General features: G+C 71.6%; 54 protein-coding genes and 1 riboswitch (1 of these 55 only partly in view). Of the genes, 36 read left to right on the top strand and 18 right to left on the bottom strand.

All coding sequences use genetic code 11. The features are described from left to right. Positions 1–828, bottom strand: partial view of a nicotinate-nucleotide--dimethylbenzimidazole phosphoribosyltransferase gene (cobT, locus tag ACFYMM_RS05435; RefSeq protein ID WP_388384076.1) — the 5' portion only. 306 nt of this gene lie to the left of the window's left edge; the window shows 828 of its 1,134 coding nt (coding positions 1–828); the start codon lies at positions 826–828; the stop codon falls past the left edge of the window. A 133-nt stretch (positions 829–961) separates the two neighbouring features. On the opposite strand from cobT, the gene ACFYMM_RS05430 reads away from it, so the two are divergent. Beyond that, on the top strand, positions 962–1,963 hold the full coding sequence (locus ACFYMM_RS05430) for a class I SAM-dependent methyltransferase (protein ID WP_388384074.1): 1,002 nt from the start codon (positions 962–964) through the stop codon (positions 1,961–1,963). 9 nt (positions 1,964–1,972) lie between these two features. On the opposite strand, the gene ACFYMM_RS05425 is transcribed toward ACFYMM_RS05430, so the two are convergent. Next, complete coding sequence (locus ACFYMM_RS05425) at positions 1,973–3,175, bottom strand: bifunctional adenosylcobinamide kinase/adenosylcobinamide-phosphate guanylyltransferase (RefSeq protein WP_388384072.1); 1,203 nt, start codon at positions 3,173–3,175, stop codon at positions 1,973–1,975. 126 nt (positions 3,176–3,301) lie between these two features. Between ACFYMM_RS05425 and ACFYMM_RS05420 the strand changes: the two genes are divergently transcribed. Further along, the gene (locus tag ACFYMM_RS05420) at positions 3,302–3,514 is read left to right on the top strand and encodes a hypothetical protein (RefSeq protein WP_388384070.1); all 213 of its coding nucleotides are present in this window, start codon (positions 3,302–3,304) and stop codon (positions 3,512–3,514) included. Positions 3,515–3,577: 63 nt separating this feature from the next. Here ACFYMM_RS05420 and ACFYMM_RS05415 read toward each other — a convergent pair whose 3' ends face one another. From ACFYMM_RS05415 to ACFYMM_RS05405, 3 genes are all read right to left on the bottom strand, one after another. Then, on the bottom strand, positions 3,578–4,663 hold the full coding sequence (locus ACFYMM_RS05415; protein WP_388384068.1) for a S1C family serine protease: 1,086 nt from the start codon (positions 4,661–4,663) through the stop codon (positions 3,578–3,580). 99 nt (positions 4,664–4,762) lie between these two features. After that, a complete protein-coding gene (locus tag ACFYMM_RS05410; protein WP_388384504.1) occupies positions 4,763–5,467 on the bottom strand; it encodes a class I SAM-dependent methyltransferase in 705 nt (234 codons plus the stop codon). Between the two features lie 80 nt (positions 5,468–5,547). Next, complete coding sequence (locus ACFYMM_RS05405; RefSeq protein WP_388384066.1) at positions 5,548–6,144, bottom strand: DUF3043 domain-containing protein; 597 nt, start codon at positions 6,142–6,144, stop codon at positions 5,548–5,550. 299 nt (positions 6,145–6,443) lie between these two features. Between ACFYMM_RS05405 and ACFYMM_RS05400 the strand changes: the two genes are divergently transcribed. The 4 genes from ACFYMM_RS05400 to ACFYMM_RS05385 all read left to right on the top strand — a co-directional run bounded on the left by ACFYMM_RS05400 (position 6,444) and on the right by ACFYMM_RS05385 (position 9,585). Then, positions 6,444–7,235: a PspA/IM30 family protein gene (locus tag ACFYMM_RS05400; protein WP_388384065.1), complete on the top strand. Its 792-nt coding sequence runs from the start codon at positions 6,444–6,446 to the stop codon at positions 7,233–7,235. A 106-nt stretch (positions 7,236–7,341) separates the two neighbouring features. Next, the gene (locus tag ACFYMM_RS05395; RefSeq protein WP_388384502.1) at positions 7,342–7,620 is read left to right on the top strand and encodes a hypothetical protein; all 279 of its coding nucleotides are present in this window, start codon (positions 7,342–7,344) and stop codon (positions 7,618–7,620) included. Between the two features lie 52 nt (positions 7,621–7,672). After that, on the top strand, positions 7,673–8,908 hold the full coding sequence (locus ACFYMM_RS05390; RefSeq protein ID WP_388384063.1) for a sensor histidine kinase: 1,236 nt from the start codon (positions 7,673–7,675) through the stop codon (positions 8,906–8,908). After that, positions 8,905–9,585: a response regulator gene (locus ACFYMM_RS05385; protein WP_388384061.1), complete on the top strand. Its 681-nt coding sequence runs from the start codon at positions 8,905–8,907 to the stop codon at positions 9,583–9,585. The genes ACFYMM_RS05390 and ACFYMM_RS05385 overlap by 4 nt, the downstream gene beginning before the upstream one ends. Positions 9,586–9,647: 62 nt before the next feature. Here the strand turns inward: ACFYMM_RS05385 and nadA are convergent, their stop codons facing one another. Continuing rightward, a complete protein-coding gene (nadA, locus tag ACFYMM_RS05380) occupies positions 9,648–10,832 on the bottom strand; it encodes a quinolinate synthase NadA (protein ID WP_388384059.1) in 1,185 nt (394 codons plus the stop codon). 276 nt (positions 10,833–11,108) lie between these two features. On the opposite strand from nadA, the gene ACFYMM_RS05375 reads away from it, so the two are divergent. Beyond that, the gene (locus ACFYMM_RS05375) at positions 11,109–11,465 is read left to right on the top strand and encodes an iron-sulfur cluster assembly accessory protein (RefSeq protein ID WP_030582488.1); all 357 of its coding nucleotides are present in this window, start codon (positions 11,109–11,111) and stop codon (positions 11,463–11,465) included. An 81-nt stretch (positions 11,466–11,546) separates the two neighbouring features. Here ACFYMM_RS05375 and ACFYMM_RS05370 read toward each other — a convergent pair whose 3' ends face one another. Beyond that, positions 11,547–13,073, bottom strand: coding sequence for a hypothetical protein (locus tag ACFYMM_RS05370; RefSeq protein WP_388384057.1), 1,527 nt, complete (start codon positions 13,071–13,073; stop codon positions 11,547–11,549). A gap of 138 nt (positions 13,074–13,211) precedes the next feature. Further along, on the bottom strand, positions 13,212–13,421 hold the full coding sequence (locus ACFYMM_RS05365) for a hypothetical protein (protein WP_388384055.1): 210 nt from the start codon (positions 13,419–13,421) through the stop codon (positions 13,212–13,214). A 150-nt stretch (positions 13,422–13,571) separates the two neighbouring features. Here ACFYMM_RS05365 and ACFYMM_RS05360 point away from each other — a divergent pair, with 150 nt between their 5' ends. Continuing rightward, positions 13,572–14,546, top strand: a complete 975-nt coding sequence (locus ACFYMM_RS05360) for a carbohydrate kinase family protein (RefSeq protein WP_388384053.1) — start codon at positions 13,572–13,574, stop codon at positions 14,544–14,546. Between the two features lie 10 nt (positions 14,547–14,556). Here the strand turns inward: ACFYMM_RS05360 and ACFYMM_RS05355 are convergent, their stop codons facing one another. Continuing rightward, complete coding sequence (locus ACFYMM_RS05355; protein ID WP_388384052.1) at positions 14,557–15,957, bottom strand: cysteine desulfurase/sulfurtransferase TusA family protein; 1,401 nt, start codon at positions 15,955–15,957, stop codon at positions 14,557–14,559. A gap of 283 nt (positions 15,958–16,240) precedes the next feature. On the opposite strand from ACFYMM_RS05355, the gene coxB reads away from it, so the two are divergent. From coxB to ACFYMM_RS05335, 4 genes are all read left to right on the top strand, one after another. Continuing rightward, the gene (gene coxB, locus ACFYMM_RS05350; protein WP_388384051.1) at positions 16,241–17,203 is read left to right on the top strand and encodes a cytochrome c oxidase subunit II; all 963 of its coding nucleotides are present in this window, start codon (positions 16,241–16,243) and stop codon (positions 17,201–17,203) included. Next, positions 17,200–18,933, top strand: a complete 1,734-nt coding sequence (gene ctaD, locus ACFYMM_RS05345) for a cytochrome c oxidase subunit I (protein ID WP_388384049.1) — start codon at positions 17,200–17,202, stop codon at positions 18,931–18,933. The genes coxB and ctaD overlap by 4 nt, the downstream gene beginning before the upstream one ends. Next, on the top strand, positions 18,930–19,328 hold the full coding sequence (locus ACFYMM_RS05340; protein ID WP_388384048.1) for a cytochrome c oxidase subunit 4: 399 nt from the start codon (positions 18,930–18,932) through the stop codon (positions 19,326–19,328). The genes ctaD and ACFYMM_RS05340 overlap by 4 nt, the downstream gene beginning before the upstream one ends. Before the next feature lie 172 nt (positions 19,329–19,500). Beyond that, positions 19,501–20,760 carry an Ig-like domain-containing protein gene (locus tag ACFYMM_RS05335; protein WP_388384046.1) on the top strand — a complete coding sequence of 420 codons (1,260 nt, stop codon included), beginning with the start codon at positions 19,501–19,503 and terminating at the stop codon, positions 20,758–20,760. Between the two features lie 68 nt (positions 20,761–20,828). Here ACFYMM_RS05335 and ACFYMM_RS05330 read toward each other — a convergent pair whose 3' ends face one another. Then, positions 20,829–21,230, bottom strand: coding sequence for a hypothetical protein (locus ACFYMM_RS05330; RefSeq protein ID WP_388384044.1), 402 nt, complete (start codon positions 21,228–21,230; stop codon positions 20,829–20,831). A gap of 156 nt (positions 21,231–21,386) precedes the next feature. Here ACFYMM_RS05330 and ACFYMM_RS05325 point away from each other — a divergent pair, with 156 nt between their 5' ends. The 6 genes from ACFYMM_RS05325 to ACFYMM_RS05300 all read left to right on the top strand — a co-directional run bounded on the left by ACFYMM_RS05325 (position 21,387) and on the right by ACFYMM_RS05300 (position 28,469). After that, positions 21,387–22,007, top strand: coding sequence for a heme-copper oxidase subunit III (locus tag ACFYMM_RS05325; RefSeq protein ID WP_388384043.1), 621 nt, complete (start codon positions 21,387–21,389; stop codon positions 22,005–22,007). A 62-nt stretch (positions 22,008–22,069) separates the two neighbouring features. Next, positions 22,070–22,882 (top strand): c-type cytochrome, encoded by an 813-nt coding sequence (locus tag ACFYMM_RS05320; protein ID WP_388384041.1) that lies wholly within the window; start codon positions 22,070–22,072, stop codon positions 22,880–22,882. Continuing rightward, positions 22,879–23,937 carry a Rieske 2Fe-2S domain-containing protein gene (locus ACFYMM_RS05315; RefSeq protein ID WP_388384039.1) on the top strand — a complete coding sequence of 353 codons (1,059 nt, stop codon included), beginning with the start codon at positions 22,879–22,881 and terminating at the stop codon, positions 23,935–23,937. Before ACFYMM_RS05320 ends, ACFYMM_RS05315 begins: the two co-directional genes overlap by 4 nt. Next, positions 23,934–25,571, top strand: a complete 1,638-nt coding sequence (locus ACFYMM_RS05310) for a cytochrome bc complex cytochrome b subunit (protein ID WP_388384037.1) — start codon at positions 23,934–23,936, stop codon at positions 25,569–25,571. The genes ACFYMM_RS05315 and ACFYMM_RS05310 overlap by 4 nt, the downstream gene beginning before the upstream one ends. Positions 25,572–25,710: 139 nt before the next feature. Further along, positions 25,711–26,775, top strand: a complete 1,065-nt coding sequence (gene trpD / locus ACFYMM_RS05305; RefSeq protein ID WP_388384035.1) for an anthranilate phosphoribosyltransferase — start codon at positions 25,711–25,713, stop codon at positions 26,773–26,775. Between the two features lie 72 nt (positions 26,776–26,847). Next, a riboswitch (SAM riboswitch) is annotated at positions 26,848–26,964 on the top strand. Positions 26,965–27,107: 143 nt separating this feature from the next. Beyond that, a complete protein-coding gene (locus ACFYMM_RS05300; protein ID WP_388384033.1) occupies positions 27,108–28,469 on the top strand; it encodes an aminotransferase class V-fold PLP-dependent enzyme in 1,362 nt (453 codons plus the stop codon). 243 nt (positions 28,470–28,712) lie between these two features. Here the strand turns inward: ACFYMM_RS05300 and ACFYMM_RS05295 are convergent, their stop codons facing one another. Further along, complete coding sequence (locus ACFYMM_RS05295; RefSeq protein WP_388384031.1) at positions 28,713–28,994, bottom strand: Lrp/AsnC family transcriptional regulator; 282 nt, start codon at positions 28,992–28,994, stop codon at positions 28,713–28,715. Continuing rightward, positions 28,991–29,734, bottom strand: coding sequence for a rhomboid family intramembrane serine protease (locus ACFYMM_RS05290; RefSeq protein WP_388384029.1), 744 nt, complete (start codon positions 29,732–29,734; stop codon positions 28,991–28,993). The genes ACFYMM_RS05295 and ACFYMM_RS05290 overlap by 4 nt, the downstream gene beginning before the upstream one ends. Before the next feature lie 155 nt (positions 29,735–29,889). On the opposite strand from ACFYMM_RS05290, the gene ACFYMM_RS05285 reads away from it, so the two are divergent. From ACFYMM_RS05285 to ACFYMM_RS05265, 5 genes are all read left to right on the top strand, one after another. Continuing rightward, positions 29,890–30,129, top strand: a complete 240-nt coding sequence (locus ACFYMM_RS05285; protein WP_388384027.1) for a hypothetical protein — start codon at positions 29,890–29,892, stop codon at positions 30,127–30,129. Between the two features lie 39 nt (positions 30,130–30,168). Then, a complete protein-coding gene (locus tag ACFYMM_RS05280; RefSeq protein WP_388384025.1) occupies positions 30,169–31,512 on the top strand; it encodes an NYN domain-containing protein in 1,344 nt (447 codons plus the stop codon). Positions 31,513–31,723: 211 nt separating this feature from the next. Next, the gene (locus tag ACFYMM_RS05275; protein WP_388384023.1) at positions 31,724–32,755 is read left to right on the top strand and encodes an NlpC/P60 family protein; all 1,032 of its coding nucleotides are present in this window, start codon (positions 31,724–31,726) and stop codon (positions 32,753–32,755) included. Between the two features lie 265 nt (positions 32,756–33,020). After that, positions 33,021–34,052, top strand: a complete 1,032-nt coding sequence (locus ACFYMM_RS05270; protein ID WP_388384021.1) for an NlpC/P60 family protein — start codon at positions 33,021–33,023, stop codon at positions 34,050–34,052. Between the two features lie 31 nt (positions 34,053–34,083). After that, a complete protein-coding gene (locus tag ACFYMM_RS05265; protein WP_388384019.1) occupies positions 34,084–35,274 on the top strand; it encodes a hypothetical protein in 1,191 nt (396 codons plus the stop codon). Here ACFYMM_RS05265 and ACFYMM_RS05260 read toward each other — a convergent pair. Continuing rightward, entirely contained in the window at positions 35,231–36,466 is a 1,236-nt protein-coding gene (locus tag ACFYMM_RS05260; RefSeq protein ID WP_388384018.1) for a glycosyltransferase 87 family protein, read from the bottom strand. The two genes, ACFYMM_RS05265 and ACFYMM_RS05260, sit on opposite strands and share 44 nt — an antisense overlap. Positions 36,467–36,523: 57 nt before the next feature. Here ACFYMM_RS05260 and ACFYMM_RS05255 point away from each other — a divergent pair, with 57 nt between their 5' ends. Further along, a complete protein-coding gene (locus ACFYMM_RS05255; RefSeq protein WP_388384016.1) occupies positions 36,524–37,666 on the top strand; it encodes a glycosyltransferase family 4 protein in 1,143 nt (380 codons plus the stop codon). A gap of 83 nt (positions 37,667–37,749) precedes the next feature. After that, positions 37,750–39,336: a GMC oxidoreductase gene (locus tag ACFYMM_RS05250; RefSeq protein WP_388384014.1), complete on the top strand. Its 1,587-nt coding sequence runs from the start codon at positions 37,750–37,752 to the stop codon at positions 39,334–39,336. Between the two features lie 15 nt (positions 39,337–39,351). On the opposite strand, the gene ACFYMM_RS05245 is transcribed toward ACFYMM_RS05250, so the two are convergent. Next, a complete protein-coding gene (locus tag ACFYMM_RS05245) occupies positions 39,352–41,148 on the bottom strand; it encodes an AMP-dependent synthetase/ligase (RefSeq protein WP_388384013.1) in 1,797 nt (598 codons plus the stop codon). A 297-nt stretch (positions 41,149–41,445) separates the two neighbouring features. Here ACFYMM_RS05245 and ACFYMM_RS05240 point away from each other — a divergent pair, with 297 nt between their 5' ends. From ACFYMM_RS05240 to ACFYMM_RS05215, 6 genes are all read left to right on the top strand, one after another. Further along, entirely contained in the window at positions 41,446–42,243 is a 798-nt protein-coding gene (locus ACFYMM_RS05240) for a metallophosphoesterase (protein ID WP_388384011.1), read from the top strand. Between the two features lie 115 nt (positions 42,244–42,358). After that, positions 42,359–42,802 carry an SRPBCC family protein gene (locus tag ACFYMM_RS05235; protein WP_388384010.1) on the top strand — a complete coding sequence of 148 codons (444 nt, stop codon included), beginning with the start codon at positions 42,359–42,361 and terminating at the stop codon, positions 42,800–42,802. 67 nt (positions 42,803–42,869) lie between these two features. Beyond that, on the top strand, positions 42,870–44,042 hold the full coding sequence (locus ACFYMM_RS05230; protein WP_388384008.1) for an ArsA family ATPase: 1,173 nt from the start codon (positions 42,870–42,872) through the stop codon (positions 44,040–44,042). Positions 44,043–44,172: 130 nt separating this feature from the next. Further along, positions 44,173–44,649 carry a DUF5304 domain-containing protein gene (locus ACFYMM_RS05225; protein WP_388384006.1) on the top strand — a complete coding sequence of 159 codons (477 nt, stop codon included), beginning with the start codon at positions 44,173–44,175 and terminating at the stop codon, positions 44,647–44,649. Positions 44,650–44,703: 54 nt separating this feature from the next. After that, a complete protein-coding gene (locus ACFYMM_RS05220; RefSeq protein WP_388384004.1) occupies positions 44,704–45,657 on the top strand; it encodes an ROK family glucokinase in 954 nt (317 codons plus the stop codon). 291 nt (positions 45,658–45,948) lie between these two features. Then, positions 45,949–46,704: an endonuclease/exonuclease/phosphatase family protein gene (locus tag ACFYMM_RS05215; RefSeq protein WP_388384002.1), complete on the top strand. Its 756-nt coding sequence runs from the start codon at positions 45,949–45,951 to the stop codon at positions 46,702–46,704. A gap of 32 nt (positions 46,705–46,736) precedes the next feature. Here ACFYMM_RS05215 and ACFYMM_RS05210 read toward each other — a convergent pair whose 3' ends face one another. Continuing rightward, positions 46,737–47,399: a hypothetical protein gene (locus tag ACFYMM_RS05210; protein ID WP_388384000.1), complete on the bottom strand. Its 663-nt coding sequence runs from the start codon at positions 47,397–47,399 to the stop codon at positions 46,737–46,739. Further along, positions 47,392–48,171: an alpha/beta hydrolase gene (locus tag ACFYMM_RS05205; RefSeq protein WP_388383998.1), complete on the bottom strand. Its 780-nt coding sequence runs from the start codon at positions 48,169–48,171 to the stop codon at positions 47,392–47,394. Before ACFYMM_RS05205 ends, ACFYMM_RS05210 begins: the two co-directional genes overlap by 8 nt. 164 nt (positions 48,172–48,335) lie before the next feature. On the opposite strand from ACFYMM_RS05205, the gene ACFYMM_RS05200 reads away from it, so the two are divergent. The 4 genes from ACFYMM_RS05200 to ACFYMM_RS05185 all read left to right on the top strand — a co-directional run bounded on the left by ACFYMM_RS05200 (position 48,336) and on the right by ACFYMM_RS05185 (position 52,162). Next, positions 48,336–49,088 carry a lysophospholipid acyltransferase family protein gene (locus ACFYMM_RS05200; RefSeq protein WP_388384501.1) on the top strand — a complete coding sequence of 251 codons (753 nt, stop codon included), beginning with the start codon at positions 48,336–48,338 and terminating at the stop codon, positions 49,086–49,088. A 39-nt stretch (positions 49,089–49,127) separates the two neighbouring features. Continuing rightward, positions 49,128–50,351: a MacS family sensor histidine kinase gene (macS, locus tag ACFYMM_RS05195; RefSeq protein WP_388383996.1), complete on the top strand. Its 1,224-nt coding sequence runs from the start codon at positions 49,128–49,130 to the stop codon at positions 50,349–50,351. Beyond that, complete coding sequence (locus ACFYMM_RS05190) at positions 50,348–51,025, top strand: response regulator (protein WP_388383994.1); 678 nt, start codon at positions 50,348–50,350, stop codon at positions 51,023–51,025. The genes macS and ACFYMM_RS05190 overlap by 4 nt, the downstream gene beginning before the upstream one ends. A 108-nt stretch (positions 51,026–51,133) precedes the next feature. Then, a complete protein-coding gene (locus tag ACFYMM_RS05185) occupies positions 51,134–52,162 on the top strand; it encodes a 6-phosphofructokinase (RefSeq protein WP_388383993.1) in 1,029 nt (342 codons plus the stop codon). A 13-nt stretch (positions 52,163–52,175) separates the two neighbouring features. Here ACFYMM_RS05185 and ACFYMM_RS05180 read toward each other — a convergent pair whose 3' ends face one another. Together ACFYMM_RS05180 and ACFYMM_RS05175 are read right to left on the bottom strand one after the other, a co-directional pair. After that, on the bottom strand, positions 52,176–54,056 hold the full coding sequence (locus ACFYMM_RS05180; protein WP_388383991.1) for an anthranilate synthase family protein: 1,881 nt from the start codon (positions 54,054–54,056) through the stop codon (positions 52,176–52,178). Positions 54,057–54,157: 101 nt separating this feature from the next. After that, positions 54,158–54,214 (bottom strand): trp operon leader peptide, encoded by a 57-nt coding sequence (locus ACFYMM_RS05175; protein ID WP_115913573.1) that lies wholly within the window; start codon positions 54,212–54,214, stop codon positions 54,158–54,160. 116 nt (positions 54,215–54,330) lie between these two features. On the opposite strand from ACFYMM_RS05175, the gene ACFYMM_RS05170 reads away from it, so the two are divergent. Beyond that, the gene (locus ACFYMM_RS05170) at positions 54,331–55,683 is read left to right on the top strand and encodes a class II 3-deoxy-7-phosphoheptulonate synthase (RefSeq protein ID WP_388383989.1); all 1,353 of its coding nucleotides are present in this window, start codon (positions 54,331–54,333) and stop codon (positions 55,681–55,683) included. Positions 55,684–55,837 lie beyond the last annotated feature (154 nt).

Genomic DNA, 55,837 nt, shown 5'->3' with positions numbered 1-55,837 from the left:
GCACGCGGACACCACCACCCCGTCCAGGATCACCGGCAGCTTGCGCACCGCGCACTGCAGCAGGAACCCGGTGATCGCCGCGAGATCGGCCCCGCCCACGGTCGCCAGCAGCTGCAGCTGGTCCCCGAGGACCGGCCGGGCCCGGCGCAGCGCGTCCCGGATGGCGGCGCACTTGCGCATCCACGCCAAATCGTCGATGGCGAGGCCGCCCCGCCCGGTCACCACCGAGGCGTCGGTCCCGCACAGCGCGGCGACCAGGACCGCCGCCGCCGTGGTGCCGCCGACGCTGATGTCGCCGAGCACCACCAGATCCGTACCGGAGTCGGCCTCCTCGTCGGCGACGGCGACGCCCGCGCGAAAGGCCGCCTCGGCCTCCTCGGGCGTCAGCGCGTCCTCGACGTCGATACGACCGCTGCCGCGCCGCACCCGGTGCCGTACGACCTCCTCGGGAAGCGTCGCGGGGTCGCAGTCCAGGGCCATGTCCACCACCCGCACGGGCACCCCGAGCCGGCGCGCCAGCACCGACACCGGGCTCGCGCCCTCCAGGACCGCCCGCACCAGCTCCCCGGCGCTGCCCGCGGGCCGCGCCGAGACGTCGAGGCCGGCGATGCCGTGGTCACCGGCGAAGAGCACGAGCCGTGGCCGTTCGAGGGGTCGTACCGGTACGGCGCCCTGTGCGGCGGACAGCCACTCACCCAGGTCGTCGAGGCGCCCCAGCGACCCGGGCGGCACGATCCGACCCGCCCGGCGCGCCTCGGCGTCACGGCGCACCCCGCCGTCCGGGCGCTCGATGAGATCGGTGAAGTCGTCGAGATTAAGCGAGCTCATTCGCCGAACAGTACCGGCAGCGATCGAACAGTTCCGCGCCACATCGCCACCACACCGTCACGAGGTCTTTGCGTCCAAGATCGGCATCCCATACGTTCCGCTTTGCAGCGGAATGTCGCACAGGGAGCCGTCCATGCAGCCCTCGCAGCCCTCGCCCCCCACCCCGCCCTCCGGCACACCGGCCACCGACCCGTTCCACGAGCCGCGCCGCGAGACCTGCCCCTGGTGCGGCTCCGGACGCCTGCGCACCCGGCTGCGCACGCCCGACCTGCTCCGCCACGCGCCGGGCACGTTCGTCGTCGACGAGTGCCGCGACTGCGCCCACTGCTTCCAGAACCCCCGGCTGACGGCGGAGGGACTCGCCTACCACCAGCGGGACTTCACGGCCGGCCGCCTGGAGCACCTCGCCGAGCGCATCCTCGCCGCCCGGACCGGCCGCCGGTATCACGAGGCCGTGGCCCGCGGACTGCTCGGGCTGCCGGAGCCGGAGAGCTGGCTGGACGTCGGCACCGGCCACGCCTACTTCCCGGAGACCGCCCGGGAGTTCTTCCCGTACACGTCCTTCGACGGCCTGGACCCCACCCCCCGGGTGGACCGGGCCCGCGAGGCCGGCCGCATCGAGGAGGCCCACCGCGGCCACCTCACCAGCCCGGGGATGCAGGCCCGGCTGCGCTCCCGCTACGACGTGGTCAGCATGTTCCACCACCTGGAACACACCCGCGACCCGCGCGCCGAACTCCGCGCCGCACTCGCCGTGCTGCGCCCCGGCGGGCACCTCCTCGTCGAAGTCCCCGACCCGGCCAGCGCGTTCGCCACGCTGCTGGGCAGATGGTGGCTGCCCTACGGCCAGCCCCACCACCCGCACCTGATGCCGCCGGCCAACCTCCGCGCGGAACTGGAGTCCCAGGGCTGCGAGATCCTCGCCACCGACCGCAGCTCCCCGCACATCCCCTACGACCTCTCGGCGGCCCTCTCCCTGGCCCTGACCCATACCCTGCCGAGGAGCTGCGTCCGGCTGGGCGCCCCCGCGGTGGCCGCGGTGGCGGTCCTGGACCACGCGCTGGCCCCGCTGTGCCGCCGCACCCGCTTCTCCAACGGGTACCGCGTCCTGGCCCGCAAGGCGGCCCACGGCTGAGCCGGGGCCTCACCCCCGCAGCGGCAGCGCCTGCCCCGCCACCACCAGCAGCACCTGCTCGCACTCGCCCGCGACGGCCGCGTTCAGCCGCCCCAGCTCGTCCCGGTACCGCCGCCCGGACGCGGTGGCCGGCACGATCCCCGAGCCCACCTCGTTGGAGACGAGCACCACGGTCCGCCGGGCGGCCCGCACCGCCGCCGTCAACTCCCGCACCCGCTCCCGCAGGGCCCGTTCGCCACCCGACGCCCACTCCACGTCGTCCCAGGCCCCGACGGAGTCCATCGCGTCGGTCAGCCACAGCGACAGACAGTCGATCAGCACCGGCGGGCCCTCCTCGGCCAGCAGGGGCACCAGGTCGCAGGTCTCCGCCGTCTGCCAGGACCCGGGCCGCCGTTCCCGGTGCGCGGCCACCCGGGCCGCCCACTCGCCGTCCCCGTTGCGGGCCCCGCCCGTCGCCACGTAGAGCACACCGGGGAACGCCTCCAGCCGACGCTCGGCCTCCACCGACTTCCCCGACCGCGCCCCGCCCAGCACCAGCGTCCTGCGCGGCACGTCCGGCACCTCCTCGTAGGCCCCCACCACCAGCGTCGTACCGTCCGGTACCGCCCGCGCCCCGGCCGCCGCCAGCCGGCGCCGCAACTCCGCGCCCCGCGGCACGTCGTGGTCGAGGTGGACGGCGAGCACGTCCGTCGTCGGACCGACCGAGCCGACCGCCCGCAGCCGGGCCAGTGCGTCCGGCCGCCCCACGACGTCCGCGAGGACCATGTCGTACGTCTCCGCCGACCCGTGCTCCAGACCGGCCGGCGCCCCGCCCGGCGGCAGGTACAGCAGCCGCTGGCCGTCCGGCCCGGTCACCGCGTACCCGGTGCCGCCCGCGTCCATCGCCACCGCCCGCACCCGATGCCCGGTCAGCAGCGCCAACTCCCGGCCGTCCGGCACCCGGCCCGGCTGCGGCAGCCCGGCGGGCACCTCCACGGCGGGGCCGTCGTGCGGATGCGAGAGCAGCACCTGGCGTACCCCGCCCAGCGAATGCCCCGACCGCGCCGCCGCGAACGCCGCGCCGGGGGTCAGGTCAAGCAGCAGCGCCCCGTCCACCAGCAGCGCGGTGGCCGCCCGCGCGTCGGGCCCCAGCGCGGTCGCGCAGACGGCGCAGGGACAGTCGGAGCGGGGGAGTCCCGCGGGGGCACCGGTGCCGAGCAGAGTCAGTTCCACGGACCCGATTTTCGCTCGTCCCCGGGTGTCCCTGCAGGTCTTGCGCATCCGACTAGGCTTCTCGGCCAGGAGACGGACCAAGATCCGACTCCTGCTGTGCAGTGTGTTCACACCAGGGAGGCGTGCATGACGGCATGGACGTGGCGGTTCGAGAAGACCGACGGGACGGAGGTCCAGCCCGCGGTCCAGCCCGAGGAGTTCACCACGCAGGGGGATGCCGAGTCCTGGATCGGCGAGCACTGGAAGGCGCTGCTGGAGGGCGGCGCGGACCAGGTGCGGCTCTTCGAGGAGACCACGGAGATCTACGGGCCGATGAGCCTGCGCGCCGAAGAGGCGTGACCGGCGCCGACGGATCGAGGAGGGGTACGGACCCGGGGCGCGTCGCCGGAGCCGTACCCCTCCTCACTGCTCGCCGAGGGTGACCGCCGCCGTCTTCTGGTCACCGTTGCGGGTGAACGTCACCGTCGTCCGCTGTCCCGGCCGGTCCGCCGCCAGCGCCTCGGAGAGCGAGGTGATGGTGGTGACGGGGGTCTTGCCCAGCCGGGTGATGATGTCGCCGGGCCGGATGCCCGCCTCGTCGGCCGCGCCACCGCCCTTGACGCTCACCACGGCGACACCGGCCGGCTGGAAGTTGTCGTCCACGAAGGTACGGCCGGTGACACCGAGCGCGGCCCGCCCCGAGTCGACCACCCTGCCGTGCTCGACGATCTGACCGGCGATCGCCTTCACCGTCGACGCCGGGATCGCGAACCCGATGCCCGGTGCCGCGCTGCCCCCGAGGTCCGGGTCGGTGGCGGCGAGCGTCGGGATGCCGATGACCTGTCCGTCGAGGTTGACCAGGGCGCCGCCGCTGTTGCCGGGGTTGATGGCGGCCGAGGTCTGCACCATGTTGGCGATGGTGGCCCCGGTACCACCGCCCGCCCGGCCCTCGCTGACGGTCCGTCCGGTCGCCGAGACGATGCCCTGCGTCACGCTGGAGGACAGCCCGAGCGGGGATCCCATGGCGAGCACGATCTGTCCGACCTGGACCTTCTGGGATTTCCCCAGGGAGGCCGCCCGGAGCCCGCCGGGGACCCTGTCCAGCCGGACGACGGCGAGGTCCTGCTCCGGGTAGCTGTACACCAGGCTCGCGGTCAGCGCCTCCTCGCTGTTGGCGGTGGTCACCTTGAAGCTCCGGTCGGACCCGACCACGTGCGCGTTGGTGACGACGTCGCCCTTGCCGTCGAACACCACCCCCGAGCCCAGGCCACCGCCGGCCTGGATCTGCACCACCGAGGGCAGCACGTCCTTGATCACCTTCTGGTACTGGCTCTGCAGGTCGCCCGCGGCCGCCGGTGCGGCGACCGCCGCCCGGGCGGCGGTGTCGTCCTTCGAGGGAGGGGCGGGCCGGGACCCGGGACCGTCGCAGCCGGACGCCGTCAGGGCGCAGCAGCCGACCGAGGTGAGGGCGGCGACCGTCCGGAGGGCACGGGTACGAGGAGCGTCCATGCCCCGAGTCTCACCTCGGGGGAAAGCCCCGGCTTGCGGAGCACACCCGAACGAGGCTGAGCCGTCCGGCCGCGGCGCGGCCCGGATCGCCCGGCGTGCTCAGCCGCGGACCCCGCACAGATGCAGCAGTGCCGCCACCGCGCGGTACGGATCCGTCCGTCCGGCCCGTTCCTCGGCGGCCAGCAGCGTCTCCAGGCCGTCCGGGATCTCCGCGTCGTCCGCCGCCGTGTCGGTGAACAGCCGTACCCCGTACCAGGCGTGCAGCGGCGCGCCGATGCCGGCGAGGGTGGCGGTGAGCGTGTCCAGACGGTCGGCGCGGACGTCGAGGCCCAGACGGTTGTGGTAGGCCGTGGTGTCGAAGGCGGCGAGCGCGCCCGCCCAGTCCCCGGCGAGCCCCGGCCGCATGGCCAGCGCGTCCCCGTTGCGCACCAGCAGCGACAGCAGTCCGCCCGGCGCGAGCATCCGGGCCAGCCCGGCCAGCAGGGGATCCGGCTCCTCGACGTACATCAGCACACCGTGGCAGAGCACCACGTCGAAGCTGCCCGGCAGGAAGTGCACGCCGGTGTCCCGCCCGTCGCCCTGCACCAGCCGGACCCGCTCCCGGATGCCCTCCGGCTCCGCGGACAGCGCCCGGCGGGCCGCCGCGATCATCGTCACGTCCTGCTCGACCCCGGTGACCTGGTGTCCGGCGCGGGCCAGGCGCAGTGCCTGGGTGCCCTGGCCCATCCCCACGTCGAGCACCCGCAGCCGCTGCCCGACCGGGAACCGGCCCGCTATCTGCTCGTCCAGCTGCCGGGCGACCAGCTCCTGCCGTACGACATCACGCAGCCCGCCCAGCCCGTTCAGCCAGGCCTTGGCCACGCCCCCGGAGAAAGAAGCTGCGCTCAGGGCCGCTCTCCGCGCTTGACCTGCGGCTTCGGCAGGCGGAGCCGGCGCATCTGGAGGGACCGCATCAGCGCGTAGGCGACCGCGCCGCGCGTGTTCTGGTCCGGGAAGCGCTCCTTGAGGCGCTTCCGCAGCCGGATGCCGCTGACGGCCGCGTCCAGCACGATCAGCACGATCACCAGGGCCCACAGCAGCAGGGCGAGGTTCTTGACCGCGGCCACGTTCACCACGCTCATCACCAGGATGACCACGGCGAGCGGCAGGAAGAACTCCGCCACGTTGAAGCGGGAGTCCACCCAGTCGCGGGCGAACTTGCGCACCGGACCCTTGTCGCGGGCCGGCAGGTACCGCTCGTCGCCGCCGGCCAGTGCCTGGCGCTGCCGCTCCAGGGCCTGGCGACGGTCCTCGCGCTGACGCTTGGCCGCGTCCTTGCGGTTCGTCGGGGTCGCGGCGACGCTGCGGCGCTGGGACTGGGCCTCACTGCGCTTGGGCGTGGGCCTGCCCTTGGGGGCCTGCGGGTCACGGGGCTGCTTGGAGTCGGTCACCGCCGCCTTGGCGGCGGGGGCCTTCTCTTCCTTGGCACGGCTACGGAACACAAAACCCAAGGGTACGGGGTGCGAGGGTGTGGACCCCAGCCCCGTGGGGAACGATCCGGCAACGCCAGTCGTCTGTAGGGGGACAGAGGGGACGATGCAGACGGTTCGTCCGGCGGTCACCCGGGGGCCCACCCCGAGGACCACCTACTCCCTGGGCGGGAGCGGTGCCGTACGCAGTCGTCCTTGGGGATGAGCGCATCACTCCCCGAACAGTGCGGTAATGGATGCGGGGCCCGTACTGTGGGTTCTGCAGCAGGAACTGTGAGCTGGAGTCCGTCAGAAGGGGGCGCGCGAAGCCCATGAGCGGTGTCATGAAGCGTATGGGGATGATCTTCCGCGCGAAGGCGAACAAGGCCCTTGACCGGGCCGAGGACCCGCGCGAAACCCTCGATTACTCGTACCAGAAGCAGTTGGAACTGCTCCAGAAGGTCCGCCGCGGCGTCGCCGACGTGGCCACCTCGCGCAAGCGCCTGGAACTGCAGCTCAACCAGCTCCAGTCGCAGTCCTCCAAGCTGGAGGACCAGGGCCGCAAGGCGCTCGCGCTGGGCCGTGAGGACCTGGCCCGCGAGGCGCTCTCCCGTCGCGCCGCCCTCCAGCAGCAGGTCACGGACCTGGAGACGCAGCACTCCACCCTCCAGGGCGAGGAGGAGAAGCTCACCCTCGCGGCCCAGCGCCTCCAGGCCAAGGTGGACGCCTTCCGTACCAAGAAGGAGACCATCAAGGCCACCTACACCGCCGCCCAGGCCCAGACCCGCATCGGCGAGGCCTTCTCCGGCATCTCCGAGGAGATGGGCGACGTGGGCCTGGCCATCCAGCGCGCCGAGGACAAGACGCAGCAGCTCCAGGCCCGGGCCGGGGCCATCGACGAACTGCTCGCCTCCGGCGCCCTGGACGACCCGACCGGCATGGCCAAGGACGACATCGCCGCCGAGCTGGACCGGCTCTCCGGTGGTACGGATGTAGAGCTGGAACTCCAGCGGATGAAGGCGGAGCTGGCCTCGGGTTCGTCCCAGCAGGCGATCGAGGGCGGTGCCGGGCAGGCGCGGCCCCAGCAGCAGCCGCAGGACACCCCGCGCTTCGACAAGCAGTAGGACGAGGCGAGCGGCAGGACAAGGCGAGCGGCAGGACAAGGCGAGCAGCGGACAGGAAGCGGCAGCCCGGGCGCCGCGGCCGAGCCTGGAGGGCGACATGGCCGACATGGTCGTACGGATCATGGGGGAGGGGCAGGTGAGGCTGGCCGACAGCCACCTCGCCGAACTGAACAGGCTGGACGACGAACTGCTCGCCGAGATTAAGGGCGGCGACGGCCCCGCGTTCCGCCGTACCTTCCAGGCACTCCTGGCCAGGGTCCGCGACCTGGGCGAGCCACTGCCCGACGACTCCCTGGAGCCCTCCGACCTCATCCTCCCGTCGCCCGACGCGACGCTGGAGGAGGTCCGGGACCTGCTGAGGGACGACGGACTGATCCCGGGCTGAGCGACCGGGCAGCCCCTGGGGGTGGCGTCCGCGGGGACGTACTGTTCCCTACGTGAGCACTCTGGACCGCGCCCGCTGCCGGCTCAAGGCGCATCCCCTCGCCCTGGACGCGGCCCTCGCCGCCGGCGTGCTGGTGTGCATGATCGTCGGGTCGTTCGTGACCCCCCAGGGGGCCCGGGGCGACCACGGGGTCAGCTGGGGCGTCCGCTCGCCCGATCCGCTCGGCCTGGTGCTCATCACCGTGGGCGCCGCCGCGCTCGTGTACCGCCGCAACGCGCCGAGGACGGTCCTCGCCGTCACCGGCACCGTCTCCCTGATCGAGAGCGTCACCGGAGATCCGCGCGCCCCGGTCGCCATGACCGCCGTCGTCGCCCTCTACACCGTCGCCTCGACCACCGACCGCACCACCACCCTGCGCGTCGGCCTGCTCACCATGACCGTGCTGACCGGCGCCGCCATGCTCGCCGGCCCGCTGCCCTGGTACGCGCAGGAGAACCTCGCCATCTTCGCCTGGACCGGGATCGGCGCCACCGCCGGGGACGCCGTCCGCAGCCGGCGTGCGGTCGTCCAGGCCATCCGCGAACGCGCCGAACGCGCCGAACGCACCCGCGAGGAGGAGGCCCGCCGCCGGGTCGCCGAGGAACGCCTGCGCATCGCCCGCGACCTGCACGACGTCGTCGCCCACCACATCGCCCTGGTCAACGTGCAGGCCGGGGTCGCCGCCCACGTCATGGACAAGCGCCCCGACCAGGCCAAGGAGGCCCTCGCCCACGTACGCGAGGCCAGCCGCTCGGCGCTCAACGAACTGCGCGCCACCGTCGGCCTGCTCCGCCAGTCCGGCGATCCCGAGGCCCCCACCGAACCCGCCCCCGGCCTCAGCCGCCTGGAGGAACTCGCCGGCACCTTCCGCAACGCCGGGCTCCGGGTCGAGGTCGCCCGCGCCGACCAGGGCACCGAACTTCCCGCCGCCGTCGACCTGGCCGCCTACCGGATCATCCAGGAAGCCCTCACCAACGTGCAGAAGCACGTCGGCACCGAGGCCAGGGCCGAGGTCAGCGTCGTACGCGTGGGACCGAACGTCGAGGTCACCGTCCTCGACGACGGCTCCGGAGAGGACCGCGCCGCCGGCACCGGCGGCGGGCACGGGCTGCTCGGCATGCGCGAGCGGGTCACCGCCGTCGGCGGCACCCTCACCACCGGTCCCCGCTACGGCGGCGGATTCCGCGTGCATGCGATCCTGCCGGTCAAGACCAAGCCCCGCACCCCCGCCCCGGGAGAGCCCGTATGACGATCCGCGTCCTGCTCGCCGACGACCAGGCACTCCTGCGCAGCGCCTTCCGGGTGCTGGTCGACTCCGAGCCCGACATGGAGGTGGTCGGCGAGGCCTCCGACGGCGCCCAGGCGCTGCTGCTGACCAAGGAGCGGCGGGCCGACGTCGTCCTCATGGACATCCGGATGCCCGGCACCGACGGCCTCGCCGCCACCCGTCTGATCAGCGCGGACCCGTCCCTCGGCCATGTCCGGGTGGTCATCCTGACCACCTTCGAGGTCGACGACTACGTGGTCCAGGCCCTGCGCGCGGGCGCCTCCGGCTTCCTCGGCAAGGGCAGCGAGCCCGAGGAACTGCTGAACGCCATCCGGGTCGCCGCCGGCGGTGAGGCACTGCTGTCCCCGACCGCCACCAAGGGCCTGATCGCCCGCTTCCTGGCCCAGGGGGACGCCGACGCCGACCGTGACCCGGCCCGCTCCGAACGGCTCGGCGCGCTCACCGGCCGGGAGCGCGAGGTGCTCGTGCAGGTCGCCGGCGGCCACTCCAACGACGAGATAGCCGAGCGCCTCGAAGTGAGCCCGCTGACCGTGAAGACGCACGTCAACCGGGCCATGGCCAAGCTGGGCGCCCGCGACCGGGCCCAGCTCGTGGTGATCGCCTACGAGTCCGGGCTGGTACGCCCGCGGACGGACTGACCGCCACCGCGTCCCGGACAGCGGCCGGGTCCGCCACGAGACCCGGCCCCCGCGTAAGCGATTTACGGCAGCGCCAGCATCCGCTCCAGCGCCAGCTTCGCGAACGCCTCCGTCTCCTGGTCGACCTCGATGCGGTTGACCAGGTTGCCCTCGGCCAGCGACTCCAGCGTCCAGACCAGGTGCGGGAGGTCGATGCGGTTCATGGTCGAGCAGAAGCAGACCGTCCGGTCCAGGAAGACGATCTCCTTGCCCTCGGGTGCGAAACGGTTCGCCAGGCGGCGGACCAGGTTCAGCTCCGTGCCGATCGCCCACTTGGAGCCAGCCGGAGCCGCCTCCAGCGCCTTGATGATGTACTCGGTCGAGCCGACGTAGTCGGCGGCGGCCACGACCTCGTGCCTGCACTCCGGGTGGACGAGGACGTTCACGCCGGGGATGCGGGCGCGCACGTCGTTCACCGAGTCCAGGCTGAAGCGGCCGTGGACCGAGCAGTGGCCGCGCCACAGGATCATCCTCGCGGCGCGCAGCTGCTCGGTCGTCAGGCCGCCGTTCGGCTTGTGCGGGTTGTAGACCACGCAGTCGTCCAGGGACATGCCCAGGTCGCGGACGGCGGTGTTGCGGCCCAGGTGCTGGTCCGGCAGGAAGAGGACCTTCTCGCCCTGCTCGAACGCCCACTCGAGGGCGTTCCTCGCGTTCGACGAGGTGCAGATCGTGCCGCCGTGCCTGCCGGTGAACGCCTTGATGTCCGCCGAGGAGTTCATGTACGACACCGGGACCACCTGCTCGGCCACCCCGGCCTCGGTCAGCACGTCCCAGCACTCCGCCACCTGTTCGGCGGTGGCCATGTCGGCCATCGAGCAGCCGGCCGCCAGGTCGGGCAGGACCACCTTCTGGTCGTCGGAGGTCAGGATGTCCGCCGACTCGGCCATGAAGTGCACACCGCAGAAGACGATGTACTCGGCCTCCGGGCGCGCGGCCGCGTCCCGGGCCAGCTTGAAGGAGTCGCCCGTGACATCGGCGAACTGGATCACCTCGTCGCGCTGGTAGTGGTGGCCGAGCACGAAGACCTTGTCGCCGAGCTTCTCCTTGGCCGCGCGGGCGCGCTCGACCAGGTCCGGGTCGGACGGCGAGGGCAGGTCACCGGGACACTCGACGCCCCGCTCGCTCTTCGGGTCGGCCTCGCGGCCGAGCAGCAGCAGGGCGAGCGGAGTCGGCTGTACGTCGAGCTCCTGGGTCTGGGCGGTGGTCACGACACGCACCCTTTCTGTTCTGCGGGAGTGCTTTTCGTCGAATTGACGCTATCTATCATAAACGCTTCACGTCAGTTTGACGATGCCCATAGCGTCGGTGTGACGTGAATCCCGGCGGCCCCGCCCGTCGGCCGCTGCCGAAGCGCACGGCCGTGTGCGAGCATGAAGGAACAGGAAAAAACGCGAAAACGCGAATGCCCGGCCCGGAATGAATCCGCGGACGCGCCGGTTGCACTCGTCGGCAAGCAGTCTCCGTACAACCCGGGAGAGATGTAGATGTCCGTATCGGACGAGACCAGCACCGTCACCGACGGCATCATCCTGTCCGACGCCGCCGCGGCGAAGGTCAAGGCCCTGCTCGACCAGGAAGGCCGTGACGACCTGGCCCTGCGCGTCGCCGTTCAGCCCGGCGGCTGCTCCGGCCTGCGCTACCAGCTCTTCTTCGACGAGCGCTCGCTCGACGGCGACGTCGTCAAGGACTTCGGCGGCGTCAAGGTCGTCACCGACCGCATGAGCGCCCCGTACCTGGGCGGCGCGTCCATCGACTTCGTGGACACCATCGAGAAGCAGGGCTTCACGATCGACAACCCGAACGCGACGGGCTCCTGCGCCTGCGGCGACTCCTTCAGCTGAGTCGTCCGGCCGGGCCGGCCGGAGAACACGGGAAGGCGGCGACCCCTCCGACGGGGCCGCCGCCTTCCTGCGTCGCGTGGCCTAGCGCTGCAGGGGCGAGCCGTGCCGCGCGACCGGGATCCGGGCGCCGTCCGTCCCGACCACCGTCCGGCCGTCCAGCGGCGCGTCCAGCCGTACGGTCTTCGTGTACTGCCGGGCGATCAGGACGCAGATCTTGTCCGGCCACCGTTTCTCGGTCACCGTGAGCGTCACGGTGCCCGAACTCTCCTTCGCCGCCGCCGTGTAGTCGGCGCACACCCCGCCGGTGAACGTCACGCTCAGGTTCCGCCCGTCGGCCGTGTAGCCGTCCACCTTGACGTCCTCGGTCTTCGTCCCACCGGACCCCGGGGAACTCTTCGGCGACGACGGCGACGACTGCGACGACGGCGACGACTGCGCCGGCGGCGTCGGCTGCGACGGCTTCGAGGGGGCCGCCACGTACCTCGGGTCCACCGCCGGATACGCCACCGTGGACAGGCCCCCCGCCTGCGCCCCGCGCACCTCGAACAGCCAGGCCGGCACCAGCGCCTGCCGACCGCCGACCGAGCGCGAGGCCAGCCCGAACACCGCCTTGCCGACGGTGACCGAGCCCGCCGCCGGCGCCGCGGACGCGGGCGGCGCGCCGCACGGCTGCTCCAGCCGGTCCTTGGCCGGCACCGGACTCGTACAGCCGCCGATGCCCATCCGGTGGTCGCCGCGCGGCGCCGCGTTCATCAGCTCCAGCGTCCTCCTCGCCCCCAGAACGGGGTACACGGCTCCCTTCGGCGGCGTCCGCACCATCCCGTGGCCGCCGACCAGCTCGCCCCGCTCGCCGACGGTCAGCCCGGTCGTCCAGCCGTTCGTGGGCAGCCCGCCGACGACCGGGTCCGCGTCGACGACCCGCTGGGCGCCCAGGACCCGGCTCGCGTCGATCTTCGCGTCGTCCTGCCCGAGCGCCTTCAGCACCGGCGCCGCCGTCGTCCGGGCGTCCGCCACGCTCACCGGGGCGCCCGCCGGCGCCATGGGATCGTGGACGCACACGGTCACCTTGCGGCAGTCGTCGGTGCCCGGCGCGTACCGGCTGTACGTCCACAGGCCCGGCGCCTCCCGGTTCACCTGGAGGTTCGCGCCCGCACCGGCGCCGCCCGCCCCGACCCGCCAGACCTGACCGTCGGCCACCGGCGCCCCCTTCAGCCCGAGCGCCCTGGCCAGCCGGGCCACCTCGTCCTTGCCCACCTCGCCCTTCGCCACGTACACCGGCGCCGAGCCGGGCCCGTCCGGGAGCGTGCCCGAGGCCCGGTACGTGACGCCGTACGGATCCGGCTCACCGGGCGCGACGCCGTTCGTACCGGCCGACCAGCCGTCCAGGGCGAGCGGCGGGGGAGTACCGTCCCGGCCCGACGCCGACGGGCTCGTACCGCCGTGGGAGCCGGCCCGCGCCACCAGGTACCCGCCACCGCCCACCAGCAGCACGGCGGCCGCGACCGAGGCGATCACCACCGGGGAACGGCGCCGGGCGGACCGCTCGTCCGCGCCGCCGGGCGTCTCGGCGACCGCGTCGTCGCCGTGGTCGGGTTGCTCGGTGTTCACCGCATCGCTCCTCGCCGTCGTATCCCGTATCCCCCGCGCGGGGGACGGCGATGGGACGCGGGAGGGGAGCGCACGGTTCCCCGGAGCGCGCCGGAGCGCCCCCGGCCGTGGGGCCCGAGGGACGGTTCGGCCGGCGGTTCAGTCGCCGTAGTCCGACATCGCGTCCAGCAGCCGCGCGGACTTCACCGGCACGGTCACCCCGTGGATGAGCGACGGGGACACCGGACGGGACTCGGCGTGCTCCGGCGTCGTCCAGTGCGGGGCCATCCGGGCGCAGTCACCGCGCAGCGACGCCAGGTCGCCGTCCGGTTCCGCCGGAGCTGTGAAGCGGACCTTGAGGTTCGTCATAACCGAACGTTAGACACGCTCGGGCCCGCGAAGAAAGATCTACTATCGGGTAGTTCTGCCGACTTCAGTGGCGGGTCCGGACCGGATAGCGTGGACCGTCACCGGTTAGCGTCAACCGTCAAACTCCCTCCCCGCAGGAGAATCCACGCCGTGCGCATCGCAGTCACCGGCTCCATCGCCACCGACCACCTCATGACCTTCCCCGGCCGCTTCGCCGACCAGCTCGTCGCGGACCAGCTGCACACGGTCTCGCTCTCCTTCCTGGTCGACAACCTGGACGTACGCCGGGGCGGCGTCGGCGCGAACATCGCCTTCGGCATGGGCCAGCTCGGCACCCGGCCCCTCCTGGTCGGCGCCGCCGGCTTCGACTTCGACGAGTACCGCGCCTGGCTGGACCGGCACGGCGTCGACACCGACTCGGTGCGCATCTCCGAGACGCTGCACACCGCCCGCTTCGTGTGCACCACCGACGCCGACCACAACCAGATCGGCTCCTTCTACACGGGCGCGATGAGCGAGGCCCGGCAGATCGAGCTGAAGACCGTCGCCGACCGCGTCGGCGGCCTCGACCTGGTCCTGATCGGCGCCGACGACCCGGAGGCGATGCTCCGCCACACCGAGGAGTGCCGCTCGCGGACCATCCCGTTCGCCGCCGACTTCTCCCAGCAGATCGCCCGCATGAACGGCGACGAGATCCGGATACTGCTGGACGGGGCGACGTACCTCTTCTCCAACGAGTACGAGAAGGGCCTCATCGAGACCAAGACCGGCTGGAGCGACGCGGAGATCCTCGCCAAGGTCGGCCACCGGGTCACCACCCTCGGCTCGCGCGGTGTGCGCATCGAGCGCGTCGGCGAGGACCCGATCGAGGTCGGCTGCCCCGACGAGGAGCGCAAGGCCGACCCCACCGGCGTCGGCGACGCCTTCCGCGCCGGGTTCCTCTCGGGGCTCGCCTGGGGGGTCTCCCTGGAGCGCGCGGCCCAGATCGGATGCATGCTGGCCACCCTCGTGATCGAGACGGTCGGCACACAGGAGTACCAGCTGCGCCGGGCCCACTTCATGGAGCGCTTCACCAAGGCGTACGGCGACGAGGCGGCCGGAGAGGTCCGCGCCCACCTGGGCTGACGCGGCCCGGTCAGGCCAGCCGGCGGACCAGGTACGCCGTACCCCGCTCCGCCGGCTCCTCGCCCGCGTACTCCTGCCCCCGCATCTCGCACCAGGCCGGGATGTCCAGCCGGGCCGCCTCGTCGTCCGACAGCACCCGTACGGTGCCCCCCACCGGCACCTCCCCGATGACCTTCGCCAGCTCGATGACGGGGATCGGGCACCGCTTGCCCAGGGAGTCGACGACCAGTTCCGCCGCCCCCGCCCCGGCCACGGTCTGCGGTGCGGGCGCTCCCGGCTCCTCCCGGATCCCCAGCTTCTCCCGGACCCCCGCCACCACCCCCGGCAGCACCCCGAGGAACCGTTCGACGTCCTCCTCGGCCGTCCCCACCGGCAGCGAAACCCTCACGTTTCCCTCACTCAGCACGCCCATCGCCTTCAGCACATGGCTGGGCGTCAGGGTGCTGCTCGTGCAGGACGACCCGGACGACACGGAGAAACCCCCGCGGTCCAGCTCGTGCAGCAGTGCCTCACCGTCGACATAGAGACAGGAGAAGGTGACGATGCCGGGCAGCCGCCGCTCCGGATCGCCGACCACCTCCACGTCCGGCACCAGCCGCGGCACCCGGGCCCGGATCCGCTCCGTCAGCTCCCGCAGCCGTACCGCCTCCTGGGCCGCCTCGGCCCGCACCGCCCGCAGCGAGGCCACCGCGGCGACGATTGCCGGGATGTTCTCGAACCCGGCCGCCCGCCCCGACTCCCGTTCGTCCACCGGCCCCCGCACCGAGAACCGGACACCCTTGCGCACCACGAGCAGCCCGACCCCGGGCGGGCCGCCCCATTTGCGCGCACTCGCCGTGAGCAGCGACCAGGCCCCCTCGACGGGCCCCCACCCCAGCGACTGCGCCGCGTCCACCAGCAACGGCACCCCTGCCGCCCGGCACGCCTCGGCCACCTCCGCGACCGGCTGCACGGTCCCCACCTCGTGGTTGGCGGACTGGAGACAGGCCAGGGCGGTGTCCGGCCGCAGCCCGGCCGCGTAGACCTGGGCGTCCACCGCTCCGGTCCGGCCGACACCCAACCGGGTGACCGTGCCGCCGTCCGCCTCATGGGCGTCGGCGGCGTGGAGCACCGAGGAGTGTTCGACGGCTGACACGATCAGGTGACGTCCGACCCGGCGGCGCCCGGCCAGCGCCCCCGAGATCCCCGAGTGCGCGGCCCGCGTCCCGGAGGAGGTGAACACCATCTCGTCCGGCCTGCAGCCGACGGCCTCCGCGGCGGCCTCCCGGGAGGCGTCCAGCAGCATCCGGGCCCTGCGGCCCTCGCGGTACAGACGGGCGGGATCCGCCCACCCCTCGTCGAGCGAGGCCAACAGCGCCTGACGGGCGACGGGATGGAGGGGAGCGCCGGACGCGGCGTCGAAGTAGGGCACACGGCAACGGTAGAACTTCCCCCGGGAAGCCGACCCCGGGGGCGCCGGGCCGTGCCGTCGGCGGCCCCGTCGCGGGGCGCGACCAGCCCCGACCGACCCGCACCCGCCAATCCAGCTAACCGCCCCGCCCACAAGGCACCCCTCCCCGCGAACCCCCGGAGGGCGTCGGCTAGGGTTTGGTCCGCATAAACATCCAAACCCCTGCCCGACGCAGGGCGGCGACCGACCAGCGAGAAGGCAGGCCGCAGCCGGCGCGCGGGCGAGACTCTCGGGAAGGCGCTACGTGAGTCCCAACGGCTCCGACCGCTCGCCGCGGCGCCCGATGCGGCGGAAGCTGCTGCAGGCACTGACCGCGGGCCTGGTCCTGGCGACCGCAACCGGTTGCACATACAAGGACTTCCCCCGCCTTGGTATGCCCACCCCGACCACGGAAGAGGCTCCGCGGATCCTCTCCCTGTGGCAGGGCTCCTGGGCAGCCGCGCTCGCCGTCGGCGTGCTGGTGTGGGGCCTGATCCTGTGGAGCGCCATGTTCCACCGGCGCAGCCGCACCAAGGTCGAGGTACCTCCGCAGACCCGGTACAACATGCCGATCGAGGCCCTGTACACGGTGGTCCCGATCATCATCATCTCGGTGCTGTTCTACTTCACGGCCCGGGACGAGACGAAGCTCCTCAGCCTCACCGACAAGAAGCCGGACGTCACGGTCAACGTGGTCGGCTTCCAGTGGAGCTGGGGCTTCAACTACATCGAGCCCGTCGCCGGTTCCACGGGCGACGCGAAGACCGACGCGAACCTGAACGCCATTCCGGACCGGTTCAAGAACGAGTTCCCGGCGAACGCCGGCGGTGTCTACGACGTCGGTACGCCGGGCACGCGGAACCCGCAGACCGGCAACCCCGGTCCGACGCTGTGGCTGCCCAAGGGTGAGACGGTCCGCTTCGTCCTGACCTCGCGTGATGTCATCCACTCCTTCTGGGTGGTGCCGTTCCTGATGAAGATGGACGTCATCCCGGGCCACACCAACGCCTTCCAGGTGACCCCCAACAAGGAGGGCACCTTCCTCGGCAAGTGCGCCGAGCTGTGCGGTGTCGACCACTCCCGGATGCTGTTCAACGTGAAGGTCGTCTCTCCGGCCGCCTACCAGCAGCACCTCAAGGACCTCGTCAAGAAGGGGCAGACCGGTTACATTCCCGCCGGCATCGCGCAGACGAGCCACGAGAAGAACCGGGAGACGAACAACCTGTGAGCATCCTCAACGAACCCCAGGGTGCCGCGGCAGCTGAAGGCGCGTACGCGGACGAGCTGCCGGTCAGGCGCAAGCAGCCCGGCAATGTCGTGGTGAAGTGGCTGACCACCACCGACCACAAGACCATCGGCACGATGTACCTGGTCACGTCGTTCGCGTTCTTCCTGATCGGCGGCGTGATGGCGCTGCTGATGCGTGCCGAGCTGGCCCGGCCGGGCCTGCAGATCATGTCGAACGAGCAGTTCAACCAGGCGTTCACGATGCACGGCACGATCATGCTGCTGATGTTCGCGACGCCGCTGTTCGCCGGTTTCACGAACTGGATCATGCCGCTGCAGATCGGCGCGCCGGACGTGGCGTTCCCGCGGCTGAACATGTTCGCCTACTGGCTGTACCTGTTCGGCTCGTCGATCGCCGTCGGCGGCTTCCTCACCCCGCAGGGCGCGGCGGACTTCGGCTGGTTCGCCTACAGCCCGCTGTCCGACGCGGTCCGCTCGCCGGGCATCGGCGCCGACATGTGGATCATGGGTCTGGCCTTCTCCGGCTTCGGCACCATCCTCGGCGCGGTCAACTTCATCACCACGATCATCTGCATGCGCGCGCCCGGCATGACCATGTTCCGCATGCCGATCTTCGTGTGGAACGTGCTGCTGACCGCCGTACTGGTCCTGCTCGCCTTCCCGGTCCTGGCCGCCGCGCTGTTCGCCCTGGAGGCGGACCGAAAATTCGGCGCCCACGTCTTCGACGCGGCAAACGGCGGAGCCCTGCTCTGGCAACACCTCTTCTGGTTCTTCGGCCATCCAGAGGTGTACATCATCGCCCTGCCGTTCTTCGGCATCATCAGCGAAGTGATCCCGGTGTTCTCCCGCAAGCCGATGTTCGGCTACATGGGCCTGATCGCCGCGACCATCTCCATCGCCGGCCTGTCCGTGACCGTGTGGGCCCACCACATGTACGTCACCGGCGGCGTCCTGCTCCCGTTCTTCTCCTTCATGACGTTCCTGATCGCCGTGCCGACCGGTGTGAAGTTCTTCAACTGGATCGGCACGATGTGGAAGGGCTCGCTGTCCTTCGAGACACCGATGCTCTGGGCCACCGGCTTCCTGGTCACCTTCACGTTCGGTGGTCTGACCGGTGTCATCCTGGCCTCGCCCCCGATGGACTTCCACGTCTCGGACTCGTACTTCGTGGTGGCGCACTTCCACTACGTCGTCTTCGGCACCGTCGTCTTCGCGATGTTCTCCGGGTTCCACTTCTGGTGGCCGAAGATGACCGGCAAGATGCTCGACGAGCGCCTCGGCAAGATCACCTTCTGGACGCTGTTCATCGGCTTCCACGGCACCTTCCTGGTCCAGCACTGGCTCGGTGCCGAGGGCATGCCGCGTCGTTACGCCGACTACCTCGCGGCCGACGGCTTCACCGCCCTGAACACGATCTCGACGATCAGCTCCTTCGTGCTCGGCCTGTCGATCCTGCCGTTCCTCTACAACGTGTGGAAGACGGCCAAGTACGGCAAGCCGGTCGGCGTCGACGACCCGTGGGGCTACGGCCGTTCCCTGGAGTGGGCGACCTCCTGCCCGCCGCCGCGGCACAACTTCCTCACCCTGCCGCGGATCCGCAGCGAATCCCCGGCGTTCGACCTGCACCACCCCGAGATCGCCGCGCTGGAGCAGCTTGAGCACGCCGGTCACGGCAGCGCCGTCGCGGGCAGCAAGGAGGCCGGAAAGTGAAGATCCAGGGCCGGATGTTCGTCTGGCTGAGCGCCTTCATCCTCGTCATGGCGATCGTCTATGGCGTGTGGTCGAAGGAGCCGGCCGGTACCACGGCGCTCTTCCTGGCCTTCGGCCTGAGCATCATGATCGGCTTCTACCTGGGCTTCACCGCCCGGCGGGTCGACGCGGGCGCCCAGGACGACAAGGAGGCCGACGTCGCGGACGACGCGGGCGAGCTCGGGTTCTTCAGCCCGCACAGCTGGCAGCCGCTCGCCCTCGGCATCGGCGGCGCGCTGGCCTTCCTCGGCATCGCCGTCGGCTGGTGGCTGCTGTACTTCTCGGCACCGATCATCATGATCGGCCTGTTCGGCTGGGTCTTCGAGTACTACCACGGTGAGAACCGCACCCAGTAGCACACCCGGTGGCCCACGAGAGCCCGGACACTCCGTCAGGAGGGTCCGGGCTCCCGCCTTTCCCCGGCCCTCGACGCGCCCGTCCCGGCCGGTCCGTCCGTTGGAGCAATGTCCGTCCCTCGTACGAGGTACGTGCCATGCCTATGCGATCGACGCCTCATAGCGTGATCGTATGAACACTCCTCCGCGGACCCGCACCGTCATCGGCTGCACGCTGCTGGTGACCGCCCTCGGCGCGGGCTTCGCCGCCTGCGGTTCCGACGGCAACCCCCTGTCGGACAAGCCGTACGACGCGGCGGACCAGATCTCCTTCAACGGCCCCGCGGAAGGCAAGCGGGCCGACCCGGACAAGCCCCTGGAGGTCACCGCCAAGGACGGCGAGGGGCGCATCACGGACGTCACCGCCCAGGACGCCACGGGGCGCTACGTGGCGGGCGAACTCGCCGCCGACGGCAGCCGGTGGCACAGCACCTCCCCGTTGGCCGCCAACGCCCACTACACGGTCCAGGTCAGTACCGAGGACGACGACGGGGCGCCCGGTCGCAAGGTCCTCAGCTTCGACACCAGCAAGCCGACCACCAAGAAGCGGCTGAACGTCACCTTCGGGCCGGACGCGGGCGAGTACGGCGTGGGACAGCCCATCACCGCCCAGCTCGACCAGGAGGTCAAGGACCGGGCCCAGCGGGCCGTCGTGGAGCGCGCCCTGAGGGTCGACTCCACTCCCGCCGTGCCGGGCGCCTGGTACTGGGTGAGCGGCAAGGAGCTGCACTACCGCCCCAAGGAGTACTGGCCCGTGCACGCCACCGTCCGGGTGCACAGCAACCTGGACGGCGTCCGGGTCGGCGACCGGCTGTGGGGCGCCGGGAGCAAGCCGCTGAAGATCACCACCGGCGACAAGCTGGTGGCCGTCACGGACGCCGCGGCCCACCAGATGACGGTCTACAAGAACGACAAGGAGATCAACCAGATCCCGGTCACCACCGGCAAGCCCGGCTACGAGACCCGCAACGGCGTCAAGGTGATCCTGGCCAAGCAGTACTTCGTACGCATGCGCGGCACCACCGTGGGCATCGCCGAGGGCAGCTCGGACTCGTACGACCTGCCGGTCTACTACGCCACCCGGGTCACCTGGTCGGGCGAGTACGTCCATGCCGCGCCCTGGTCCGTCGGCTCCCAGGGCTACGAGAACGTCAGCCACGGCTGCACCGGCATGAGCACGGGCAACGCGGAGTGGTTCTTCGACACCGTCCGCGAGGGCGACATCGTCAAGGTCGTCAACTCCAACGGCGACCCGATGGAACCGTTCGGCAACGGCTTCGGCGACTGGAACGTCACCTGGGCCAAATGGCGCACGGGCAGTGCGCTGGCCAACGGCAGACCGGACGGTCCGGCCCCGGAGGCGGCGGTGAGACTGCAGCCGGAGAGCGTCTGAGTCCCCTCGGGGACAGCCGGCGAGGGCCGCGGGGGCCGCGGCGCGCACAGCCCCCGCACCCGCGCCCGTCAGGCGCTCAGCAGCCGCTTCTGCCGGAGCAGCGCGGCCAGTGCCCCAGCGAACTCGACGGGGTCGACCGGCAGGGTCACCGCCGCGTCGGCCCGGCTCCAGGTGGCCAGCCACGCGTCCTGCGGCCGCCCCATCAGCAGCAGCACCGGCGGACAGTTGAACACCTCGTCCTTGATCTGCCGGCACATGCCCATGCCGCCCATCGGCACGGCCTCGCCGTCGAGCACGCAGACGTCGATGCCCCCCTTGTCCAGCTCGGCCAGCACCGCGTGCGGCGTCGCACACTCCACGAACTCGACCTGGGGCACGTCCGGAGCCGGCCGACGGCCGGAGGCCAGCCGTACCTGTTCCCGGGTGTTGGAGTCGTCGCTGTAGACCAGCACCGTGGCGGTCGGCTGCATTGTTCCTCCGAGACGTCAGTGTCGTACGGACAGCTGCGAGCAGGGCCGTTCGGGGCGGATGTTACTCCCCTGAACCCCACGTCAGCACTGGTTCGGCAGGCAGCAACACTCCGAACGGCACCCCCCGGAGTGAGGGCGGGATAAGCGACCGACATAATGTCGGTCGTGGCGACAGCAACGACAGTAGAAACCGGGCACGCGCACCCGTCGGTCAACCGGCCGAACCTCACCAGCGTCGGAACCATCATCTGGCTGAGTTCCGAGCTGATGTTCTTCGCGGCCCTCTTCGCGATGTACTTCACCCTGCGTTCGGTGACCGGACCGGATCACTGGAAGACGATGGCGCACGCGCTCAACGTGCCCTTCTCCGCGACGAACACCACGATCCTGGTGCTCTCCTCGCTCACCTGCCAGCTCGGCGTGTTCGCCGCCGAGCGCGGTGACGTGAAGAAGCTCCGGGGCTGGTTCATCGTCACCTTCATCATGGGTGCGATCTTCATCGGCGGTCAGATCTACGAGTACACGGAGCTGGTGAAGAAGGACGGCATCTCGCTGTCCTCCGACCCGTACGGCTCGGTGTTCTACCTGACCACCGGTTTCCACGGCCTGCACGTGACGGGTGGCCTCATCGCCTTCCTGCTGGTCCTCGGCCGCACCTACGCGGCGAAGAGGTTCACGCACGAGCAGGCGACCGCCGCGATCGTCGTGTCCTACTACTGGCACTTCGTCGATGTCGTCTGGATCGGCCTCTTCGCCACGATCTATTTGATCAAGTAGCCGGGACCGCTCCCGCATATCCAGAAGCATCGACGCAGAAGATCCTGACACCGGGGTAATCCGTGAAAAAGCTCTCCGCACGACGACGCCATCCGTTGGCGGCACTCGTCGTCCTACTCCTCGCGCTGGCATGCACCGGGGGGCTGTACGCCGCGTTCGCACCCGCGAGCAAGGCGCAGGCTGATGAAACCTCCCAGTCCCTGACCATCGAGGAGGGCAAGAAGCTCTACTCGGTCGGCTGCGCCAGCTGCCACGGCACCGGTGGACAGGGCTCCTCCGACGGGCCGAGCCTGGTGGGCGTGGGCGCAGCCGCCGTCGACTTCCAGGTGGCCACCGGCCGTATGCCGGCCGCCACCTCGCAGGGTCCGCAGGTCCCGAAGAAGAAGAACATCTACACGCAGGCGGAGATCGACCAGATCGCGGCCTACGTCGCCTCGCTGGGTGCCGGTCCCCAGGTGCCCACCAAGGACCAGTACGGCCCGATGGGCGCCGACGTCGCCAAGGGCGGCGAGCTGTTCCGCACCAACTGCGCCCAGTGCCACAACTTCGTCGGCAAGGGCGGCGCGCTCACCAAGGGCAAGTTCGCGCCGGACCTGTCGGGCGTCGATCCGAAGCACATCTACGAGGCCATGCAGACGGGCCCGCAGAACATGCCGTCCTTCCCCGACACCACCCTGTCGGAGAAGAACAAGAAGGACATCATCGCGTACCTGAACGCGGTCAACGGCGACGAGACGGTGAACCCCGGCGGTCTCGACCTGGGCGGCCTCGGGCCGGTCAGCGAGGGTCTGTTCGCCTGGATCTTCGGTCTCGGTGCACTGATCGCGGTCGCCGTCTGGGTCGCCGCTCGGACCGCAAAGGCCAAGAAGTCATGAGTAGCCAAGACATTCCAGAAGAGAACCTGCCCGCTGAGCAGGACCACGCGCACGGAGCCGTGAGCGTCGCGGACGAGGAGAACCCGTTCGCGGACCCGGGGCTGCCGCCCCACGAGCACCGGATCCAGGACATCGACGAACGGGCCGCCAAGCGGTCCGAGCGCGTCGTCGCCCTGCTGTTCACGGTGTCGATGCTGGCCACCGTCGGCTTCATCGCCTCGTACGTGACGATCTCGCCCGCCAAGGCGATCTTCGTCTTCCCGATCGGACACGTCAGCGCGCTGAACTTCGCGCTGGGTCTGTCCCTCGGCGTGGCGCTGTTCTGCATCGGCGCGGGCGCGGTCCACTGGGCCCGCACCCTGATGTCCGACGTGGAGGTCGCCGACGACCGGCACCCCATCGAGGCCCCCGCCGACGTGCGGGCCAAGGTCCACGCGGACTTCAAGCAGGGTGCCAAGGAGTCGGCGCTCGGCCGCCGCAAGCTGATCCGCAACACGATGTTCGGCGCGCTGAGCCTGGTGCCGCTCTCCGGCGTCATGCTGCTGCGCGACCTCAGCCCGCTGCCGGGCACCTCGCTCCGCCACACGCTGTGGTCCAAGGGCAAGCTGCTGGTCAACATGAACACCAACCAGCCGCTGCGCCCCTCGGACGTCCAGGTCGGCTCGCTGACCTTCGCCAAGCCCGAGGGCCTGGAGGAGACCGACGAGGACTTCCAGAACGAGATGGCCAAGGCGGCCCTGATGATCGTCCGGCTCCAGCCGGACAACATCAAGGACAAGCGCGAACTCGAGTGGTCGCACGAGGGCATCGTCGCCTACTCGAAGATCTGCACCCACGTCGGCTGCCCGATCTCCCTGTACGAGCAGCAGACGCACCACGTGCTGTGCCCGTGCCACCAGTCCACCTTCGACCTCTCCGACGGTGCCCGAGTGATCTTCGGCCCGGCCGGTCACGCCCTGCCGCAGCTGCGGATCGGCGTGAGCGACGACGGTTACCTCCAGGCGCTCGGCGACTTCGAGGAGCCCGTCGGTCCTGCATTCTGGGAGCGCGGATGAGCACTGCGACGAACGAAGAGCCCCGCAACCGCGGGAAGGCTCCGGCCGGCGAGCGGATCGCCGACTGGGCCGACGGCCGGCTCGGGATCTACTCCCTGGCCAAGTCCAACATGCGCAAGATCTTCCCCGACCACTGGTCGTTCATGTTGGGCGAAGTGTGCATGTACAGCTTCATCATCATCATCCTCACGGGTGTGTACCTGACGCTGTTCTTCCACCCGTCGATGAACGAGGTGGAGTACCACGGCACGTACGCCCCGCTGCAGGGCCAGCTGATGTCCGAGGCGTTCAGTTCGACCCTGCACATCTCCTTCGACGTGCGCGGTGGTCTGCTCATCCGGCAGATCCACCACTGGGCCGCCCTGATCTTCCTCGCGGGCATGTTCGTGCACATGATGCGCGTGTTCTTCACCGGCGCGTTCCGCAAGCCGCGTGAGGTCAACTGGCTGTTCGGCTTCCTGCTGTTCGCCCTGGGCATGTTCACCGGTTTCACCGGTTACTCGCTCCCGGACGACCTGCTCTCCGGCACCGGTGTCCGCTTCACCGAGGGCGCGATCCTGTCCATGCCGATCGTCGGCACGTACATCTCGTTCTTCCTCTTCGGCGGGCAGTTCCCGGGCCACGACTTCGTGGCGCGGTTCTACTCGATCCACATCCTGCTGCTGCCGGGCATCATGCTCGGTCTGATGGTGGCGCACCTGATCCTGGTCTTCTACCACAAGCACACGCAGTTCGCGGGTCCCGGAAAGTCCGAGAAGAACGTCGTCGGCATGCCGCTGCTGCCGGTGTACATGGCCAAGGCCGGAGGCTTCTTCTTCCTGGTCTTCGGTGTCATCGCGGCCATCGCGGCGGTCACCCAGATCAACCCGATCTGGGCCATGGGCCCCTACCGTCCGGACCAGGTGTCCACCGGCGCCCAGCCCGACTGGTACATGGGCTTCGCCGAGGGCCTGATCCGCTTCATGCCGGGCTGGGAGATCAACTTCTGGGGTCACACGCTCGTCCTGGGCGTGTTCATCCCGCTGGTCCTGTTCGGTGTGGTCCTGGCCGCGATGGCGCTCTACCCGTTCATCGAGTCCTGGATCACCGGCGACAAGCGCGAGCACCACATCCTGGACCGCCCGCGCAACGCCCCGACGCGTACCGCGCTGGGTGTCGCCTGGGTCACGATGTACATGATCACGCTGGTCGGCGGTGGCAACGACCTGTGGGCCACCCACTTCCACCTGTCGATCAACGACGTCACCTGGTTCGTCCGGATCGGGTTCTTCGCCGGACCGGTCATCGCGTTCTTCCTCACCAAGCGGATCTGCCTCGGTCTGCAGCGTCGGGACCGCGACAAGGTGCTGCACGGCCGGGAGACCGGCATCATCAAGCGCCTGCCGCACGGTGAGTTCATCGAGGTGCACGAGCCGCTCAGCCAGGAGCAGCTGCACACCCTCACGGCTCACCACCAGTACGAGCCGGCCGAGATCGGCCCGACGGTCGACGAGAACGGCGTCGAGCGCAAGGTGAAGGGGTCCGAGAAGCTGCGCGCCAAGCTCAGCAACGCCTACTACGGCGAGGACCAGCAGATCCCGAAGCCCACCGTCGACGAGTACAAGGAGATCACGAGCGGCCACGGCCACCACTGATCCTGCGTCGCCACGCCACGGCGAAGGGCCCCGTCCGGTGTTCGGACGGGGCCCTTCGCCGTGCCCGGGGCTGGATAGGGTGGGACGCACCTTCTTCTCCGGGACACCACTTCCGTCTACGACACCCAGGAGCGGCCTTATGAGCGCTGTGACCCCCGCTGGAGGCGACACCGCGGCGGGCCGTTCCTGGCCCGCCCTGCTGAACGGCCTGCTGGAGGGCCGGGACCTCAGCGCGGACGACACGGCCTGGGCGATGGACGTGATCATGCGCGGCGAGGCCACCGACGCGCAGATCGCCGGGTTCGCGGTGGCACTGCGCGCCAAGGGCGAGACCGTCGAGGAGATCACCGGGCTGGTCCGCACGATGTACGAGCACGCGAACGTGATCGAGGTGCCGGGCCGGACCGTCGACATCGTCGGTACGGGCGGCGACGGCGCGAAGACGGTGAACATCTCCACGATGTCCTCGATCGTCATCGCCGGCACGGGCGCGAAGGTCGTCAAGCACGGCAACCGGGCCGCATCCTCGGCGTCCGGTGCCTCGGACGTCCTGGAGAAGCTGGGCGTCAATCTGGAGCTGACGCCGAGGCGTGTCGCGGAGGTCGCCGAGGAAGCCGGCATCACGTTCTGCTTCGCCATCAAGTTCCACCCGGCGCTGCGGCATGTGGCCGCCGCACGCGGCCAGTTGGGGATCCGTACGACCTTCAACGCCCTCGGCCCGCTGACCAACCCGGCCAGGGTGAGGGCCCAGGCGGTGGGCGTCGCCGACCCGCGCATGGCCCCGCTCATCGCCGGCGTCTTCGCCGAGCGCGGCAACTCCTCCCTGGTCTTCCGCGGTGACGACGGCTTCGACGAACTGACCACGACGGCCACCTCCCGGGTCTGGGTGGTCCGCGACGGCAAGGTCACCGAGGAGTCCTTCGACCCGCGTGACGTCGGCATCGAGCTGGTCCCGGTCCAGGCGCTGCGGGGCGGTGACCCCTCCTACAACGCCGAGGTCGCCCGCCGCCTCCTGGACGGCGAGACCGGGCCGGTCCGGGACGCCGTACTGCTGAACTCGGCGGCGGCCCTGGTGGCTCTCGATCCGGGCCCAGGCACGCTGGCCGAGCAGATCCGCGCCGCTATGGACAGGGCCGCCGAGTCGGTCGACTCGGGCGCGGCCAAGCGGGCGCTGGAGCGCTGGGTGGCCGCCAGCAACGCGTGACAAGGGGATCGCGGTCCCGCGATCCGGACAGGAGTTGCGGGACCGCGATCACTTCACGTACGTTCCTGTCCAGGTCATGAGTGACAGTCATGAGGCCCCGGCCGACTGTCCGGCAACCCTCCGTCCGTGGCGGGGTGCCCCGGGTGAAGACCAGGTCGTAGGCAGCGAGGTCTACGGCAAGCGCGGACCCCTCGACAAGCCAGGGGTCCTGGTCCTCGAGGAGCCTCCCGTGAGCAAGCGAATGCGATAGGGCCGCCGAGCCCCGCCTCCGCGCACCCTTCTTCTCTTCTTCTCGTACGTCCTTTTGGCGTACGCCTCACGGGAGTTCACCCATGTCTGTCTCCACCGCTGCCTCCGCCACCTCCGTCCGCGCCCCGCTGCCCGTTCTGGGCCGGGACGTCACCGTCCCGCTGGTCACCGGCGGCGAGGTCACCTACGCGGCCCTCGACTACGCGGCCAGCGCCCCCGCCCTGCAGCGGGTCTGGGACGACGTCGCCGCCTACGCGCCGTACTACGGCAGCGTCCACCGCGGCGCCGGCTACCTCTCCCAGCTCTCCACGGACCTCTTCGAGAACGCCCGCGCGACCGTCGCCGAGTTCCTCGACTGCCGGGCCGACGACCAACTGGTCTTCACCCGGTCGACCACCGACTCCCTCAACCTCCTCGCCGCCGCCCTCCCTGCCGGCTGCCAGGTCTTCGTCTTCGAGACCGAGCACCACGCGAGCCTGCTGCCCTGGAAGGACGCCCGGGTCAGCTACCTCGACGCCCCGCGCACCCCGGCGCAGGCCGTCGAGACCCTGGAGCGCGCCCTCGCCGACCGTGACCCCCACGGCCCGGCCCTGGTCTGCGTCACCGGTGCCTCCAACGTCACCGGCGAGCTGTGGCCGGTGCGCGAGCTGGCCGCCGCCGCCCACGCGCACGGCGCCCGGATCGTCCTGGACGCGGCCCAGCTCGCCCCGCACCACCCGGTCTCCGTCCGTGACCTGGACGTCGACTGGGTCGCCTTCTCCGGGCACAAGCTGTACGCCCCCTTCGGCTGCGGAGTGCTGGCCGGCCGGGCCGACTGGCTCCAGGCGGCCGACCCCTACCTCGCGGGCGGCGGCGCCAGCCGCAAGGTCACCCGGCGCGCGGACGGCGGAGTGGACGTGGAGTGGCAGGACAGCGCCGCCCGCCACGAGGCCGGCTCCCCGAACGTGATCGGCGCCTACTCCATCGCGTCGGCCTGCAAGGCGCTCACCGAGGCCGGTTTCGACACCCTGGTGGCCCGGGAGCAGTACCTGGTCGACACGGTCCGCTCGGGCCTCGCCGAGGTCCCGCAGGTCAAGGTGCTCTCCCTGTTCGGCGACGACGCGCCGCGGGTCGGCGTGATCTCCTTCGTCGTCGAGGGCTGGAACAGCTCGCACTTCGCCGCCGCCCTCTCCGCCGAGTACGGCATCGGCGTCCGCGACGGCCTCTTCTGCGCCCACCCCCTGGTCCGCACCCTGCTCGGCAGCGACCCGCAGACCCAGGGCGAGTGCGGCGCCCCCGAGGCCGCTCCCGGCGAGAAGTCCCTGAACGCGATCCGGGTGTCCTTCGGCGCGGGCACCCCGGACGAGCATGTCGAGCGGTTCGTGACGGCGGTACGGGAACTGGTCACCGAGGGTGCGAAGTGGTCGTACCGCACCGAGGACGGCCGCTGCGTCCCGGCGGTCTGACCGCCCGCGGGTGGCTGGTGCTGCGACCGGAAGGGTTCACTGGCTCGCGACGCCCGGCACGGCACTCCCCCAGCCTTCGGCCGGGGGTACCCCCACGCCGCCGCGTTGTCGCATCACCCGAGTACGTCCAGTACGCGGGCGACGCTCCGTCTGGCGAGGCTCCCCCACTGCCTGAACGGCGTGGGAGGTGCCCCCAGCACCGGACGCCGCGAGCTGCTCGGCAAACCTCCCCGGACAGAACAACTAGCCGTCCAGCCCGATGGCGAACGCCGCCTCCAGGTCGTGCTGGGAGTAGGTGCGGAAGGCGACGTGCGTGTCCGTGGCCTCCACGCCCGGGATCTTGCTGATGCTGCCGGGGATGACCTCGGCCAGGTCCTCGTGCTGCTTGACCCGGACCATGGCGATCAGGTCGTAGGTGCCGGTGACGGAGAAGACCTCGCTGACGCTGTCCAGCGCGGCGATCCGTTCCGCGATCTCGGGGATCCGGTCCACGCTGGTCTTGATGAGGACGATCGCGGTGATCACGGCTGGTTCTCTCCCTCGGAGGCCGGAGCTGGGGCGGCTTTCACTCTAGCTGTACGGCCATAACGCACCCACGCGTAGCCGAAGCCCAGCGAGAACCCCACCAGGTGCGCCAGGTAGGCCACCCCGGGCCCCTGCGTGGCGCGGCCCGCCGCCAGCCACTGCAGGGAGACCCAGAAGGGCAGCACGACCCAGGCCGGGAAACGCAGCGGCAGGAAGAACAGGAACGGCAGGAGACTGGTCACCCGGGCGCGGGGGAAGAGGAAGAGGAACGCTCCGAGGACCGCCGAGATCGCCCCGGAGGCCCCCACCAGCGACTGCTCGGAGGTGGCGTTGGCGGCCGCGTAGCCGAGCAGGGCCAGATAGCCGCAGCCGCCGTAGAACAGGGTGAACTCCACGGCGCCCATCCGCTCCTCGGTCATCGCGCCGAAGACGAACAGGAAGAGCATGTTGCCCAGCAGGTGGACCCAGCCGCCGTGCACGAACAGGGCCGTGGCCGGGGTGAGGACCTCCCGGGCCGGGCCGTCGAACAGGTCCGCGGGGACCACGCCCCAGCGCCGGAAGTACGCCCGCTGGGCGGCGAGCAGCGCGTCCCCGGACCCGTACGCCGGGGTCAGCCCGGAGGCGGGCCCCAGGACGAAGACCAGACAGCACAGGGCCATCAGGCCGTACGTCATGGGCGCCGGGGTGCTCCGCACCGCCCGGTAGGTTCGGCCGGCCGCCGTGCTCCAGTTGCTGATCACGACTACAGAGCATGACGTAACGGGACGCAGTGGCACAGAGTGCCTCGCCGCTGTGGACGGACGGGCGGCGAGTACCCGCCAGGCCGTAGGGTTACGAGCCACACGCGTCGGGGAGACGACGCGTCACGGACACTGGAAGAAAGCGAACAGTCACGATGACGGTTCCCCTGCCGACCGCCACCACGCGGTGGCGCTGCACCCTGTGCGGCAACCTCACCCGGTTCGACGTGACCCGCTCGTCGAAGGTCGTCGAATACGTCCACCTCGACCTGGCCGGTGAGCCGAGCGTCGAGGAGCGCGAGGTGGTCAGTGAGACCATCGAGTCGGTGCGCTGCCGCTGGTGCAACGCGGTGGACCAGGTGGAACTCGTGGACAGGCCGGGCGCCGACTCCTGAAGCCAGGAGCCGGCCCCGCGAGGCGATGGGGTGTGACGGATGGTGGAGACCGCGGGCGGGGGGCCGGACGACGGCACCGCCGAGGTGCTTGACCGTCCCCTGCCCGACGGTGTGCGCCGCCGGGTCGTGCAGATCGTCTCGGACGGCTTCGGCGGTCTGACCGTCGGCGAACTGCCCGCCCAGCTCCGGCAGTACGCCCGGTTCGCCCCCAATCGCCGGGCCAAGTTCGCGGGCAACGCCATGGCCGCCGCGCTGGAGACCGATCCGCTGTTCCGCCAGCGCATCGGGGAGAAGTTCAGAGAGGCCCAGCCGGAACTGGCCGGCGCTCTCGAATCAGGCTCCCCGCCCCCGGCCGCGGACCCGCTCGACGTGGCGGCCGCGGCCTATGTACTGCGCCCGACCGGTTGGGTGAAGCTGGTCGCCGCGGCCGGCGAGGAGGCCCAGCGCGCCGACGCCGAACGGGCCGGCGAGGAGAGCCGCGCCGAGCTGGAGCGGCTGCGCGAGGAACTGGCCCAGGCCCGCGGGCAGACCCGCAGCGAGACCGAACGGCTGCGCGGCGAGCTGGAGTCGGCGAAGAAGGAAGCGGAATCGCTTCACCGCAAGCTCCGCGCGGCCCTCAGCGACGTCAAGCGCGGCGAGGCGGCCCTGCGCAAGGTCCACCACGAGATGGAGGCCGTACGCGCCGAGGGGCAGGCGCAGGTGTCCGCCGCCGAGAGCGAGACCCGGCGGCTCAAGGGCCGGCTGGCCGAGGCCGAGGCCGCGCTGGAGGCCGCCCGGCGGGCGGCCCGCGAGGGGCGCAGCGTCGAGGACATGCGGGTACGGCTGCTGCTCGACACCGTGCTGGAGGCGGCCCAGGGGCTGCGCCGGGAGCTGGCGCTGCCGCCCGTCTCGGTGCGCCCGGCGGAGACCGTGGACGCGGTCGAACCGGGACGAATGACCCCGAAGGACATCGCGGCCCGCGCCCTGTCCGAAAACGATCCGGCGATTCTCGACCAGCTTCTGGCCCTTCCCCAGGCGCATTTGGTCGTCGACGGCTACAACGTGACCAAGACCGGTTATCCGCAGATGCCGCTGGAGAAGCAGCGGCTGCGCCTGCTCGGCCAGCTCTCCCAGCTCGCCGCGCAGACCGGCGCCGAGGTGACCTGTGTCTTCGACGGCGCCGAACTCGCCGCGCCGGTGCTGCTCGCGCCGCCGCGCGGGGTGCGGGTGCTGTTCTCCAAGCCGGGCGTCACGGCCGACGAGCTGATCCGCCAGCTGGTGCGCGCGGAGCCGCCGGGCCGTCCGGTCATCGTCGCCTCGACCGACCGGGAGGTGGCCGACGGGGTCGCCAAGGCAGGTGCCCGGCCGGTGGCCTCTGTGGTGCTTCTGCGGCGACTGTCCTGAACGTTCAACCTGCGTAGGCAATGCCCGAATTGACCGGACCCTCGCGCCACTTAGTGTCAATCGCGCCTCACTGGATGTGAGTTGAGTGCAAAGAATGCATTGCGTAACCGGGATTTTTTGCTCCAGGATTTGAACTGATCACAGCGAGGTCACTAGGGTCTGGGCTCGAACCTCCACACGGGTGATCACTCAAAAGAAGGAGCCCGTCTCCGTGGCGTCCCATCGTCGACCGAAGCAGCCCAGTCGCACGCGCGTGACCGTGCTGACCACCGCGGCAGCCGCCGCCGTCGCCCTCAGCTCCCAGGCCGCCAACGCGGCCCCCGCCGAGAAGCTGAGCAAGGACGAGGTCAAGGCGAAGGTCGACCAGCTCTACCAGCAGGCGGAGCAGGCCACGGAGAAGCTCGACGGAGCCCAGGAGAAGCAGCAGAAGCTGCAGAAGGAAATATCCACGATCCAGGACAATGTGGCCCGTGGTCAGCAGGAGCTGAACAAGCTGCGGGACGGTCTCGGTTCGCTGGCCACCGCGCAGTACCGCTCGGGCGGCATCGACCCCTCCGTCCAGCTGTTCCTGTCGTCCAACCCGGACGACTACCTCGACAAGGCGTCCACGCTCGACCAGTTGAGCAGCCAGCAGGTCGAGGCCCTGAAGAAGATTCAGGACAAACAGCGCGAACTCGCCCAGGAGCGGGCCGAGGCCACCGACAAGCTCAAGGACCTCGCCGCCACCCGCACCGAGCTGGGCAAGCAGAAGAAGGACGTCCAGGGCAAACTCGCCGACGCGCAGAAGCTCCTGAACACCCTGACCGCCAAGGAGAGAGCGGCCCTCGACGCCGAGCAGCAGCGCGCCAACCGCTCCGCCACCCAGCGCGTCGACCTCGGCAACGGCACCCCCGCCTCCGGCCGGGCCGCCGCGGCCTTCTCCGCCGCCCAGAGCCAGATCGGCAAGCCGTACGTCTACGGCGCCACCGGCACCGCCTCCTACGACTGCTCGGGCCTGACCTCCTGGGCCTACGCGCAGGCCGGCATCTCCATACCGCGCACCTCCGAGGCCCAGGCCACCATCGGCGCCCACCTCTCCATGGACCAGCTCCAGGTCGGCGACCTCGTCTTCTTCTACGGCGACCTGCACCACGTCGGCCTCTACGCGGGCAACGGCCAGGTGCTGCACGCCCCGCACACCGGCGCGGTCGTCCGCTACGAGGCGATGAGCGACATGCCGTTCCAGTTCGGCGTGCGCGTCTAGGCCACCCGCCGGGCCCCGCCCGCCCCGTCTTGATCAACACGCCGTGCCGCCCGAACGAGCGAATCACGGCGACCCGAACTGACTCCACGCCCCGCCACTGACCTGCGTCAGCGGCGGGGCGATCGGTTTGCGCGGCCGTCGGGGTCTTTGGCCGCCGCCCTTCCGCACGGCTACTGTCTGCCGCGTTTCCCCGGCGCCTGGGTCTCCCCGTCCCCGGCGTCGGGGGAGCGTCTCCTGTCAGCCAGCGGAAGGAGCACGGCTTCCCGTGGGGTCCCATCGTCGCCCAGTACCGTCCGGGTTCAACCGGGGCGCAGGCGCCGCCCTGTGCGCGCTGTCGGCCGCGGCCGCCGTCGCCGCCCTCGGCGCCGCACCCGCCACCGCCGCACCGCGCAAGAACACCCGTGCCGAGGTGGACCGCCTCTACCAGGAGGCCGAGAAGGCGACCCAGGCCTACGACCAGGCCGACGAACGCGCCGGAGTCCTGCGCAGGCAGATCAGCGACGCCCAGGACCACATCGCCCGGCAGCAGGAGCGGGTCAACACCCTGCGGGAGGCGCTCGGTTCGCTCGCCGGCGCCCAGTACCGCTCCGGCGGCCTCGACCCCGCCGTCGCGCTGCTCTTCTCCGACGACCCCGCCGACTACCTCGACAAGGCCTCCACCATCGACCGCGTCGGCGCCCAGCAGGCCGACCAGCTCAGGCAACTCCAGTCGGCCCTGCGGGAACTCACCCAGGAGCGCACCGCCGCGGCCGGCCAGCTCGCCGAGCTGGACCGCAGCCGCCAGGCCGTCGCCGCCCACAAGAGGACCGTGGAGCAGAAGCTGGCCCGGGCCCGGCAGCTGCTCAACTCGATGCCCACCGACGAGCGCGCCTCCTACGAGCGGGCCTCCCGCGACAGCGGCGGCGGTCTGCCCGACCTCACCGGCGCCCTCGCCTCCGCCCCCGCCCCCGACGGCCGCGCCGGGGCCGCCGTCGCCGCCGCCCTCTCCGCGCTCGGCCGCCCCTACGTCTGGGGCGCCTCCGGCCCCTCCGGGTTCGACTGCTCGGGCCTGATGCAGTGGTCGTACGCGCACGCCGGTATCCATCTGCCGCGCACCTCGCAGGAGCAGCGGTACGCCGGCCGGCAGATCCCGCTCTCCCAGGCGCGCCCCGGCGACCTGGTCGTCTACCGCTCCGACGCCAGCCATGTGGGCATGTACGTGGGCAACGGGCAGGTCGTGCACGCCCCCTACCCCGGGGCGCCGGTGCGCTACGACCCGGTGGGCATGATGCCCATCGCCTCGGTCACCCGTCCCTGACGGCCCTGGCCCGGGGCCGTACGATCGGCGGATGGCTGGTCGTAGGCGGGCGTGGCGCACGGGCGCGGTGGCGCTCTGTCTGCTGCTCGTCCCGCTGGCCGGATGCGGCGGGCACCCGGCGGCCGACTCCGCCGGGGCCGAGGTACAGCGGGTGCTCGACCGGCGGGCGGCGGCGCTGCTCGGCCACGACGAGACGGCGTACGCCGTGACCGGCACCCGCACCGAGTACACCCGGCTGCGCGCCGTACCGCTGGCCTCCTGGACCTACCACGTCACCGCCCTGCACCCCGGCGGCGCCACCGCCCGCGCCGACGCCGAGCTGCGCTACCGCGTCAAGGGGTACGACACCGCGCCCGTCACCGCCGAGCGCACCCTCACCCTTCGGCGGACCGCCGACGGCACCTGGTACGTCACCGCCGACCTGCCCGCCGGCAAGGCCGGCCGGCAGGTGTGGGACGAGGGCACGGTGACCGCCGCCCGGGGCGAGCACAGCCTGGTCCTCGGGGCCGGCCAGTCGCCGGCCACCCTGCGCTCCTACGCCCGGCTCGCCGACCGCGCCGTCCCGGCCGTGACCGGTGCCTGGGGCACCGACTGGGCGCGCCGGGTCGTGGTCCTGGTCCCGCCCTCGCTGGACGGCATGGCGGCCCTGCTGGGCTCGCCCGCCTCCGACTACCGGGGCATCGCCGCGGTCACCACCGGCGAGGCGGGCGGCTCGGGCCGGGCGCCCGCCGACCGGGTCATCGTCAACCCGGACGCGTACGCGATCCTCGGCCCGGTCGGCAAGCAGGTGGTCCTCACCCACGAGACCACCCATGTGGCCACCCGCGCCCACACCACCCCCGCCACCCCGCTGTGGCTCTCCGAGGGATACGCCGACTGGATCGGCTACCTCGGCACCGGCCGCACCCCGGCCGAGGCCGCCCCGGAACTCGCCCGCGCCGTCCAGGCCGGCGACGTCCCCGCGGAGCTCCCCGCCGACAAGGACTTCGGCTTCAGCAGCGACCCGACGAAGCTGGCCCAGGCCTACGAGAGCGGCTGGCTGGCCTGCCGGATGATCGCCGACCACTGGGGCGAGGGCCGCCTCGGCGCGTTCTACCGGGCCGTCGGAGCGCACGACAAGCGGGCGGGGGCCGTCGAGGACGCCGTGACGACGGTGCTCGGGACCACGCCGGAGGCGTTCACCGCACGCTGGCGCGACTACGTGCGCGACCGGCTCGGCTGACCGGTGCCGGCTCCGCGGCCGGGGCGGCCGTGGAGCGCCACAGCCGGCGGGCCGCCGCCACCGCCGCGGCGACCAGCAGGCCGTTGCGCAGGGCCAGCAGCGTGATGCCGTACCAGTCGCTGAGCACCACATGGAGGAAGCCGCCCGGGAACTCCAGCACGGTCAGGAAGGTCGCCGCCAGCACCATGAGGGCCGGCGCGCCCATGCGGCCGGAGCGGTAGCACAGGCAGACGGCGGCCAGTCCGACCAGCCACACCAGGTACTGCGGGGAGATCACCCGGCTGGTGACCGTGAACAGCAGTACGGCCGTGAAGGCGGCGTCGGCGAGGGTGTGCGGCAGGAACCGCGCCGCGCACAGCCGCCACAGCAGCAGCCAGCCGAGGGCGGCCCCGGTGAGGGCCAGGGCCGCCGAGCTGACGAGTCCGACGTGGGGGCCGAGGAACTCGACCGACCCGTAGTTCAGGAGCACCTGCCCCTGCCAGCCGAAGTGCCGGGCCACATGGAAGACCAGGGCGCCCACCGACTCCACCTCGGTGCCCCTGCCGCGCTGGAAGGCGAGGAAGGCGAAGGCGCCCGGCATGACGAGGGAGAACAGGGCCGCGAGCGTGGCCGCGGTCAGCGCCGCCGCCGCCCACGCCCGGCGCCGTACGGCACCCACCAGCAGCAGCGCCGGCCACATCTTCAGCAGGGCGCCGAAGCCCGCCAGCGCCCCCATCAGACGCGGGTGCCGGGCGCCCGCGAGCAGCGCGGCCACCGCCACCGCGGTCACCATCACGTCGTAGCGGGCGTACACCGTCGGGCCGAGCAGCGGGACGCCCGCCACCCACACCCAGGCGCCGCGCGGCGACCGGCCGGGGCGCCGGCCGGTGTGGGTCAGCAGGGCCAGCACGACCAGGTCGGCGAGGAAGGCCAGCACGAAGAACGCGCTCGGGTAGTCCAGGAAGGGCAGCAGGGCGGGGGAGAGGACGGCGAGCGCGGCGGCGGGCGGGTACTGCCAGGCCACGTCGTCCAGCGGAAACGTTCCGTGGCGCAGCACCTCGTACCAGCCCTGGTAGATCACCGACACATCGGTCGTGACGTCCGCGCCCGGGAAGGGGAGCACCCTGAAGACGAGCAGCAGCAGTACCAGCCGGGTGGCCGCCCAGGTCCCCGGCAGCCATGCCGGGGCCGGTCCGTGGCCCGTCCTGTTCACCGAGTCCCCGCCCTCCGCCCGAGGCCGCGCCGTCGTGGCCCGGTAGTGTCGGCGGCGATGCACAAGACCCTGATCGTCACCAACGACTTCCCGCCCCGGCCCGGCGGGATCCAGGCGTTCCTGCACAACATGGCACTGCGCCTGGACCCCGACCGGCTGGTCGTCTACGCCTCCACCTGGAAGCGTGGCCGGGAGGGCGCCGAGGCCACGGCCGCGTTCGACGCCGAACAGCCCTTCACCGTCGTACGTGATCGTACGACGATGCTGCTGCCCACCCCGCAGGCGACCCGGCGCGCCGCCGGGCTGCTGCGGGAACACGGCTGCGCCTCGGTGTGGTTCGGGGCGGCGGCACCGCTCGGGCTGATGGCGCCCGCGCTGCGCGCGGCGGGCGCCCGGCGGCTGGTCGCCACCACCCACGGGCACGAGGCCGGCTGGGCCCAACTGCCCGCCGCGCGCGGGCTGCTGCGCCGGATCGGGGAGTCGACGGACACGATCACCTACCTCGGCGAGTACACCCGCTCGCGGATCGCGGGGGCGCTGACCCCGGCGGCGGCCGGGCGGATGGCGCAGCTGCCGCCCGGGGTCGACGAGAAGGTCTTCCATCCCGGTTCGGGCGGCGAGGAGGTCCGGGCGCGGCTCGGGCTGAGCGAGCGGCCGGTGGTGGTGTGCGTGTCCCGGCTGGTGCCGAGGAAGGGGCAGGACACGCTGATCCGGGCGATGCCCCGGATCCTGGCCGCCGAACCGGACGCCGTCCTGCTGATCGTCGGCGGCGGCCCGTACGAGAGGGGCCTGCGCCGGCTGGCCCGGGAGACCGGCGTCGCGGCCTCCGTGCGCTTCACCGGCTCGGTGCCCTGGTCCGAACTGCCCGCGCACTACGGCGCCGGGGACGTCTTCGCCATGCCGTGCCGCACCCGGCGCGGGGGGCTCGACGTCGAGGGGCTCGGGATCGTCTATCTGGAGGCCTCCGCGACCGGCCTGCCTGTCGTCGCCGGCGACTCGGGCGGCGCGCCGGACGCGGTGCTCGACGGCGAGACCGGCTGGGTGGTGCGCGGTGGCTCCCCGGACGAGGCCGCCGACCGCATCGTGGTGCTCCTCGGCGACGCGGAACTGCGGCGCCGGATGGGGGAGCGGGGACGCGAGTGGGTCGAGCGCAAGTGGCGGTGGGACTTGTTGGCGGAGAAGTTGAAGACGCTGCTCTAGCCGGAGGCGGATAATCCGCTGATGCTGCGCACATGACAGCAAAACTGATGCAGCGTCAGCTGAGTAGACGTCATATCCTGGGCATGGCGGCCCTCCAGACCGCGGCGGCCCTCGGTTTCACCCGGGTCGGTCTCCAGTCGGCCCGGGCGGCCGAGCCCGACGCGGTCGAGTCCGCGCCCGCCATCGTGGTCGGCTCGGGCTACGGCGGCGCGGTCGCCGCCCTCCGCCTCGGCCAGGCCGGCATCCGCACCCTCGTCCTGGAGATGGGCCGCCTCTGGAACACCCCCGGCTCCGACGGCAAGGTCTTCTGCTCCACCGCCGCCCCGGACCAGCGCTCCATGTGGTTCCGCACCCGCACCGAGGCCCCGCTGGCCACCTTCCTGTGGCTGGACGTCGTCAACCGGGACATCGGCTCCTATCCCGGCGTCCTGGACCGCGTGCACTACGACAACATGTCCGTGTACGTCGGGCGCGGTGTCGGCGGCGGCTCCCTCGTCAACGGAGGCATGGCGGTCACCCCCCTCCAGTCCTACTTCACCGAGCAGTTCCCCACCGTGGACGCGGCCGAGATGTACGGCACGTACTTCCCGCGCGCCCGCGCCATGCTCGGCGTCAACAGCGTCGACCCCACCTGGTTCGAGTCGACCGAGTGGTACCAGTTCACCCGGACCTCCCGGAAGGCCGCGGCCAACACCGGTCTGAAGACCACCTTCGTGCCCAACGTCTACGACTTCGGCTACATGCAGCGCGAGGCGGCCGGCACGGCGACGAAGTCCGCCCTCGGACAGGAGGTCATCTACGGCAACAACCAGGGCAAGCGGAGCCTGGACAAGACCTACCTGGCCGCCGCGCTCGGCACCGGGAACGTCACCATCGACACCCTGCAGCGGGTCAGGTCCATCAGCCGGGCGAGCGACGGGACGTACCTGCTGAGCGTCGACCGCATCGACAACACCGGCGCGGTCGTCGAGACCAAGCAGTACGGCTGCACGTACCTCTTCCTCGGCGGCGGCAGCCTCGGCACCACCGAACTCCTCGTCCGGGCCCGGGACACCGGCACACTGCCCGCGCTCGACTCCAGCGTCGGCGCCGGCTGGGGCCCCAACGGCAACACCATGCTCGGCCGCGCCAACCACGTCTGGGACACCACCGGCGCCAACCAGTCGACCATGCCGGTCATGGGCATCGACGACTGGGCCAACGCCGACAACCCGGTCTTCGCCGAGATGGCCCCGCTGCCCATCGGCTTCGAGACCTGGGTCAGCCTCTACCTCGCGATCACCAAGAACCCGCAGCGGGCGTCCTTCACCTACGACTCGGCGAGCGACACGGTCAAACTCGGCTGGAGCGCCGCCCAGAGCGCCGTCTCGGTCGCCATGGCCAAGAAACTGTTCGACCGGATCAACTCGGCGAACTCCACCATCTACCGCTACGACCTGTTCGGCTCCCCCAGCAAGGTCTTCGCCGACGACTTCTGCTACCACCCGCTCGGCGGCTGCGTGCTGGGCCGGGCGACGGACGACTACGGCCGGGTCAAGGGCTGTCCGAAGCTGTACGTCACCGACGGCTCGCTGGTGCCCGGCAACATCGGCGTGAACCCCTTCGTCACCATCACCGCGCTCGCCGAACGCACGATGGCGCGGGTCCTCGCCGAGGACACCGCGCCGTAGCCGGGCGTGGGGCGGCTACTTCGCGTAGATCGCCTCGATCTCGTCCGCGTAGTCCTTCGCCACCACGTTCCGCTTCAGCTTCAGCGACGGGGTGAGGTGGCCCGACTCCTCCGTGAACTGGGAGGACAGAATGCGGAACTTCCGCACCGATTCCGCCTTCGACACCGCGGCGTTGCCGTCGTCGACCGCCGACTGGACCTCGGCCAGCAGGTCCGGGTCCCGGCTCAGCGACGCCGCGGTGGAACCCGCCGGCTTGCCGTGCTCGTCCGCCCAGCGGCCCAGGAACTCCTCGTCGATGGTGACCAGCGCGCCCACGAACGGCCGCCCGTCGCCCACCACCATGCACTCCGCGACCAGCGCGTGCGCCCGGATCCGGTCCTCGATCACGGCCGGGGCCACGTTCTTGCCGCCCGCGGTGACGATGATCTCCTTCTTGCGGCCGGTGATCCTGAGGTAGCCGTCCTCGTCGAGGGTGCCGATGTCACCGGTGTGGAACCAGCCGTCGGTCAGCGCCTCGGCCGTCGCGGCCTCGTTGTTCCAGTAGCCCTTGAACAGGTGCTCGCCGTGCAGCAGCACCTCGCCGTCGTCCGCGATCCGGACCACCGAGCCCGGCAGCGGCTGCCCGACCGTGCCGATCTTCGTACGGTCCCAGGGGTTGAAGGCGGTGGCCGCGCAGGACTCGGTCAGGCCGTAGCCCTCCAGCACCGTGAAGCCGATGCCCCGGAAGAAGTGCCCCAGCCGCTCGCCCAGCGGGGCACCGCCCGAGATGGCGTACTCGCCCCGGCCGCCGAGCACCGCGCGCAGCTTGCTGTAGACCAGCTTGTCGAACGTCTTGTGCTTGATCTTCAGGCCGAGCGACGGGCCCGCGGGGGTGTCCAGCGCCTTGCTGTACGCGATCGCGGTGTCCGCCGCCTTGTCGAAGATCTTGCCCTTGCCGTCCGCCTGCGCCTTGGCCCGCGCCGAGTTGTAGACCTTCTCGAACACCCGCGGCACGCCGAGGATGAGCGTCGGGCGGAACGAGGCCAGCTCGTCGGTGAGGTTCTTGATGTCAGGGACGGTGCCCAGCTTGATCGGCGCCATCATCGGGGCGACCTGCACCAGGCGGCCGAAGACGTGTGCGAGCGGCAGGAACAGCAGGACGGAACACTCGCCGGTGCGGAACAGCGGGCGCAGCCGCTCGACGACGTTGCCGCACTCGGCGAAGAAGCTGCGGTGGGTGAGGACACAGCCCTTGGGCCGGCCGGTCGTACCGCTCGTGTACACGATGGTCGCCGGGTCGTCGGCCTTGGCGAGCGAGCTGCGCTCCTCCACGGTCGCGTCGGTGACGTCCTGCCCGAGCCGGCCCAGCTCCTCCACGCCCCCGGCCTCGATCTGCCAGACGTGCTTGAGGGCGGGCAGCGCCTCGCGCACCGACTCCACGGCGGCCACGTGGCCGTCCAGCTCCACCACGCACGCCGTGGCACCCGAGTCGGCGAGGATCCACTGCACCTGCTCCGGGGAGCTGGTCTCGTACACCGGCACCGTGACGGCGCCCGCGCTCCAGATCGCGAAGTCCAGCAGCGTCCACTCGTAGCGCGTACGGGACATCAGGCCGACCCGGTCGCCCGGCTCGACACCGGCGGCGATCAGGCCCTTGGCGGCGGCGTGCACCTCGGCCAGGAAGGCCTTGGCCGTCACGTCCTGCCACACGCCCGCGACCTTGCGGGCGATGACGGCGACGTCGGGATGCTGCGCGGCGTTTCTGCGGACGATGTCGGTCAGATTGCCGTCCGCAGGGACCTCGTACAAAGCCGGAAGGCTGAACTCGCGCAAGACTGCTGCTCCTCATAGGGCGCCGGCGCCACGACGTTGTGCGATGCGACGGTGCGGTCCAAGGCTCGGGCAGGTGCTCAGAGATTCACTGGTTGAAATCCTGAGCACGACTGGACTGCCCGGACGTTACCCGCCGGTATGGCCTCTACGACAGGGGGTCCCGACGAGATGTTCGCTGCGTCACACAGGCTGGTGTTCCTTCGCGCACAGTAGTCCACCGCTTTCCTGACTGGCCAGTAACGGGGTCCCCGGCCGCCACTGTTCACAAGGGCCGCGCGCCGCCTACGCTTGATCGCCATGGCGCCCACACCCCCCGGCAGCAGGAACACCCGTGTGCACGTGGTCAGCGATGTGCACGGCAACGCCCGCGACCTGGCCAGAGCCGGCGAGGGTGCCGACGCCCTGATCTGCCTCGGCGATCTCGTCCTCTTCCTCGACTACGCCGACCACGCCCGCGGCATCTTCCCGGACCTGTTCGGCAAGGAGAACGCCGACCGACTGGTCGAGCTGCGCACCGCCCGCCGCTTCGAGGAGGCGCGCGCCTTCGGGGCCCGGCTGTGGGCCGGCGTCGACGGCGACCGGACCACCGCCATCGAGAAGGCGGTCCGCAAGCAGTACGCCGAGATGTTCGCCGCGTTCCCCGCCCCGACGTACGCCACCTACGGCAATGTCGACATGCCGCCGCTGTGGCCGGAGTACGCCGGCCCGGGCACCACAGTCCTGGACGGCCAGCGGGTGGAGATCGGCGGCCGGGTCTTCGGCTTCGTCGGCGGCGGCCTGCGCACCCCGATGCGGACGCCCTACGAGATGGGCGACGAGGAGTACGCGGCGAAGATCGAGGCGGTCGGCGAGGTCGACGTGCTGTGCACCCACATCCCCCCGGAGGTCCCCGAGCTGGTCTACGACACCGTCGCGCGCCGCTTCGAGCGCGGCAGCCGTGCCCTGCTGGACGCGATCCGCCGCACCAGGCCCCGCTACTCCCTGTTCGGCCACGTCCACCAGCCGCTGGTGCGCCGGATGCGGATCGGCGCCACCGAGTGCGTCAACGTCGGGCACTTCGCCAGGACCGGCCGACCGTGGGTGCTCGAATGGTGAGCACTCCGGGTGAAGGCGGCCGATCGGGCGCGCGGTAGCCTTCACGCTGCACACACGTGCGCGCCCTCGCGCACGGGGACCTCTCTACCGGCCCGCATCTGGAGGAGCCACGGCGATGGCGGAACACACCAGCTCGAGCATCACGATCGAGGCGGCACCGGCCGACGTCATGGAGGTGATCGCCGACTTCGCCCGCTATCCGGACTGGACCGGTGAGGTGAAGGAGGCCGAGGTCCTCAAGACCGACGACCAGGGCCGTGCCCAGCAGGTCCACCTCGTCATGGACGCGGGCGCGATCAAGGACGACCAGACCCTCGCCTACACCTGGACCGGCGACAACGAGGTCTCCTGGACCCTGGTCAAGTCCCAGATGCTCCGCTCCCTCGACGGCTCGTACGTCCTCAAGGCCACCGCCGCCGGCACCACCGAGGTCACCTACCTGCTGACGGTCGACGTCAAGATCCCCATGCTCGGCATGATCAAGCGCAAGGCGGAGAAGGTCATCATCGACCGCGCGCTGGCGGGCCTGAAGAAGCGCGTGGAGTCGGGGGAGAAGTAGGCGCGGGGCGCGGGGGAGAAGCAGTGGTCGCGTTCGTCCGCGCCGCGCCCGGGTACCGTTCACCCCCATGCGCACCATCCTGATCACCGGCCCCGGCGGCTGCGGCCGTACCACCGTCGCCGCGGCCACCGCCCGGCACGCCGCGAGCGAGGGGACCCGCACCCTCGTCCTGACCGCCGACCGTGCCGACACCCTCGGCGCGGCGCTGGGCACCGCGACAGGACCGGCCCCCACTCGGCTCGGCGCGCATCTGAGCACCTGGCGCCCGGACGCCACCGAACGCTTCCGGCAGGACCTCACCGCCTTCCAGACCCGCGCGGCCGGCGTCCTCGACCTGCTCGGCGCCTCCCGTCTGGACGCCGAGGAGGTCACCCCCCTCCCCGGCGCCGAGGAGTTGTCCTTCCTGCGCGCCCTGCGGGACGCCGCCCTCTCCGAGCGCTACGACCTCCTCGTCGTCGACCTGCCCGCCACCCCGCGGGCCCTCGCCCTGCTCGCCCTGCCCGAGGAACTGCGCCGCTATCTGCGCCGTCTGCTGCCGCCCGAGCGGCAGGCGGCCCGCGCCCTGCGTCCCGTCCTCGGCCGCCTCGCGGGCGTCCCCATGCCGTCCGAGTGGCTCTACGAGACGGCGGCCCGCTGGGACGTCGAACTGGCCGCCGTCGAAGCCGTCGTCGCCGACCGGAACACGGCCGTACGCCTGGTCGCCGAACCGGGACCGGCCGGCGCCGACGCCGTACGCTCCGCCACCCTCGGTCTCGCCCTGCGCGGTCTGCGCACCGAGGCGCTGATCGCCAACCGGCTGCTGCCCGAGACCGCCCAGGACCCGTGGCTCGCCCCGCTCGCCGCACAGCAGCACAAGACGCTGGCCGAGTGGCAGGGGTCGTACGACCTCCACACCGTCCCCCACCTGGGCCGCGACCCGCGCGGCGACGACGATCTCGCCGCGCTCGCGGTGCCCGGTGTCAACACCGTGCCCGCCCCGGTCGAGTGGGCCGTCGCCGACCGCATCGCCGAGGACGGCGTGCTCGTCTGGCACCTGCCGCTGCCCGGCGCGATACGGGACGAACTCGACCTCGTCCGGCGCGGCGACGAACTGGTGATCACGGCGGGCCCGTTCCGCCGGATCGTCCCGCTGCCGTCCGCGCTGCGCCGCTGCACGGTCGCCGGGGCCGCCCTGCGCGAGGGCGAGCTGCGCATCCGTTTCGCACCGGACCCGGACCTGTGGCCGGCCGCCGGACGATGAGACCCCGGACGACGAGCCCCGGACGACGAGCACCCGACGGCCAGCCCCCGCACGGCGAGCCGGCGGGCAGTGAACGAGGCACGCGCGTTCGGGTAACGTCGTAAGGACGAACCGCAGTCAGGAGTCCGTCATGAGCGAAGAGCGCCCCACACCTGACGAAGAGGTACGGGCGACCGACGCCGACGCCTGGGCCACGGCCTGCGCCGAGGACCTCGCGGCGGAGAAGGCCCGCCGGCGTACCGAGCACGGGACGCCCCCCGGCGCCGCCGCCGAGGAACTGCGCAAGCTCGTCGACGCGGTCGCCGACAAGCTGTCCGCCCTCCAGTCCCCGCTGCTCGGTGCGGTCGCCGGACCCGCCGCCCAGCAGGTGGTGCGCCAGGTCGTCGAGCAGGCGAAGGCCGCCGTCGAACCCGTCATGGAGCGCAATCCGGACGTCTTCGACCACCTGGCGGCGGCCGGCACCGAGCTGCTGGCCGCCTACCGCTCCGCCGTGCAGGCCCAGGAGCGCCGCTGGACCTCCCGCGCCGCCGACCTCAAGGCCGACTGGAGCGACGACGGGGACCGCGGCGAGGGCGCCGGACCGGGCGAACGCATCGACTTGGACTAGAGCCCGCTCGGGTACGGTTGGCCGTAGCGGGGCTCGACCGGAACTGAGGGATTCATGGGACTCACCATCGGCGTCGACATCGGCGGCACCAAGATCGCGGCCGGTGTGGTCGACGAGGAAGGCAACATCCTCTCGACCCACAAGGTGCCGACCCCCACCACACCCGAGGCCATCGTGGACGCCATCGCCTCGGCGGTGGAGGGTGCGCGCGCCGGGCACGACATCGTCGGCGTGGGCATCGGAGCGGCCGGTTACGTCAACCGGCAGCGCTCGACCGTGTACTTCGCGCCGAACATCGACTGGCGCCAGGAGCCGCTGAAGGAGAAGGTCGAGGCCCGCGTGGGCCTCCCGGTCGTGGTCGAGAACGACGCCAACGCGGCCGCGTGGGGCGAGTACAAGTTCGGCGCGGGCAAGGGCCACCGCAACGTCATCTGCATCACCCTGGGCACCGGCCTGGGCGGCGGCATCATCATCGGCAACAAGCTGCGCCGGGGCCACTTCGGCGTGGCCGCCGAGTTCGGTCACATCCGGATGGTCCCGGACGGCCTGCTGTGCGGCTGTGGCTCGCAGGGCTGCTGGGAGCAGTACGCCTCCGGCCGCGCCCTGGTCAGGTACGCCAAGCAGCGTGCCAACGCCACCCCGGAGAACGCCGAGATCCTGCTCGGCCTCGGCGACGGCACTCCCGACGGCATCGAGGGCAAGCACATCTCCATGGCCGCCCGCCAGGGCGACCCGGTGGCCGTCGACTCCTACCGCGAGCTGGCCCGCTGGGCCGGCGCCGGCCTGGCCGACCTGGCCTCGCTGTTCGACCCGTCCGCCTTCATCGTCGGCGGCGGCCTCTCGGACGAGGGCGAGCTGGTCCTCGACCCGATCCGCAAGTCGTACAAGCGCTGGCTGGTCGGCGGCAACTGGCGCCCGGTCGCCGACGTGATCGCGGCCCAGCTGGGCAACAAGGCCGGCCTGGTCGGCGCGGCCGACCTGGCCCGGGAGCCCGACCCGATCATGTAGCGGGCCGGTACGGCCGCCGTTGCGCCTCAGGGGTCCTTGCACTGTGCCCGCCCGGGTCGCGCGGCCGGGCACCGCACCTCGCCGCGTTGCCGGAGAGCCCTAGTAGCTCCTCCCCCACTCTCGGCTGCGCTCGAGCGGGGGGACCCCCATCGAGGGCTCTCCGGCGCCTTGCGATGCACGTCACCAGACCACGCGACCTGCTCGGACGCTCACAGTGCAAGGACCCCTCACAAGGACAGTGCCCGCCGCGTCCGGACCCGGGACGGCGGGCATCGTCGTATGTTGATCGGCATGGCCACCACCACGCTGCTGCCCAACTCCCGTACGGAACCGGACGGTTCCGCCGTCATCCGGGTACTGAGCTACAACATCCGCTCGATGCGCGACGACACCGACGCCCTCGCCCGGGTGATCACGGCCTGCGCCCCGGACCTGGTCCTCGTCCAGGAAGCCCCCCGCTTCTTCCGCTGGCACAAGAAGCTGGCCCGGCTGGCCGCGGCCTCGGGACTGGTCATCCTGTCGGGAGGCGCCCCGGCGGCCGGCCCCGCCCTGCTGTGCGGACTGCGGGCGACCGTGGAGCGCACCGAGGACGTACTGCTGCCCCTCACCCCGGGCGAACACCGGCGCGGCCTCGCCACCGCGGTGGTCCGCTTCGGCGGCGCCCGGCTCGGCGTCGTCAGCTGCCATCTGAGCCTGCGCGAGGACGAGCGCTACGAGCAGGGCGGCATGCTCCTCGACCGGCTCGCCGGGATGGGCGTGGAGCACCTGGTGGCGGGCGGCGACCTCAACGAGGCCCCCGCCGGCCGGACCTTCCGCCGGCTCGCCGCCGGCCTCCAGGACTGCCGGGCGGTCGCCCCCTGGGGCGGCGAGCACACCTGGACACGCGACGAACCGCACCGGCGCATCGACGCGATCTTCGCCGGAGGGCGCATCGAGGCACTCGGCTGCGGGGTGCCGCTGGGCCACCCCGGAGTGCGCGACAGCGACCTCGCGAGGGCGACGGACCACCTGCCCGTCCTCGCCGCCCTCAGGGTTCCCGCCGTCTGACGCCCCTCACCCCGCCCCTGCCGCGGGACAGGTCAGACCACCGCGCCACGGCCCGGATCGTCGTCCCCGTCCTCGTCCGTCCGCATCCGCACCACCAGCGTGACGAAGCCGCCGAGGAAGCCGCCGATGCCGGCCGTCGCCAGCCACCAGGTCATCTGCCAGCCCAGCAGCACGGCGAGCAGCAGCAGGATCGGGCCGCCCACCACGCCCAGCCAGGCGAACCGGGCCGTGGTGTCGGCGGCCGGCAACGGCGGCGGGTCGGGCGGCACGAAGTGGCCCTCGTCGTCCTCGTCGAAGTCGTCCTCGGACGCGTCCGGGGCGATGTAGTCGCGCGGGCCCGCACCGTGCCGGCCGACGCCGGGCGCGAAGGAGACCGAGCTGCCGAGCGGACCGGCGGGCCGCTGCCCACCGGCGTCGTCGCCCTTGACGTCCTTGACGTCCTTGACGTCCTTGACGTCCTTGGTGTCCGTCGCGTCCTTGACGTTCCTGACGGTCCGGGTGCCGTCGGCGTTCTGCGGGTCGTTGGGTTCCGGCAGCGCCAGGTCCTCGACCGGCTTGAAGGGCTTGGTGCCCGGCGGGTCCGGCGGCTCCTCGCCGTACCCCGCGACGATGGCGGCCCACGCCGCCTCCTCGTCGAAGGGCACCCCCTGCTCGTCCGGCTCGCGATCCTCGCGGTCGGAGTCGTGCTCAGCCAACTGCGGCCGTCCCTTCCTTGCCGACACTGGGTGCGAGCCGGCCGATGAAGGCGAGGCTCTCCTCGAAGATCCGGTCCGCGTCATGGTCCAACGTCGCCACGTGGTAGCTCTGTTCCAGCACGACCTCCGTTACGTCCGTCGAGGACACCCGGCTCAGGATCCGCACCGAATCGGCCGGCGGCACCACATGGTCCTGCGCGCTGTGCAGGAGCAGCAGCGGCTGGGTGACCTGCGGGAGGTCACCGTCCACCAGACGGAAGAAGTTCCGCAGCGAGTGCGCCGCGTGCAGCGGCACCCGGTCGTACCCCAGCTCCGCGGCGCCCGGCAGGGCGATGTCACTGGCGATGCCCTTGGTCGTGCGCACGAGGTGCCGGGCCACCGGAAGGGCGTACGCGGACAGACCGTGCACCTTGTTCGCCGGGTTGACGACCACCACGCCGTCCACCGCGTCCCCGTGCCTCGCGGCCAGCCGCAGCGCCAGCGCGCCGCCCATCGACAGGCCCGCCACGAACACCCGGGCACAGCGCTCGCGCAGGGCGCGCAGCTCCCGGTCCACCTCCGCGTACCAGTCCTGCCAGCCCGTGACCTGCATGTCCTCCCAGCGGGTGCCGTGCCCGGGCAGCAGCGGCAGCGACACGGTCAGCCCGTGCGCGGCATGGTGCTCCGCCCAGGGGCGCAGCGACTGGGGCGAGCCCGTGAAACCGTGGCAGAGGAGAACGCCGACCTCCCCGCCCTCACGGCGGAACGGCTCGGCTCCGGGGAGAACCGGCACCTTTCGGTCTCCTGTTCATGAGAGAAGCGTGAAGAACGACTGCGGATGTGCTTCACCGTACGCGACGGCACTGACACCGACCAGGGTCGTCGGTCCCTTTGACAGTGCGCCGGGTTAAGGTCTGATCGACGGAAACAGGAGGCACTCGGTTGTTGTACGGCACGATGAAGGTCGCCATCGGAGGGCCGCTGAAGGTTGCCTTCAGACCCTGGGTGGAGGGACTGGAGCACATTCCGGCCGAGGGTGCGGCCATCCTGGCGAGCAACCACCTCTCGTTCTCGGACTCGTTCTTCCTGCCCGCGGTCCTCGACCGCAAGGTCACCTTCATCGCGAAGGCCGAGTACTTCACCACCCCCGGCGTCAAGGGACGGCTGACGGCGGCCTTCTTCAAGGGCGTCGGGCAGCTCCCGGTGGACCGCTCCGGCGCGCGCGGCGCGGGCGAGGCGGCGATCAAGAGCGGCATAGAGGTGCTGGAGCGCGGCGAACTGTTCGGCATCTATCCCGAGGGCACGCGCTCGCCCGACGGCCGGCTCTACCGGGGCAAGCCCGGCGGCCTCGCGCGCGTGGCGCTCGCCACCGGCGCGCCGGTGATCCCCGTCGCGATGATCGACACCGAGAAGATCCAGCCCCCGGGCAAGGTGATGCCCAAGCTGATGCGGCCCGGCATCCGCATCGGCGAGCCGCTGGACTTCAGCCGGTACCAGGGCATGGAGCACGACCGCTTCGTGCTGCGCGCGGTGACCGACGAGGTCATGTACGAGATCATGAAGCTGTCCGGCCAGGAGTACGTCGACATCTACGCGACGGCCGCCAAGCGGCGGATCGCGGAGGCGGCGAAGGCCGCCAAGGAGGCCGAGAAGGCGGAAAAGGCGCAGGCGGACAAGGAGAAGGCCGAGAGGGAGAAGGCCGGGTCCTAGGCGGGGGCCGCGGAGGGGGCTACGAGGGGGCTGGGGGGCATGGCGAGGCGCGAGCGCGTCATGAGGATGTCGGTCGAGCAGCCGCTGTGGCGTGCGCTCACCGGCTACCGGGTGCTGACGATGCTGTACGCCATCGGCCTGTGCGCCACCGCGTACGGCCAGTTCGTCCGCCCCTGGCTCGCCGTCGTCTACTACGCGGTCCTGGTCGTCTGGACCCTGGCCACCCTGCCCAAGGTCGCCAACGCCGCGAGCTGCACCAGACGTTTCCTCGCCGCCGACCTGACCATCGCCCTCACCGGCATCCTGCTCACCCCCCTCGCCGACAGCCACCAGCGGATCGCCGGCGGCGGCCCTACCCTGCCGTCGATATGGACCGCGGGCTCGGTGCTGGCCTTCGCCATCAAGGGCGGCTGGCGCTGGGCGGCCCTCGCCTCCACCCTGGTCGCCGCCGTCAACCTGGTCGAACGCGGCCGCCCGGCCCGGGACACCGTGCACAGTCTGGTCCTGGTCTGGGTCGCCGCCCTCGCCATCGGCTACGTCGTCGAGGTCGCCCGCGCCTCCGAACGCACCCTCGCCCGGGCCCTGGAGATCGAGGCCGCGACCAGGGAACGGGAACGGCTGGCGAGGGACATCCACGACAGCGTGCTCCAGGTGCTGGCGATGGTGCAGCGGCGCGGCGCGGTGATCGGCGGGGAGGCGGCCGAGCTGGGCCGGATGGCCGGGGAACAGGAGGTGGCGCTGCGCACCCTGGTCTCGGGCGGTCTGCTGCCGGTCTCCCGGGTCTCGGAGGACGCCGCCGAGGGCGCGGTCGTCCGGGCCGTCGAGGAACCCGACGAGGACGGGCCGCTCGACCTGCGCGCACTGCTCGCCCGGTACGCCGGCGCCCGGGTCAGTCTGGCCGAGCCCGGCGCCCCGGTCCTGTTGCCGCCGCAGGCGGCGCGGGAGCTGGCCGCGGCGGTCGGGGCCGCGCTGGACAACGTGCGCCGGCACGCCGGGCCGGACGCCCGGGCCTGGATCCTGGTCGAGGACGAGCCCGACACCATCGTGGTGACCGTACGGGACGACGGCCCCGGCATCCCCGAGGGACGGCTCGCACAGGCCGAGGGCGAGGGGCGGCTCGGGGTCGCCCAGTCGATCCGGGGCCGGTTGCGCGACCTCGGGGGCGGCGCCGAGCTGGTGTCGGTCCCCGGGCAGGGCACGGAAGTCGAGTTGACGGTACCGAAGAGCGCCGGGCGGGCGCGGAGCAGGGCGGAGAGACGATGACCAACCAGCCGGGCCCGATCAGGGTCATGGTGGTCGACGACCACCCGATGTGGCGCGACGCGGTCGCCCGGGACCTGGCCGAGTCCGGCTTCGAGGTGGTCGCCACCGCCGGGGACGGCGAACAGGCGGTGCGCCGAGCCAGGGCCGCCGCGCCCGACGTCCTCGTCCTGGACCTCAACCTGCCCGCCAAGCCCGGCGTCCAGGTCTGCAGGGAACTCGTCGGCCACGACCCGGCGTTGCGCGTCCTGGTGCTGTCCGCGAGCGGCGAGCACGCCGACGTGCTGGAGGCCGTGAAGTCCGGCGCCACCGGCTATCTGCTGAAGTCGGCGTCCACGGAGGAACTGCTGGACGCGGTGCGCCGCACGGCCGTCGGCGACCCGGTGTTCACGCCCGGCCTGGCCGGCCTGGTCCTCGGCGAGTACCGGCGCCTCGCCTCCGAGCCCGCGCCCGCCCCCGACACCGGCGCCTCGGACGCCCCCCGGCTCACCGACCGGGAGACCGAGGTGCTGCGCCTGGTCGCCAAGGGGCTGAGCTACAAGCAGATCGCCGAGCGACTGGTCATCTCCCACCGCACGGTCCAGAACCACGTCCAGAACACCCTCGGCAAGCTCCAGTTGCACAACCGGGTGGAGCTGGTCCGGTACGCGATAGAGCGCGGGCTTGACGAGACGTAAACCAAGGGCCCGACAATTCACCGGAATTGCCGTTCCTGCCCATCCCCGTGTGACCTGGCTCACCATTAGCGTGGCTCTCACCAGGCAACCGGGCGAAGGGACATTTCCATGCGGGTGGGAGTACTGACCGGAGGCGGCGACTGCCCCGGCCTCAACGCCGTCATCCGGGGCGTCGTGCGCAAGGGCGTACAGGAGTACGGCTATGACTTCGTCGGCTTCCGGGACGGCTGGCGCGGACCCCTCGAAGGCGACGTCGTGCGCCTCGACATCCCCGCGGTGCGCGGCATCCTGCCCCGGGGCGGCACCATCCTCGGCTCCTCGCGGACCAACCCCCTCAAGCAGGAGAACGGCATCCGCCGGATCAAGGACAACCTCGCCAAGCACGAGGTCACGGCGCTGATCGCGATCGGCGGCGAGGACACCCTGGGCGTCGCCGCGCGCCTCTCGGACGAGTACGGCGTGCCCTGCGTCGGCGTCCCGAAGACCATCGACAACGATCTGTCCGCCACCGACTACACCTTCGGCTTCGACACCGCGGTCGGCATCGCCACCGAGGCCATCGACCGTCTGCACACCACCGCCGAGTCCCACATGCGGGTCCTGGTCTGCGAGGTGATGGGCCGTCACGCGGGCTGGATCGCCCTGCACTCCGGCCTGGCCGGCGGCGCCAACGTCATCCTCATCCCCGAACAGCGCTTCGACCTGGAGCAGGTGTGCTCCTGGATCACCTCCCGCTTCAAGGCGTCCTACGCCCCCATCGTGGTCGTCGCCGAGGGCGCGATGCCGAAGGACGGCGACGTGGTCCTCAAGGACGGGTCCCTCGACTCCTTCGGCCACGTCCGTCTCTCCGGCATCGGCGAGTGGCTGGCCAAGGAGATCGAGAAGCGCACCGGCAAGGAGGCCCGCACGACCGTCCTCGGGCACATCCAGCGCGGCGGCACCCCGAGCGCCTTCGACCGCTGGCTCGCCACCCGCTTCGGGCTGCACGCCATCGAGGCCGTCCGCGACGGCGACTTCGGCAAGATGGTCGCCCTGCGCGGCACCGACATCGTCCGCGTCCCGATCTCCGAGGCCACGGCCAGGCTGAAGACGGTCGACCCCGCGCTGTACGAGGAGGTCGGCGTTTTCTTCGGCTGACCGGCCGGCGGACCTATCCGGCCGGCCGCCGCTCGCGGGACGCGCCTGCCCCGCGCAGCCCGCCGATCAGCTCCCGCACGACCGCCGCCCCGTCCAGGGTCAGCACCGACTCCGGATGGAACTGGATCCCCGAGAAGCCGGGCCCGCGCAGCGCGTGCACCTCGCCGCTCGCGGCCCGGCTCACCTCGACCCCGTGCGCCGCCAGCTCCCGGGCCGCCTCGTCGTCGCAGCGGGCCACGAAGCTGTTGTAGAAGCCGACCGTCCGCTGCCGCCCGAACAGGTCGATGACGGTCTGCGCCCCCTGGTAGGGCACTTCCTTGCGGACGATCTCCAGCCCCAGCTCCGCCGCGATCAGCTCGTGCCCCAGGCAGACGCCGAGCACGCCGTGCCGGTGCTCCCCGAGCACCCGCGCGGTCAGCTCCCGCAGGAACCGCATCTTCGGGTCGGTGAGGTCCGCCGGGTCGCCCGGCCCGGGACCCAGCACCAGCGGCCCCCGGTGCCCGAGCGCCGCCTCCCGCAGCCCCGGCTCGTCGTACCGGCGGACGGTCACCTCGAGACCGCCCGACCGCAGCACGTGCGCGAGCATCGCCGTGAAGGTGTCCTCGCCGTCCACGACCAGAGCGTGCCCGGTCAGCTCCGCGGACCGCTCCTGCATCCGCAGCCAGAACGGCGCCAGCGAGGCCCGGCGCCCGTCGAGCGCCGCCCGCACCCGGGGATCGTCGGCCAGCCGCGGAAGGGTCCGCTCCGCCCGGGGCCGGGACGGCCGCACCCCGAGGGCCGCCAGCACCCCGGCCGCCTTCGCGTGCGTCTCGGCCACCTCGCCGGCCGGGTCCGAGCCGCGCACCAGCGTCGCGCCGACCGGCACCCGAAGGCGTCCGTCCGCGTCGATGTCGGCGGTGCGGATGAGGATCGGGGAGTCCAGGGTCTGGGCGCCGCCGGAGTCCCGGCCGAGCAGGGCCAGCGCGCCCGCGTAGTAGCCACGCCCCCCGACCTCGTGGCGTTCGATGACCCGGCAGGCGTTCTGCACCGGCGACCCGGTGACCGTCGCCGCGAACATGGTCTCCCGCAGCACCTCCCGCACGTCCAGCGAGGAGCGTCCGCGCAGCTCGTACTCGGTGTGCGCGAGGTGAGCCATCTCCTTCAGCCGGGGCCCGACGACCACCCCGCCCATGTCGCCGACGGTGCACATCATCTTCAGCTCCTCGTCGACCACCATCGACAGCTCCTCGATCTCCTTGCCGTCGGCGAGGAAGTCCAGCAGATGCTCCGGCGTCGGCCCCCCGTCCGGATAGCGGTACGTGCCGCTGATCGGGTTCATCACGACGGTTCCGCCCGACATCCGCACGTGCACCTCGGGACTGGCACCCACCAGCGTGCGGTCCCCGGTGTGCACCACGAACGTCCAGTACGCGCCCCGCTCGCCCTCCAGCAGCCGCCGGAACAGCGCCAGCGCGTCGGCCCGCCCGAAGCCCGGGACCCGACCCTCGTACGTCCGCCGGATCACGAAGTTCGCGCCCTCGCCGCGCCCGATCTCCTCCCGCAGCACCCGGCCGACGATCTCGCCGTACTCCTCGTCACCGACGTCGAAGCCGCCCCCTTGAACCCGCACCTCGTGCGCCGGCAGCGTTCTGAGCGCCTCGGCGAGTGGCATCTCGTACGACTCCTCGGGCACCAGCACCGTCAGCGGGGTGCCGTCGTCGCGGACGTCGAAGCCCCGCTCGCGGATCTGCCGGAAGGGGACGAGAGCGAGGCACTCCTCGGGCAGGTCGGCGAGCCGGTCGCGGGTGGCGACCGGGCCGATCAGCAGCTCCACCGTGCTCTCGTCGCGGCCCGGGGTGCGCCGGCGGAGCAGGGCGAAGGGACGGGGGTCGGACAGCAGGTCCAGCAGGTTCATGGGCGGGTGACCCTTCTCGGTCTTCTGACGGAGAGGAACGACCCCGGAAACGCCGAAGGCCGCCCCTCGGGCGGCCTTCGCGAAGTCTTGCGTACGCGCAGTCAGTGGGCCGCCGGATGAGCGGTCCACCACCAGTTCTGGATCGAAAGCGCGAACATGTCCCGCACCCTACCGCACCACCGGCCCGTCCGAGCCCGGTCCGACACGTGATCGCTCTGTCTCACCAGTCGAACCGGAGGAAAATCGGTCGACACGACCCCGTAATGTTTACGGGGTGACCGTGAACGCTAAGACCAGCCCGAGCGCTGGCAACACCTGGCGAGACCTGCCCGCGGCGCAGCAGCCCGAGTACCCCGACGCCGAGGCTCTGCGCGCAGTCGTCGCGGAGCTGGAGTCGTATCCGCCGCTCGTCTTCGCGGGCGAGTGCGACCAGCTGCGCGCCCGGATGGCGGCCGTCGCCAAGGGAGAGGCGTTCCTCCTCCAGGGCGGCGACTGCGCCGAGGCCTTCGACGCGGTGTCCGCCGACCACATCCGCAACAAGCTCAAGACGCTGCTGCAGATGGGCGCCGTCCTCACCTACGCCGCCTCGGTGCCGGTCGTGAAGGTCGGCCGGATCGCCGGCCAGTACTCCAAGCCGCGCTCCAAGCCGACCGAGACTCGCGACGGCGTGACCCTGCCGACCTACCGCGGCGACTCCGTCAACGGCTTCGACTTCACCGAGGCCGCCCGCGTCCCGGACCCCGAGCGCCTCAAGCGCATGTACCACGCCTCGGCGTCCACGCTGAACCTGGTGCGCGCCTTCACCACCGGCGGTTACGCGGACCTGCGGCAGGTGCACGCCTGGAACCAGGACTTCGTGAGGTCCTCCCCGTCCGGGCAGCGCTACGAGCAGCTGGCGCGGGAGATCGACAACGCGCTGAATTTCATGCGGGCCTGCGGCACGGACCCGGAGGAGTTCAAGACCGTCGAGTTCTACTCCTCGCACGAGGCGCTGCTGCTGGACTACGAGTCCGCCCTGACCAGGGTCGACTCCCGCACCGGCCGGCTGTACGACGTCTCCGCGCACATGGTGTGGATCGGTGAGCGCACCCGGCAGCTGGACCACGCGCACATCGAGTTCGCCTCCCGGATCCGCAACCCCGTCGGGATCAAGCTGGGTCCGAGCACGACGGCCGAGGAGGCGCTGCGCTACATCGACCGCCTCGACCCCGACCGCGAGCCGGGCCGGCTGACCTTCGTCGTCCGTATGGGCGCCGACAAGGTCCGCGACAAGCTGCCCGAGCTGGTCGAGAAGGTCACCGCCTCCGGCGCGACCGTTGCCTGGGTGACCGACCCGATGCACGGCAACACCTTCGAGGCGGCCTCCGGACACAAGACCCGCCGCTTCGACGACGTGCTCGACGAGGTCAAGGGCTTCTTCGAGGTCCACAAGGGCCTGGGCACCCACCCCGGCGGCATCCATGTGGAGCTGACCGGTGACGACGTCACCGAGTGCGTGGGCGGCGGCGACGAGATCTTCGTCGACGACCTGCACCAGCGCTATGAGACGGCCTGCGACCCGCGTCTGAACCGCAGCCAGTCCCTCGACCTGGCGTTCCTCGTCGCGGAGATGTACCGCGACCAGTGACCCGTGGGTCATGGCGGTGGGGGGGGGGTCACAAAAAAAACCCCCCCCCCACCACCATTACCGCCCCCCCCACCCCCGGGAGGGTTGGGTTTGCGTTTTTTTAAACGCCGGGGGGGGGGACCCCGGTTGGTCAGCAGCAGCATAGGGGTTGACC

The organism is Streptomyces sp. NPDC006739 (genome assembly GCF_042869815.1).
Lineage (GTDB): Bacteria > Actinomycetota > Actinomycetes > Streptomycetales > Streptomycetaceae > Streptomyces.
This window is presented reverse-complemented; position numbering and strand designations above follow the sequence as displayed.

Excerpts from the sequence above, each read along its gene's own strand:
- ACFYMM_RS05225 (WP_388384006.1), top strand. The coding sequence starts at position 44,173 with ATGAGCGAAGAGCGCCCCACACCTGACGAAGAGGTACGGGCGACCGAC.
- ACFYMM_RS05240 (WP_388384011.1), top strand. The coding sequence starts at position 41,446 with ATGGCGCCCACACCCCCCGGCAGCAGGAACACCCGTGTGCACGTGGTC.
- ACFYMM_RS05415 (WP_388384068.1), bottom strand. The coding sequence starts at position 4,663 with ATGGACGCTCCTCGTACCCGTGCCCTCCGGACGGTCGCCGCCCTCACC.
- ACFYMM_RS05315 (WP_388384039.1), top strand. The coding sequence starts at position 22,879 with ATGAGTAGCCAAGACATTCCAGAAGAGAACCTGCCCGCTGAGCAGGAC.
- ACFYMM_RS05190 (WP_388383994.1), top strand. The coding sequence starts at position 50,348 with ATGACCAACCAGCCGGGCCCGATCAGGGTCATGGTGGTCGACGACCAC.
- trpD (WP_388384035.1), top strand. The coding sequence starts at position 25,711 with ATGAGCGCTGTGACCCCCGCTGGAGGCGACACCGCGGCGGGCCGTTCC.
- ACFYMM_RS05220 (WP_388384004.1), top strand. The coding sequence starts at position 44,704 with ATGGGACTCACCATCGGCGTCGACATCGGCGGCACCAAGATCGCGGCC.
- ACFYMM_RS05385 (WP_388384061.1), top strand. The coding sequence starts at position 8,905 with ATGACGATCCGCGTCCTGCTCGCCGACGACCAGGCACTCCTGCGCAGC.
- ACFYMM_RS05330 (WP_388384044.1), bottom strand. The coding sequence starts at position 21,230 with ATGCAGCCGACCGCCACGGTGCTGGTCTACAGCGACGACTCCAACACC.
- ACFYMM_RS05230 (WP_388384008.1), top strand. The coding sequence starts at position 42,870 with ATGCGCACCATCCTGATCACCGGCCCCGGCGGCTGCGGCCGTACCACC.
- ACFYMM_RS05300 (WP_388384033.1), top strand. The coding sequence starts at position 27,108 with ATGTCTGTCTCCACCGCTGCCTCCGCCACCTCCGTCCGCGCCCCGCTG.
- macS (WP_388383996.1), top strand. The coding sequence starts at position 49,128 with ATGGCGAGGCGCGAGCGCGTCATGAGGATGTCGGTCGAGCAGCCGCTG.
- ACFYMM_RS05255 (WP_388384016.1), top strand. The coding sequence starts at position 36,524 with ATGCACAAGACCCTGATCGTCACCAACGACTTCCCGCCCCGGCCCGGC.
- ACFYMM_RS05375 (WP_030582488.1), top strand. The coding sequence starts at position 11,109 with ATGTCCGTATCGGACGAGACCAGCACCGTCACCGACGGCATCATCCTG.
- ACFYMM_RS05265 (WP_388384019.1), top strand. The coding sequence starts at position 34,084 with ATGGCTGGTCGTAGGCGGGCGTGGCGCACGGGCGCGGTGGCGCTCTGT.
- ACFYMM_RS05285 (WP_388384027.1), top strand. The coding sequence starts at position 29,890 with ATGACGGTTCCCCTGCCGACCGCCACCACGCGGTGGCGCTGCACCCTG.
- ACFYMM_RS05215 (WP_388384002.1), top strand. The coding sequence starts at position 45,949 with ATGGCCACCACCACGCTGCTGCCCAACTCCCGTACGGAACCGGACGGT.
- ACFYMM_RS05310 (WP_388384037.1), top strand. The coding sequence starts at position 23,934 with ATGAGCACTGCGACGAACGAAGAGCCCCGCAACCGCGGGAAGGCTCCG.
- ACFYMM_RS05420 (WP_388384070.1), top strand. The coding sequence starts at position 3,302 with ATGACGGCATGGACGTGGCGGTTCGAGAAGACCGACGGGACGGAGGTC.
- ACFYMM_RS05400 (WP_388384065.1), top strand. The coding sequence starts at position 6,444 with ATGAGCGGTGTCATGAAGCGTATGGGGATGATCTTCCGCGCGAAGGCG.
- ACFYMM_RS05185 (WP_388383993.1), top strand. The coding sequence starts at position 51,134 with ATGCGGGTGGGAGTACTGACCGGAGGCGGCGACTGCCCCGGCCTCAAC.
- ACFYMM_RS05180 (WP_388383991.1), bottom strand. The coding sequence starts at position 54,056 with ATGAACCTGCTGGACCTGCTGTCCGACCCCCGTCCCTTCGCCCTGCTC.
- ACFYMM_RS05335 (WP_388384046.1), top strand. The coding sequence starts at position 19,501 with ATGAACACTCCTCCGCGGACCCGCACCGTCATCGGCTGCACGCTGCTG.
- ACFYMM_RS05395 (WP_388384502.1), top strand. The coding sequence starts at position 7,342 with ATGGTCGTACGGATCATGGGGGAGGGGCAGGTGAGGCTGGCCGACAGC.
- ACFYMM_RS05250 (WP_388384014.1), top strand. The coding sequence starts at position 37,750 with ATGGCGGCCCTCCAGACCGCGGCGGCCCTCGGTTTCACCCGGGTCGGT.
- ACFYMM_RS05325 (WP_388384043.1), top strand. The coding sequence starts at position 21,387 with ATGTCGGTCGTGGCGACAGCAACGACAGTAGAAACCGGGCACGCGCAC.
- ACFYMM_RS05365 (WP_388384055.1), bottom strand. The coding sequence starts at position 13,421 with ATGACGAACCTCAAGGTCCGCTTCACAGCTCCGGCGGAACCGGACGGC.
- ACFYMM_RS05280 (WP_388384025.1), top strand. The coding sequence starts at position 30,169 with ATGGTGGAGACCGCGGGCGGGGGGCCGGACGACGGCACCGCCGAGGTG.
- ACFYMM_RS05235 (WP_388384010.1), top strand. The coding sequence starts at position 42,359 with ATGGCGGAACACACCAGCTCGAGCATCACGATCGAGGCGGCACCGGCC.
- ACFYMM_RS05430 (WP_388384074.1), top strand. The coding sequence starts at position 962 with ATGCAGCCCTCGCAGCCCTCGCCCCCCACCCCGCCCTCCGGCACACCG.
- ACFYMM_RS05200 (WP_388384501.1), top strand. The coding sequence starts at position 48,336 with ATGAAGGTCGCCATCGGAGGGCCGCTGAAGGTTGCCTTCAGACCCTGG.